Here is a 49351-nt window from a genome sequence, read left to right on the forward strand (position 1 = left end):
GACGGGGTATGTTTTGGGTGTTGCCCTGTCCCGCTACCCTCCCCTCCTCCGCCCCCCCCCCCCCCCCCCCCCCCCCCCCCCCCCCCCCCCCCCCCCCCCCCCCCCCCCCCCGGCCGGCTCACTCGGCGGACTGGGTGAAGTCGGCGTGCAGCCGCCGGGTGTGGTCCACGTACCTCCCGGGCCCGGTCAGCGTGACCGTCGCCGTCAGTCGCGGGTCGGTGCTGGACGCGGCCAGCCGCAGCTCCAGTGCGCCCGGCTCCACCACGCGCCGCCCGTCGCGGCCGGTGAACGCGGCGAGGTCGGCCGGTACGCTCACCCTGACCCGGCGCGCCTCGCCCGGCCCGAGCGGCACCCGGGTGTACCCGATGAGCCGCTGCACCGGCTGGACGACCGAGGCGACGGGGTCGTGCAGGTACAGCTGGACGACCTCGGTGCCCGCCCGGTCCCCGGTGTTGCGCACCGTGAAGGCCAGTGCGAACGCGCCGTCCGTGGGACTCTGCGCGTCGCCCACGGCGAGGTCGCTCCAGGTGAACGAGGTGTACGAGAGGCCGTGTCCGAACCCGAAGGCCGGGGTCGGGTCGATGTTCGACACCTCGCTGGCCTGGGCGAGCCGCGCGCCGAGATAGGTGGCGGGCTGCGCGCCCGGACCGCGCGGCACGCTGACCGGCAGCCGCCCGGAGGGGTTGGTACGGCCGCTGAGGACGCCCGCGATGGCCGCGGTGCCCTCGGCTCCGGGGAAGAAGGTCTGCACGATCGCGGCGGCCCGGTCCGCGGCGCGGCCCAGTGCGTAGGGCCGCCCGGCGACCAGGACGGCGACGACCGGCGTTCCCGAGTCGAGGACGGCGTCCAGCAGTTCCTGCTGGGCGCCGGGCAGCGCCAGGGAGTCGGCGTCGCAGCCCTCGCCGCTCGTCCCGCGCCCGAACAGCCCGGCCCGGTCGCCCAGGGCCGCGATGACGAGGTCGGCCCGCCCGGCGAGCTCTGCCGCCCCGGCGATGCCGGAGGTGTCGCCGTCGTCGATCCCGGTACCGCGCGCCACGGTGATCTCCGCGTCCGGGAACTCCCGCTCCAGGGCGTCCCGCAGCGAGGGCAGGTCGATGCCCGCCGGGACCTGCGGATGGTGCACGCCGACGTGCAGCGGGAAGGAGTAGCAGCCCAGTACGGCGGTCGGCTCCTGGGCGTTGGGGCCGACCAGGGTGATGCGGCGCGGCTTGGCGAGCGGCAGCGTCCCGTCGTTGCGCAGCAGCACCACGGCCCGGTCGGCGATCTCCCGGGCCAGCTCGCGGTTGGCCGGAGTGTCCAGGTCGACGGTGCCGCGCAGGGTCTGCGGGTTGTCCGGGGCGGCGCCGGCGAGGGCGGCGGGAACCGGGTTCCAGTGGGCGTCCAGCAGACCGAGCCGTGCCTTCTGTGTGAGCACCCGGCGCAGGGCGCGGTCCACGAGCGGTTCGGGCACCCGCCCGGAGGTGACGGCCTCCAGCAGAGGGGCGCCGAAGGTCTTGACGGTGGGCAGTTCGACGTCGACGCCGGCGTGGAGCGCGGCTCCGGCGGCATCGGCCCAGCTGTCCGCGACACCGTGCAGGATCTTGAGGAAGGCGATGCCGAAGTAGTCGGCGACCACCGTGCCCTCGAAGCCCCAGGTGTCGCGCAGCAGCCCGGTCAGCAGTTCCTCGTCGGCCGCGGAGGGCAGGCCGTCGGTGTCGGTGTAGGCGTGCATCACCGACTGGGCCCCGCCCTCGCGCAGCGCCATCTCGAAGGGCGGCAGCAGGACGTCGGCGCGCTCCCGCGGGCCGACGGCGACGGGGGCGAGGTTGCGTCCGGCGCGTGAGGCCGAGTAGCCGACGAAGTGCTTGAGGGTGGCGACGACTCCGGCCGACTCCAGACCCTGCGCGTAGGCGGTGCCGATGGTGCCGACGAGGTAGGGGTCCTCGCCGATGGTTTCCTCGACGCGGCCCCAGCGGGCGTCCCGGACCACGTCGAGTACGGGCGCGAGGCCCTGGTGGACGCCGACGGAGCGCATGTCGCGGCCGATGGCGGCGGCCATGCGCCGGATCAGGTGCGGGTCGAAGGTGGCTCCCCAGGACAGGGGGGCCGGGTAGGCGGTGGCGCCCCAGGTGGCGAAGCCGGTGAGGCATTCCTCGTGGGCCATGGCCGGGATGCCGAAGCGGTTCGCCGAGGCGATGCGCTGCTGGGTGCGCATGAGGGAGAGCGCGCCGAGCGCCGGGTCGACTGGAGCCGTGCCGAAGGGGCGGGTCAGCTGTCCCAGGCCGGCCGGCAGGAGCGCCTCGATGTCGACGGCCTCCTCCATGTCGTGCTGGTGGGGCGCCACTTCGCCGCCCTCGTCGGACGCGCCGACCCACACGCCGAAGAGCTGCGCGAGCTTCTCCTCGAGGGTCATGGCGGCGATCAGGGCGGAGACCCGGGTGTCGGTGTCCTGGTCGGGGTCGTTCCAGACGTGCGGGACGGAAACGGGGGTTGTCTCAACTGCCACGTTGGCGGTCACTTTCCTCCGACGCCCATGAGGCCCTGGACCAGGGCGCGACGGGCGAACAGGTAGACGAGCAGGACGGGCATCATGGACAGCACCACGGCGGCCAGCAGGCCCGGGATGTCGATGCCGTGCTCGGTTTGGAAGTTGTAGAGGCCCAGCGTGATCAACTTGGTCGAGTCGGACTGGGTCAGGACGAGGGGGAACAGGAAGCCGTTCCACGCCTGGAGGGCGGAGAACACCACGATGGTGGACAGCCCGCTCCTGGAGAGCGGGAGCACGAGCTGGAAGAACACCCGCCGGGTGGACGCACCGTCCATGGCCATCGCCTCGAACAGCTCCTGGGAGATGTCGCGCATGGTGCCGCTGAGGATCAGCGCGGTGATGGGCATGCAGAAGGCCGCGGTCGGCAGGATGACGCCGATCAGGTTGTCGTAGAGCCCGGCCTTGCTGATCAGGTAGAACATCGGGACGATCACGGCCTGGGCCGGGATGGCGAGGCCCAGCAGGAACAGCCGGAAGACTCCCGAGGTGACCCTGCCGCGGGCACGCACGATCGCGTAGGCCAGCGGCGGTACGAGCAGGAGCACCAGGCCGACGACGCACACGGTGACGATCACGGTGTTGAGGAAGTAGCGCCCGAAGCCGTTGGAGAAGGCTCCCGTGTAGTTGTCGAGGGTGAAGCTGTCCGGGAAGGACAGGGGGCCGTTCTGTGCGTACTCGGAGCGGGACTGCACCGTCGCGGCGAGCATGACGTACAGCGGCAGGCCGACGAGCAGCAGCCAGCCTACGGAGGCCGCGCCGGCCACGTAGTTGGGGCGTCTTTTCATGACAGACCTTCCGCGGAGCCGCGCATCTTGTCGTAGCCCGAGACGCGCACCACGATCAGTGAGATGACCGTGGCGGCGATCACCAGGACGAGTGCGATGGCCGAGGCGGCGCCGAAGTCGAAGCCCTTGAAGGCCTTTTGGTACATGTAGTAGGCGCTGATGGTGGTGTCGGTGCCGGGTCCGCCCTGGGTCAGGATGAGCACGGTCTCGAAGGTGGTGAGGCCGCCGACCACCATGAGGATCATCGAGGTGATGATCGAGTTGCGCAGCTGCGGCAGCGTGATGTGGAAGAACTGCCGGTAGCGTCCGGCTCCGTCGATCTCCGCTGCCTGGTAGAGGACTTGGGGTATCGCGCGGGCGGCTCCCTGGTAGATCAGCGTGTGGAACGGCGTGAACTGCCAGGTGCTGACGAAGGCGAGGACACCGATCGCGGTGGACTGGCTGCCGAACAGATTGCCGTCGCCGAACAGCCACTTCGCCTGGGACGGAACCCCGAAGTTCGGGTCGAGCAGTGCCCGCCACAGCACGGAGACGGCCGTGGACGACAGCAGCAGCGGGACGAAGTAGACCGCCGACAGGACGGCACGGTTGCGTTGTCTTCCGGCGGCCCAGACGCCGAGCAGGATGCTCAGCGGGGTCTGGAGGGCCACGCCGAGGGCAGTGATCAGCAGGCTCAGCCAGATGCTCTCGACCATGACCGGGTCGGCGAAGACCCGGCTCCAGTTGTCCGTGCCGACGAACTCCGGTGATCCGAGGCCGTTCCAGCTGGTGAAGGACAGGACTCCCACCATGATCAGTGGGGCGATCGCGAAGAGGCCGAAGAAGACCGTGGCCGGGAGCGCCCAGGCGAATCCCGGGTGTCCCACGCCGGAGACACCGGCGCTCCTGTTCCGGCGGCGGGCGGCCGGCTCGTCCGCCCGGGTGGGCGGACGGACTCGCGTCATCTGTGTGGTCATCGCGGACTCAGGCGGTGGGAAGGGCCTGCATGGCCTTGATGAAGCCGTCCGCGTCGAGCTGGCCGTTGAAGAACTGCTGGACGGCCTGGTGGATCGGGGTGATGGCCGCGGGCGGGTAGGCCTGGTCCCACGACAGCTGGAAGGACGGGGCCTTCTTCACCAGGTCGAACTGGTAGCGCGAGTACTCGGGGCTGGCCGAGGTGTCGAGGAACTTCTCGGTGTTCGTCGTGGTCGGCAGGTTGCCGATGGACAGCTGCTTCTTCACGAAGCTGTCGGAGTACATGAGCTTCAGGAACTCCGCCACGGCCTCGGGGTGCTCGGTCTTCTTCAGCACGGAGTAGAAGTTGTTGGTGTTGCCGACCAGGTTGCCGGGGTCGCCCTTGGCGCCCTCGACACTGGGGAAGGCGCTGTAGCCGAGGTTCTTCTCGGCGAACTTCTTGTTGGCGTCCTGCTGGGTGGAGTATTCCCACGAACCCATCAGCTCGAAGCCGGCCTTGCCGGCGGCCAGCAGAGCGGGTGACCCGCCGTCGGTGAACTTCACCGAGTCGAAGTTGGTGCCGAAGGCGCCGGCGTCGATCAGGTCTTTGAGCATGCTCAGCGCCTTCTTGCTGTCCGCGCTCGCCCAGGCGTCCTTGTCCCCGTCGAGCGCCTTCTGGAAGAGCCCGGGGCCCGCGACACGGTCGTAGAGGTACTCGAACCACATCAGCGTCGGCCACTGGTCGCCGCCGCCGAGGGCGATCGGCGTGACGTCGGCCGCCTTGAGCTTCTTGACCGCTCCGAGCAACTCGTCCCAGGTCTTGGGCTGTTCGACGCCCGCGTCGGCGAGCACCTTCTTGTTGCTGAACAGCAGGACGGGCTGGGTGCCGCGCATCGGGATGCCGTACGGCTTGTCGTCGATCCTGGCGGTGTCGAAGACCGAGGGCAGGAACTGGGCCACCAGAGAGGGATTGTCCTTGATCATGCCGTCCAGCGGCAGGAGCAGATCCGCCTTCACGAACGGCTGGATGCTGCCGCCGCCCCAGTTGAAGAAGACGTCCGGGGCCTGCGGCGTGCTGATGATCGTCTGCAGCTTCTGCTGGTAGTCGGCGCCGGGGATGGTGTCCAGCACCGCCTTGACCTCGGACGTCTTGTTGAACTCGGCGACGAGCTGCTTCTCGACCTTGTTGGTGGCGTCCCCGTAGACGAGGACGTGGATCTTCCCCCCGTCGGAGGACGACGTGCTGTCCCCGTCCCCACAGGCCGCGAGGCTCAGGGCCAGGGCCATCGTCACGCCTCCGGCGAGCATCCGGGGGAACCGCGCACGTGTCTTCATGGCGCACCTTTCGAAAGTTTCGGCCGCATTGCCGAAAGTCACTGCGATTCCTGGACCGTAAGGGAGGCCTCTTCGGGGGTCAACGGGGGTGCAAGCGTGCGATCAAACCGTTATCGAGGAGATCACCCCGCCTTCGCGCCTGCACACTCTCGGCCAGAGTGCGGGGAGTTGCGCGCTAGTGGTTGACCGACCGGACCCTTGCCCATAAGTTCTGCGCAGCCATTCGGAAACATGCTCGCAACTTTCGAATGCAGCACCTCGCACTCTCATCCACCCCGCCCTCACGCACACCGCCGGACCGCTCCGGCACCCGTAGAAGGGGATGACATGCACATGATCTTCACGTCGGTCGACCGCGGCCCCGCGCCACCGCCCCGGCGGCGTTCCCGCGCCCGTAAGGCACTCGTCCTGGCCACGGCGGGCCTCCTGGCCGCCGGGGGCGTCGGAGCCCTCTCGGACACGGCCCACGCCGCCACCACCCTCGGCTCGGCAGCGGCCGCCCAGGGCCGCTACTTCGGCACCGCCGTCGCGGCGGGCCACCTCGGCGAATCGGCGTACGTGTCCACGCTCGACCGGGAGTTCACCTCGGTGACCCCCGAGAACGAGATGAAGTGGGACGCCGTCGAGCCGTCCAGGAACTCGTTCAGCTTCGGGTCGGCCGACCAGATCGTCAGCCACGCCCAGAGCAAGGGCATGAAGGTCCGCGGCCACACACTGGTGTGGCACTCCCAGCTGCCCGGCTGGGTGGCCGGTCTGGGCACCGCCGACCTCAGAACGGCGATGAACAACCACATCACCCAGGTCATGCAGCACTACAAGGGGAAGATCCACTCCTGGGACGTCGTCAACGAGGCCTTCCAGGACGGCAACAGCGGCGCACGACGCAGCTCGCCGTTCCAGGACAAGCTCGGCAGCGGCTTCATCGAGGAGGCGTTCCGCACCGCCCGCACCGCCGATCCGGCCGCCAAGCTCTGTTACAACGACTACAACACCGACGGCGTCAACGCGAAGAGCACCGCCGTGTACAACATGGTGAAGGACTTCAAGTCCCGCGGTGTGCCGATCGACTGCGTCGGCTTCCAGTCCCACTTCAACAGCGCCTCGCCGGTACCCGCCGACTACCAGGCCAACCTGCAGCGCTTCGCCGACCTCGGCGTCGACGTACAGATCACCGAGCTGGACATCGAGGGCTCCGGCGCGTCCCAGGCCACGAGTTACGGCAACGTCGTCAAGGCGTGCCTCGGCGTCTCGCGCTGCACCGGCATCACCGTCTGGGGCGTCACCGACAAGTACTCCTGGCGCAGCAGCGGCACCCCCCTGCTCTTCGACGGCAACTACACCGCCAAGCCGGCCTACGGCGCCGTGATCTCGGCGTTCGGCGGCACCGGGGGCGGAGGCGGAGGCGGCAATGCCACCTGCTCCGTCGCCTACAGCAGGACCGCGTCGTGGAACGGCGGCTTCAACGGCCAGGTGACCGTGACCGCGGGCAGCACCGCGATCAGCGGCTGGACCGTGGCGGTCACAGTGACGCCGCCGCAGAAGGTCTCCGCCACCTGGAACGGCTCACCCACCTGGGACAGCAGCGGCAACGTGATGACGATGCGGCCCAACGGCAACGGCAACCTGGCCGCGGGCGCGTCGACGAGCTTCGGCTTCACCGTCATGACGAACGGCAACACCTCGGCACCGGCGATCGGGAACTGCACCGCGTCCTGACCACCTCCGCCCCGGGCCGCCCGGGCCCGCCCCGCGGACAGGCACGCAGCTCCGCGGGCGGTGCCCGGGCGGCCGTCCCAGGTACAGCAGTCAGTACAGGAAGGACGCGCACATGACCGAGATGTCCCCACGGGGACCGGCCGCCGCCCGGCGGCCGGCGAGAGCACGGCTCACGGTGAGAGCTCGGCTGACGGCTCTCCTGGCAGGGATCCTGCCCCTGCTGTCGACGCTCCTCCTCGTCGTCGCCGCGCCTCCGGCGTCGGCTGCCACGCTGACGGAGGTGACCGGCTTCGGCAGCAACCCGAGCGGTCTGCGGATGCACCTGTACGTGCCGGACAGCGTCCGTGCCAGGCCCGCCGTGCTGGTGGCGGTGCACTACTGCACCGGTTCGGGTCCCGCCTTCCACGCGGGCACGGAGTTCGCCTCGCTCGCGGACCGGTACGGCTTCGTCGTCGTCTATCCGTCGGCGACCCGGAGCGGCAACTGCTTCGACGTCTCCTCCCCGCAAGCCCTCAGGCGGGACGGCGGCAGCGACCCGGTCGGCATCAGGTCGATGGTCCGTTACGCCGAGGAGCACCTGAACGCCGACCCCGGCCGGGTCTACGTCACCGGGGCCTCCTCCGGCGCGATGATGACCAACGTCCTGCTGGGCAACTACCCCGACGTGTTCAAGGCCGGCGCCGCCTTCATGGGCGTACCGCACTCGTGCTTCGCCACGACCGACGGCTCGGGCTGGAACAGCGCCTGCGCGAACGGGACGGTCGACAGGACACCGCAGCAGTGGGGCGACCTGGTCCGGTCGGCCCACCCCGGCTACAGCGGCGCTCGCCCGAGGATGCAGATCTGGCACGGCACCGAGGACACCACGCTGCGCTACCCGAACTTCGGCGAGCAGATCGACCAGTGGACGAACGTGCACGGGGTGAGCCGGACAGCCGCCTTCACCGATCACCCGCAGTCCGACTGGACCCGCACCCGCTACGGCGGCACCGGCACACAGCCGCCGGTGGAAGCCATCAGCGTGCAGGGCGCCGGCCACACCCTGCCGGCGGCCGGCATGGCGGCGCGGGCGATCGCGTTCTTCGGTCTGGACGCGTCCGACCCCGGCCCGGGCCCCGGCCCCGAGCCCGCCCCGGGCAGCTGCCGGGTGGGCTACACGGTCAGCGCCTGGAACAGCGGTCTGACCGCGACGATCACTCTCACCAACACCGGTACGGCCCCCATCGCCGCCTGGTCGCTCGCCTTCACCCTGCCCGCGGGACAGAGCATCGTCTCCGGCTGGGGGGCGACGTACAGCCCGGGCAGCGGCTCGCTGACCGCCAAGGGGCTCTCGTACAACTCCACGCTCGCGGCCGGGGCCAGTACGCAGATCGGCTTCCAGGCCAGCCATACGGGCGACACCGGGAAACCGGCGTCGTTCACGCTCAACGGGGCTCCCTGCACCACCGCCTGACGTCCGTGGTCCCGGCAGGTGTCCTGCCGGGACCACGGACTTCTGCTTGATCCTTTGGGAGCAGCCCTGCCGTCGGCCTCGCTGCCACAGGGTGCCTGCCGCATCGTGCCGTCCGCGGCCGGCCGGGGGGCACCCGCAACTGTCCCTCGCATGCCTCCCGTTCCCCGGGACGGCCGGGTCCCGATCGCGAATCGGGCGCTGCCGGGAGAGAGTGGGCGTCATGCATGCCAAGGACGTTCTCGCCGAAGCGTACGGACGGATCCAGGAGGAGGTGCACGCGGCCGTCGACGGACTCTCCGCCGAGGAGCTGAACGCCCCGCCCCGGATCGGGTCCAACTCGATCGCCTGGCTGATCTGGCATCTGTCACGTGTGCAGGACGACCACGTCGCGGACGTGGCCGGCCACGAGCAGGTCTGGCTGTCCGCGGGCTGGGCCGGCCGCTTCGCGCTCGGGCTGCCCGAGCGCGACACGGGGTACGGCCACACGTCGAAGAAGGCCGCCCAGGTCCGGGTGGACTCGGGCGGCCTCCTGACCGGCTACTACGACGCCGTGCACGAGCGGACCCTCGGCTTCGTCCGCGGACTGGCCGACAAGGACCTGGAGCGCGTCGTGGACGAGCAGTGGGACCCGCCGGTCACCCTGGGCGTGCGCCTGGTCAGTGTCCTGGCCGACGATCTCCAGCATGTCGGCCAGGCGGCGTACGCCCGGGGGCTGCTGCGCTGAGCAGTCAGACCGCCGTGCGGCCGGACGCCCCGGCGTCCGCGTAGCCGGGCAGCACGACGTCCCGGATGAGCGCGGTCCGCTCGTCGAACGGGAGGAACGCGCTCTTGAGGGCGTTCACGGTGACCGTGCGCAGGTCCTCGACGGTCCAGCCGGCCTCCTCGACCAGCAGCGACATCTCGCGGGTCATCGTCGTACCGGACACCAGGCGGTTGTCGGTGTTCAGGGTGACGCGGAAGCCGAGGTCGCGCAGGGCCGTGATGGGGTGCTCGGCGATCGAGGTGGCCGCACCTGTCTGCAGGTTGGACGTCGGGCACATCTCCAGGGCGATGCGGCGGTCGCGCACCCAGCCCGCGAGACGGCCGAGCTTGCCGTCCACGATGTCCTCCGTGATGCGCACACCATGGCCGATGCGCTGGGCGCCGCAGACCTGGAGCGCCTGGTGGATGCTGGGCAGACCGTGCGCCTCACCGGCGTGGATGGTGAAGGGCACGCTCTCGCGGCGCAGGTGCTCGAAGGCCGCGATGTGGTCCGCCGGCGGGAAGCCGTCCTCGGCGCCCGCGATGTCGAACCCGACGACACCGGCGTCCCGGAACGCCACCGCCAGGTCCGCGATCTCCCGGGTCCTGTCGAACATGCGCATGCCGCACAGCAGGGTGCCCACCCGGACCGGGGTGCCCGCGGCCGACGCCTTGGCCATACCGGCCGCGAGGCCCTCCTGCACGGTCCGGACGACCTCGGCCAGGGTCAGCCCGCCGCTCAGCATCAGCTCGGGGGCGTAGCGCACCTCGCCGTAGACCACTCCGTCGGCGGCCAGGTCGAGGACGTACTCCTCGGCGGTGCGCAGCAGGCCCTCGCGGGTCTGCATGACGGCGAGGGTGTGCTCGAAGGTGGCTATGTACCGCACGAGGTCACCGGAGTTGGCGGCCTCGTAGTACCAGGCGGCGAGCTCCGTCGGGTCGGTGGTGGGCAGCGTGTGGCCGACCGCGGCGGCGAGTTCCACCAGGGTGGCGGGGCGCAGTCCGCCGTCGAGGTGGTCGTGCAGCACCGCCTTCGGCAGGCGGCGGATGGTGTCGATGTCGATGCGGTGCGCGGTCATGCGTTCTTTTCCTCGGCAGGTGGTCCGGTGGCGGGCGATGGGTTCCGCGGACGCGTGGTGCGCGGGTCGTACGGGGGGTCAGGCGCCGGTGGCGGACTGGAGCAGGTCCCAGCGGTTTCCGTACAGGTCCTGGAAGACGGCGACCGTGCCGTAGGGCTCGTGGCGCGGCTCCTCCAGGAAGGTCACCCCGGCGGCGCGCATCCGGGCGTGGTCCCGGGTGAAGTCGTCGGTGTGCAGGAAGAAGCCCACGCGGCCGCCGGTCTGGTCGCCGACCCGGCCGCGCTGCGGCTCGTCCTTGGCGCGGGCCAGCAGCAGCCCCGTACCCGCGCCCTCCGCGCCCGGCTCGACGACGACCCAGCGGGAGCCGTCGGGCCGCGGGGCGTCCTCGGCGAGGCGGAACCCGAGGGCGTCGGTGTAGAAGCGGATCGCCTCGTCGTAGTCGTCGACGACGAGGGTGACCAGGGCGATGCGTCTCATCAGGACCTCTCCGGAAGTTATACGTAACACGGTAGGGTACGGCATCCCGCGAGCGGTTCGTCCTGGCGGCCCCGGCGGCGCGGCCCGCCGGCCCTCGCGAGGCGGGGGCTCGGGCGGCGGCGGCGCGGGGTGCACCCGGACCTGGCCGGCCTCACCTGCGGCGACCGGGGGACCGCTCGGACGGAGCGGACAGAGCGGACGGCTCGCCCGACCGTCCCGGGTCGTCCTGGCTGCCGTCCCGGGCCCCGTCCTGGGCCATCCCGGGCCCCGTCCTGGGCCATCCCGGGCCCGTCCCGGGCCGTCCCGGGCCGTCCCGCGGGCCGGTGCCCGGCGACGGACCCGCCCATGACATCGTGGAGATCGACTCGGGACCCTGTCCCCCGCCCAGCGCTGTCCCCCAACAGGAGTTGAGAGCATGACCGAGAAGCCGAAGGCGACCGGAGCCCCCGCCCGCCAGAACGTCACCTTCCCCAGTGCCGGGTCCACCGCGCACGGCTATCTGGCGCTGCCGCCGTCCGGGCAGGGGCCCGGCGTGATCGTCATCCAGGAGTGGTGGGGTCTGACGAACCACATCGCCGACGTCGCGGACCGGCTCGCGCAGGAGGGTTTCGTGGCGCTCGCCCCCGACCTGTACGGCGGCAATGTGGCCCACGAGAGCGATGAGGCCCTGCGGATGATGCAGGATCTGCCGGTCGCCCGGGGTGTCGAACTGCTCTCCGGAGCGGTCGACCATCTGCTCGGCCTGCCCGAGGTCACCTCGGACACGGTCGGCGCGGTCGGTTTCTGCATGGGCGGCGGCTTCGTGATCTACCTGGCCGCGGCCGACCGGCGCATCGGTGCGGCGGTGCCGTTCTACGGGGTCATCCAGGGGGACCTCCCCGACTTCTCCGCCCTGGAGGCGCAGGTCCAGGGTCACTACGGCGAGCTGGACACGAGCATCCCGCTCGAGAAGCTGGACGAGCTGCGGGCCGCCGTGCAGCAGCAGTCCGGCATCACCCCGGACCTCCGCGTCTATCCGGCCCAGCACGCCTTCTTCAACGACGGCCGGCCCGAGGTCCACGACCCGAAGTCCTCCGCGCAGGCCTGGCAGAGCACGGTGGCCTTCCTGCACGACCAGCTGGGCTGAACGCCGCCCGCCGTAGCCGCATCCGCCGGTCGGGCCACGATCCGCCGCGTGCGCCGCCGTCCGGCTGGCGGCGGTGTGGCGCGGGCCGGCGAGGGCGCCTCCCCGCGGGCCCGCGTCACTCGCCGTGCCGGTGGAGCGTGTCGAGGCGGGCCGTCTCCTCGTCGGTGAGGCGGAGCGCGCCCGCGGCCACGTTCTCGGCGAGGTGCCCGGGGTTGCCGGTGCCGGGGATCGCGAGGACCTGCGGGCCCTGGCGCAGCGTCCACGCCAGGCGGACCTGGGCGGGCGTCGCGTCGTGCGCACGCGCGACGGCGTTCACGGCGTCGCCGTCGGCGCCGCTCGGGCCCCGGGAGCCGCCCTTGCCCGCGATCGCGAAGAACGGGACGAAGGCGATGCCCTGTTCCTCGCACATCCGGAGCACGGCGTCGGTCCCGGGGTCCGGGGAGCCGAGGCCGAACTGGTTCTGCACGCTCACCACCGGCGCGATGGCCTGGGCCTCGGCGAGATGCCGGGGTTCGACCGCGGAGACGCCGAGGTGACGGATCAGTCCGGCCCTGCGCAGCTCGGCCAGCGCGCCGAAGTGCTCCGAGATCGACTCCTGCCGCATGCGCCGGAGGTACACCAGGTCGAGATGGTCGCGGCCGAGCTGGCGCAGGTTCTCCTCGACGTGTCCGCGCAGGTCCGCGGGCCGCGCCGGGGCGGCCCACTCCCCCGACTGGTCGCGGTACGGCCCGACCTTGACCGCGATGACCAGGTCGTCCGTGTACGGGGCCAGCGCGCTGTTGATCAGTTCGTTCGCCGAGCGCAGGGACGAGAAGTAGAAGGCGGCCGTGTCGATGTGGTTGACGCCCAGTTCGACCGCGCGCCGCAGCACGGCGACCGAGCGGTTCCGGTCGCTCGGCGTGCCCTGGTGGAAGGCGGCGCTGCCCGTCAGCCGCATCGCCCCGAACCCGACGCGGTTGACGACGAGGTCACCCATGGTCCAGGTCCCGGCGGCGGCCGCGGTGATCGTTTTCGACGTCATCCCGGCAGTTTCGCACGGGGGCTGCGAGCTGTGTGGGCAGGCCCTGTGCGAACTCCGAGAAGGGTCCGGTCTCTGCCGCCGCTGGGTCACGTGCCCGGAAGTCCCGGGCCGGTACGCCGGGTCGCAGCTGCTGGTGGACCGTTCGCCGCAGGCGTTTCAGCGGTGGGCCGAGGACTACTACGCGGTCCCGGTCGACCTGGACGCCGTTCGTCATGCCTTCGCGTCACGCCCGCTGACGGAAGAGGTGGTCCGGGCGCTGAATCCGGCGACGAGCCTGGCAGGGGTCGCGAAGGACATCGTGGGGATCGGTTACCCGAGGGACTGAGTCGCCGCCTTCACGGATACGCGTACGTGTTCAGGGTGTCGACCGCGGCCGTGGGGCTGCCCAGGTCGTAGCGGTCCACCGCCAGGAAGTTGGGCTTCTTGCGGGCGGCGGGACGGCAGAACCGCTGGGCGCGGTCGGCGAGTTTGCCGTTGTCCGCCGAGGCGGTGGAGGCGACCGTGGCATCGCGGAAGTGGTTCATGACGAACAGCGGGCGGAAAGCGCCCTCGGTGCGGGTGAGCGGGATGTTGGTGGCGGCGTCGTACCAGCGGCTGTAGCAGGACCAGTCGGAGGAGCCGAGCCCCGATCCCATGGACCAGTGATTCTCCACCGTCCACTCCCGCTGGTACATGACGCCGAAGCTGTCGCGGGTCAGCCCGGCGGCCTCGTCGGAGGAGCGGCTGTGGTCGGTGAGGATCAGCAGGCGGTCGTCCGCGGCCAGCAGGTCCGCCAGCCGGGGCCAGCCGTGCTCACGGACGCCGGTCCGGTCGGGCCGGTAGAGGACGTCGGACAGGCCGTCGACACGGGCGAGTTCGCCGCGCAGGACGCCCGGGTCGACGTAGTCCTCGAGGAAGACGGTGACGAACTGGTCGGGGTGCTGCCTCAGGAAGTTCACCATGCGCTGGAGGTCGACCCACAGGGCGACCGGTCTGCTGACGAGGGTGCAGCTGTTGTGGCAGAGGATGGCACCGTCGGAGGTCTGGTGGACGTCGAGCATGAACCCGCGTACACCGTCGGACAGTTGCCGGTCGATGCCGCGCGTCTGGTTCGGGAACATGTTGACGAAGGGCGGTGCGAAGCCGCCGTCGACTCCGTTGGCGTAGGCGTTGTGCGTGGTGAGGAAGGTGACCTGGTCCAGGGTGCGGCGGTCCTGGGGCGGCATCGGGCCGGTCTGCGGGTCGACGGGGGTGAGGTACCAGGCGGCGAGCTCTCCCGCGGCGCCGACCGCCAGCTGCTCCGGGTGGTTGGCACCGGCCGGTCTGGCGCCCACGGTCAGATACCGGTCCGTGCCGGGGGCCCGGAGCGTGTACCGGTCGGCCCCGGCCGGCGTCACCTCCCACGCGGCGTCACCGGCGTCGCACGCGACCGTTCTGGCCTGGTCTCCGGAACGGCCGAGGCAACGGCCGGCCGCGTCCGCGCTCTCCAGCACGTACGAGGATCCGCGCGACCGCAGGATCCACTGCTGATGGTCCTCGTTGCCGCGGGGACGGTGCTGGACGACCGCTCCCCCGCTGTCGGCCGCGTTGAGTCCCGTGGTCGCGCTCTGGACGTAGTAGGAGCCGGGGCCGGGCACGTCCGCGGCGCTCACCGGGCCGGGTGCGAGGAGGACCGAGGCGAGCGCCGCGGCGGTGACGGCGAGCAGGGTGCGAGGGGGCGGCATCACTGTGACGGTGTCCTTCCGTGCCGGACGACGAGGACGGGCGGAGCGAACGCGGACACAGGATGCCGCACCATGCCATGCACCTGACAGTGCAGAACCGGAAGGACCTCCTCAGCAGTAGAGGTTGCCGCCCGCGGATGTGCCGAGGATCTGCACGAACCGCTGGTACGCGTCCACCCTGCTCTGCACCTGGGCCGGGTTTTTGCCGTCGCATTCCAGCGAGCCGTTGATGCTGCGGATCGTCTGGCCGAATCCCGCGCTGTTGACCATCGCGTTGTGGGGCGTCATCGTGCCGGGTCCGCTCTGGGTGTTCCAGTACCAGAGCCCGGTCTTCCAGGCCACGGACGCGTCGGTCTGCACCAGGCTGGGATTGTGGAGGAGGTCGATGCCGAGCGCGTCGCCCGCGGCCTTGTAGTTGAAGTTCCAGCTGAGCTGGATGGGGCCGCGGCCGTAGTACGCGGACTGGCCGGCCGGGCAGCCGTACGGCTGGCTCCAGTCGCAGTAGTGGGGGTAGTTGGCGGTGTTCTGCTCCACCACGTGCACCAGACCACCGGTCTCGTGGTTGACGTTGGCGAGGAAGGCGGCGGCCTCCTGCTTCTTCACCGTGTCGCTGCCCGTCTTGGCGAAGCCCGGGTAGGAACTGAGGGCGGCTTTCAGGCCGTTGTAGGTGTAGAAGGAGTTCCGGTTCGGGAACATCTGGTTGAACTGGGCCTCGCTCACGACGAAGCCGTCGGACGGCGTGGTGGAGCCGTCGCAGGCGTACGGCTCCCAGTACCAGGTGCTGATGGTCGGGTCGTAGCCCGGGTTGTCGTGCTCGGCGACATAGGCCCTGCCGTCGGTGTACCGCACGATGTTGCCGGTGACGTAGGACTTTCCGGCGACCCAGCTCGGGTAGCTCGAACAGGACGCGGCGGACGCGCCCGCGGCCGGCAGGAGTACCGGTGCGGCCGTGCCGACGATGAGTGCGGCCATGACGGCGGAGATTCGGCGCCTCGACACAGGATCGACTCCTTTGCGAACACGGCCGCGCCCGGCGCAGGGCGGAGCTGGGTCCTGCACGCACGCGCCGGCGAGCACCGGCACGGCGTCGGGGGCGGCCGCGGTGGGGGGTTGTGGAGGCACACTCAACCGCGTTGGTCTGTACCAGTCAAGGGTGTAGACCAGTCGAATCCGACAACGTTGGTAGAGGCATCAACTCCCTTGCCGGAAAGGCCCCTTCGCGTATGGGTGCGCCGACGGCCACGCCCATGCGGGCATGCCGATGGCCCGGGCCGTCCCGCGCGGACCCGGGCCACTGCGTCGACTGCTCAGCCGAGCGGCTTCTCCAGTACGGCCTTGCGGTGGCTGAACGTCTCGATCGAGTAGCGGCCGTGGTAGCTGCCCATGCCGCTCTCGCCGACCCCGCCGAACGGCAGGTCGGAGACGGTCAGATGGGCCAGCGGCAGGCCGAAGCCGAGGCCTCCGGAGGACGTCTCGGCGGCCAGCCTGCGGCGCGTGTCGTCCGACTCGGTGAAGACGTACAGCGCCAGCGGCTTGTCGCGGTCGTTGATGAAGCCGATGGCCTCGTCGAGGTCCGCCACCGTGACGATCGGCAGGATCGGGCCGAAGATCTCCTCCTGCATGACGGGCGCCTCGGGATCGACGTCGGCGAGGACGGTCGGCGCGATGTACTTGGCGGCTCGGTCGGCGCCGCCGCCGGTGACCGCTCGCCCGGAGTCGAGCAGCGCCCCGAGCCGGTCGAAGTGCCGCTCGTTGACGATGCGCCCGTACTCAGGCGAGGTTCGCGGGTCGGCGCCGAAGAGCCGCTCGACGGCGCGGGCCAGCTCGGGTTCGAGGGCGCGGGCGGTGGCGGGGTCCGTCAGGACGTAGTCGGGTGCGACGCAGGTCTGCCCCGCGTTCAGGAACTTGCCGCGCACGAGACGGTCCGCGACGACGGCCGGGTCGGCGTCGCCGTCGACGAACGCCGGGGACTTGCCGCCCAGTTCGAGGACCACGGGCGTGAGGTGCTCCGCGGCGGCCCGCATCACGATGCGGCCGACCGTGCCGTTGCCGGTGTAGAAGATGTGGTCGAAGCGCTCGGCGAGCAGCGCCGTGGTCTCCGGGACGCCGCCTTCGACGACGGCTACGGCGTCGGTGTCGAGGTACTGCGGCAGCAGCCGCGCCAGCGCGGCGGAGGTGGCGGGGGCCAGCTCGCTGGGCTTGGCGACCACAGCGTTGCCCGCGGCCAGTGCGCCGAGCAACGGCGTGAGCAGCAGCTGGAGCGGATAGTTCCACGGCGCGATGACCAGGGCGACGCCGAGCGGGTCGTACTGCGTCCAGGCCGTGGCGTCGGCGCCGAGGTGGGCGGGGACGGGGGCGGGCTCGGGGCGCAGCCAGCCGTCGAGGTGGTCCAGGGTGTGGTCGATCTCGCGCACGGTGAAGTCGATCTCGGTGCGGAAGGCCTCGGTGGAACTCTTGCCGAGATCCTCGTTCAGAGCGGCGGCGAGGTCCTCGCCGTGCGTGGTCAGCAGCTCGCGCAGGCGGTTCAGCTGGCTCGTGCGCCACTCGACGGGCTTGGTCCGGCCGGAACGGAAGGTGGCGCGCAGCCGGGAGACGACGTCGGCGGGCTGCTCGGGAGTGGGGGTGTGGTTCACAGTGCCTCGCTGGTCGGGCGCGGCCGGGGAGCCGCGCGGGGTGCTCGTGAGCTGGTCAAACAGCTGGATGTATATGCCAACCATTTGGCTGCCCTCATAAATTCCCGGCTGAGGGAACGGGTGTCGTGGCCGGACCGGCATCGTCTCGCGAGGAGCGTGGGATCCGTGGCTCCGGTGACCCCACGGCACGGCGCCGGGGCCACGTCCGCCCGCGGCTCGGCGTGAAGGACGCCGGGACTGTGCATGATCTCCTTCAGGACTCCGGCGCGGGAGGCTCCCCCCGGCGGCAGCAGCACGGGAGGCCGCCGGAACGGCACCGGACCCCACGACACCGGGAGATTCCTTCGATGACCACCGCACCGCACCCCCTCGTCGCCCGGGCGCGGCGGCTCGCGGACGAGGTGCTGGCACCCCGTGCGCAGCGGGTGGACCAGGAGGGCGTACCCCTGAGCAGCCTCGACGCGATCAGGCGCGCGGGGCTGCTCGGGGTGAGTGCTCCGGTCGAGTACGGAGGGTCGGCCGCGCCGCCTGCGGTGGCGCGGGAGATCGCCGAGATCCTCGCCGGAGCGTGCTGCTCGACATGGTTCGTGCAGACCCAGCACCACACGCCCGTACAGACGCTGGTGAAGGGCGAACCGGCGGCCCGGGAGCGGCTGCTGGGGCCGCTGGCGAGGGGGGAGCTCCTGTCGGGGGTCGCGTACGCGCAGCTGCGTGCCCACCCGCGTGTTCCGGTCCGGGTCACCCGGGAGCGCAGTGGCCGCCGCTTCGACGGCCACGTCCCCTACTACACGGGCTGGGGGCTGAACGACGTGATGCTGCTGGCCGGGGTGACCGACGCCGGCGAGGCGCTGTTCGCGTTCACCGAGGCACGCGAGCAGCCCGGCCTGCGCCCGTCTCCGCCGATGCGGCTCGCCGCGCTCGGCGCCTCCCGTACGGTCTCGCTGGAGCTGGCCGGGCTGTGGCTCCCGGAGGACGCCGTGGCGCTGCGCGTCCCGTACGAGACCTGGGCGGCCGGTGACCGTCCGAAGAACACCAACGCGTCCCCCGCCGTCTTCGGGATCACCGAGGCGGCGCTCGGGCTCCTGACCGGCGACCCGGCCGCCGAGGAGACCGCGCGGAGCCTGCGTGCCCGGCTCGGCCGGGTGCGGAGACAGGCGTACGCGCTGGCCGACCACCCGGTACCGCACGAGCACCTCGACGAGCGGCTGGCATGCAAGACACAGGCGTACGACCTGATGCGCGCGGCCACGACCGCGGCGGTCGTGGCCGGCGGCGGACGGGCCATGGACCTGGGCAGTCCGGCCCAGCGGTTGGCCCGCGAGGGTATGTTCCTGCTGGTGCAGGGGCAGACGGCCGAGGTGCGCGGGGCACACCTCACTTCGCTCGGGGCTCGCTAGGGTCTGTCGTTTGGATCATGCCGGCGTCGCGGGGTCCGGCACGCACATCTGCGGCGTTGTCGTCGGTCGCCGACGCTCCGCGTCGACTCCCTCCTCCGCCTTGCAGCTGCACGCGCCAGACCCCACTCGGGCCGGTCAGGACGAACCGTCGGTCACAGCCAGCCTGATCCAAACGACAGGCCCTAGGCGACCGACGGGCCAGGACCCGGCCGACGGGGTCGCCATTCCGCCGGGCGACTCTCCCCCGACGTCGCCTGTGCTCCGGCAGGATCTCCCGGGGTCGCCCCTGCGCGCCGGGAGTGCTTTCCGAGGGGGGCAGGGCCCGCCCCCTCACCGCGCCCGGGCACGCCGGTCGAGGGACTTCGCACACGGCAGGCGGCCCTCCGGGTGGGGAGCCGCCTCCGTGCCCGGGGACACGGCTCGCCTAGCTCGCGAACGGGACCTGGGCCGATGGCGTCGGCGTCGGGGCGAAGGGGTGCTGCCACAGCCCCCGGGCGGCCAGCCGGGGCAGGACGCCCTCGCCGAACCAGTACGCCTCTTCCAGGTGCGGGTATCCCGACAGGACGAACTCGTCGATGCCGAGGCGGTGGTACTCGGCGACGCGCTCGGCGACCTCGTCGTGGCTGCCGACGAGCGCGGTGCCCGCACCGCCCCTGACCAGGCCGATCCCGGCCCACAGGTTGGGGTGGATCTCCAGGCCGTCCCGGCTGCCGCCGTGCAGGGCGAGCATCCGCTGCTGGCCCTCGGACTCGCTGCGGGCGAGCCCGGCCTGCACGGACCTCACCGTCTCCGGATCGAACCCGTCGAGCAGCTTGTGGGCCTCTGCCCACGCCTGCTCGGAGGTGTCGCGGGTGATCACGTGCAGCCGGATGCCGAACCGGACGCGGCGTCCCTCCTTCTCGGCCAGGCCGCGGACCCACTCGATCTTCTCGGCGACCTGGGCCGGCGGCTCGCCCCAGGTGAGATAGACGTCCACGTGCCGCGCGGCGACCTCGCCCGCCACGGGCGAGGAGCCGCCGAAATAGATCTCGGGCACGGGATCCGGCACCCGGGCGAGGCGGGCATCCTCGACCTGGAGGTGCTCGCCGGACAGGTCGACGGTCCTGCCCTCCCACAGGTCCCGCACGATCTGCAGGAACTCGCCGGTACGGCGGTAGCGGGCGTCCTTGTCGAGGAAGTCGCCGTACGCCCGCTGCTCGTGGCTCTCGCCGCCGGTCACGACGTTGAGCAGGAGCCGCCCGCCGGTCTGCCGCTGGAAGGTGGACGCCATCTGCGCGGCGAGGGTCGGGGAGACGAACCCCGGCCGGAAGGCGACCAGGAACTTGAGCCGTTCCGTGTGCTGGCTGACCATCGCGGTGGTCATCCAGGCGTCCTCGCACCAGGCACCGGTCGGGGTGAGTGCGCCGACGAACCCCAGATCCTCGGCGGCGCGGGCGATCTGGCTCAGGTAGGCGACCGTCGGCGGCCGGTCCCGGCCGGAGGCGGTGGCGGGGGTTCCGTGGCCGCCGCCCACGACATGCCGGCTGTCGCCGTTGGTGGGCAGGAACCAGTGGAAGGCGAGGGACACGGGACGATCTCCGATCATGGCGGACTCAGAGGAGTCCGTGGCGCGGGGGCAGTGTTCCGTTCAGCGCGTAGCGGCCGATGTGCCGGATCTTCCAGCGGGCCGGGTCGTGCAGGGTGTGGGTGCGGGCGTCCCGCCAGTGCCGGTGCAGATTCAGGGAGTTGAGCGCGGAGCGGGTGCCGGACACCTCGAAGGGGGCCCCCGCCACCTCCACAGCGGTGGCGGCCGCGTGCGCCTTCGGGGCGGCCACCGCGATCGAGGCCTCGGCGGCGGAGCCCTCGGTGAGCGTGCCCGCGGCAAGGTCGACCGCGCGGGCCCCTGCGGCCAGGAGCGCCTCGGACGCCCGCACCCGGACGGCCGGTTCGCCGAACCGCTGGATCAGCAGCGGGTCCTCGGCGGCGCTGTCGACCCCGCTCTCGAACCAGGGGCGGCTCTTGGTCCGGACGAACGCGGCCGTCTCGGACGGACACGGCGTCAGCCCGCCGCGGCCAGCAGGGGCGTACGGCCGAGCGCCGCCGCGAACTGGTCCACCACCAGGGAGAGGGACTCCGCGGCGGCGGGCGCCACGGAGATACCTCCGTCCTCGCCCGCGATGATGTCCTTGTCGAGGGTGAACCATCCCTGGACGATGTGCGCGGCGCCCATGGAGCTCAGCACCGGGCGCAGTGCGTAGTCGAGGGCCAGTACGTGTGCCGTGCTGCCGCCGGTGGCGAGCGGCAGGACGGTCTTGCCGGCGAGCGCGTACTGCGGCAGCAGGTCGAGCAGGGCCTTGAGCACGCCGGAGTACGCCGCCTTGTAGACGGGGGTGCCGACGACGACGCCGTCGGCGCGTGCGAAGAGTGCGGTCGCCTCGACGATGGCCGGGTGCCGGAAGTCGGCGCCGAGGAGTGCCTCGGCGGGGATGGTGCGGACGTCGAGGGGGATCACCTCGTGTCCCTGGGCGGCCAGCCGGGCGTCGAGGTGGCGCAGCAGTTTCGCGGTGCGGGAGGAGGCGGAGGGGCTGCCGGAGACGGAAAGGACGGTGGCCATGGGGCCCTCTTTCGTGAGCGGATGTCGGTGGGTTCAGGCGGGCGAGGGGACGGACCGGGCCTCGCGCTCGGGGAGCCGCGCCTCCAGCTCGCGTACGAGGGGCAGCACCCGGCGGCCGAAGTACTCAAGACCTCCTCGTGGTAGTGCAGGAAGCCGAGGAGGAAGAGGTCCACGCCGAGCCGCCGGTAGGCGACGATCCGCTCGGCGATCTGCTCAGGGGTGCCGATGAGGCCGGTCCGGAAACCGTCGTTGTACTGCACGAGGTCCTCGAACGTGGAGTCCTGCCACATGCCCTTGCCATCGGCGGTGGAGCGTCCGGCCTGCTTCACCGCGTCACCGAAGCCCTCGGCGGCCTCGGTGTCCGCCCGGGCGACGATCTCGCGGAGCGTCTCGCGGGCCTCCGCCTCGGTGTCGCGGGCGATCAGGAAGCCGTTGAGGCCGAACTTCGGCGGTGTGCGCCCCACTTCGGTGGCGGCTTGGTGCACGTCCGCGATCTGTTCGGTGACGCCGTCGAAGTCCTTGCCGTTGGAGAAGTACCAGTCGGAGACACGGCCCGCCATGGCGCGGGCGGCGGTGGAGTTGCCGCCCTGGAAGATCTCGGGGTGCCGCGCGCGGATGAGCACGGGGCTGCGCTGTGCGGGGAACGCGCTGGGCGGCCGCCGGTGGGAACGGGGCGGACCGCCGGTGCGAAGGGACCCTACCGGCGGGAGATCGTCAGGCTTCGCGACAACAGAAGGAGCTGGAGACACGCGCGAGGTCGACATGGCGTCGCCGCGTGAGGTCCAGTCGTGTCTTCATGACGTCGATCGTCGCAGCCGCTCGTCGAGGACGTCAAGGAACAGCGGTCCGGTCTCGTATCCCGGACCGCCGGATCTCCCGAACTCGGCAAACCTCGCTTTCCCGGCCGCCGCCGCCACTAACCTGGGCGGCACCACGGCAGCAGTCGGGAGGTGAACAGGCCTGCTCATGAGCGAGCACGAGGAGCACGAGCAGCATCCCGGGACGATTCCCGTCCAGCAGATGCGCCCGGGCGACCACGCGTTCTTCGGCTACGAGGGCGAGACGCACGGCCGGGACGTGATGTCCGCGTTCGTGTGGGCGGGCCTCGCCCGCGGCGAGAAGGTGATCGTCTTCGGGCCGCCCCACCTGACGGAAAGTCAGATCTGCTCCGCCTTCGAGGAGGCGCCGGGACCGCTGCTTGCGATGGCCCGGCGCACGGGGCGGCTCACCCTGAGCAGTATGCGCCAACTGATCATGCCCGCAGGGGAGTTCACGGCGGACCGGCAGTGGGAGCGGATCGGCGAGGAGACCCGGACCGCGCGCGAGGAGGGTTTCACCGGGCTGCGCACCTACATCGACATGGGCTGGGTGGCCGACCTCGGCGCCGACGTCGACACGATGATGGAACGGGAGCAGCGCGCCGAGCACCTGTTCTCCGACGGTTTCTACAGCGAGATCTGCGCCTACGACGAGGACCGCTTCGACGAGCGGGTGCTGCGCGCCATGCGGCGCGCCCATCCCCGCGATCTCCTCCCCCGCATCGGGCAGTTGAGGTGCCTGCACTCGGGGAGCACGCTCCATCTGGTCGGAGAGGCCGACCTCACCACCCGTACCCAGTTCGTGCGTGCGCTGCGGGACGCGCTCGGCCGCGGCAGCGTCACGATGGATCTGCGCCGCGTGGAGTTCCTGAGCGTGCGGTGTGCGCAGGATCTGGTTCTCCTGGTCGGCCGGTCCGACAGCGGGCGACCGGTCCGGATCCGCTGCTCCGCCCGGCACGCCACGCTGCTGAGCCGGCTGGGTGCGCGACCGGCCGACATCGAAGTGTCCGGGTGATCCGCCCATGGCCCTCGACACGGGTGACGGGGCTTCACACCTCACTCATGACGTCCTGCTGCACCGGGGGTTCGGCGGCGCCGACCTCCCGCGCCTGCGGGTGCTCGTGGCCGGCCACGCGGCCCTGGCCGGCCTTCTCGAGCCGCGGCGCGGTGACTTCGTGACCGCCATGGACGCCGTGGCCACCAACGCCGTGCAGCACGGCGGCGGAGACGGAACGCTGGTCCTGCTGCACCGGGGCGGGGAACTGGAGTGCCGGATCAGCGACCTGGGCCCCGGCTGCACCGAGGACGTGCTCGCGAACCTCGCGCCCAGGCCGGGCGGCGCTCCCGGACGCGGCGGGCTCTGGCTCACCCGGCTCGTCACCGACCGGCTCTCCATCGTGCCCGGCGCCCCGGGGACGACCGTCAGCTTCGCGATGCGCCTCGGCTGACGATCGCGCCACCGCGGGTGCCCGGCCAGAGGGAGCCGTCCGCATCACGTCGGCGGGTGCCCCACCGGGCGCCGCGGTCCCGGCGGGGCGCGCAACGCCCCCTGGGGGCACAGGCTCAGTCGTCCTCCCGCGCCGGAATCACCACGAGGAAGGCGTCCGACTTGAGGTCCATCACCACAGTGGCGGGCTCGCCTTCGGCACGGCGCCGGGCGGCGTACTCCTCCGCCGGCCACGATCCGCGCGGAGACCCCGCTGGAAACCGCTCCAACACCTTCGCACCCATACCGGCAGACACCTCCACCATCGATTCCGACTGGTACCTCCGTGTCTGAGCGACTGCCCGCGTTCCGCCGGTGCATGTCATGTTCGTGAACCGCCTTCGCCGCCGCGGCTGAGCGGGCCGGGCCACCATGCGACGGGCCCCAGATCCCGGACCAGCGCCGGAACCAGCAGCGACCGGACCACCAGCGTGTCGAGCAGCACGCCGAAGGCGACGATGAAGGCGATCTGGACGAGGAAGGCCAGCGGGATGACACCGAGGGCGGCGAAGGTGGCCGCCAGCACCACACCGGCCGAGGTGATCACGCCGCCCGTCGCGACCAGGCCGCGCCGTACGCCCTCCCGCGCACCGTGACGCAGCGACTCCTCCCGGACGCGGGACATCAGGAAGATGTTGTAGTCCACGCCGAGGGCCACCAGGAACACGAAGCCGTACAGGGGGACGGACGCGTCGGTGCCCGTGAAGCCGAAGCCGTGCCGGAAGACGAGCACGGAGACGCCCAGGGTGGCGAGGAAGTTGAGGGCGACGGTGGCCACGAGCAGTACCGGCATCAGCAGTGAGCGGAGCAGGCCGGTCAGGATGACCAGGATGACGGCGAGGACGACCGGGACGATGAGCGTGCGGTCGCGCTCAGCGGTGTTCCGTGTGTCGTACTGCTGCGCCGTGTAGCCGCCGACGAGTGCGCCCGCTCCCGGCACGGCGTGGACGGCCGTGCGCAGGCGCGCGACGGTGTCCTTGGCCGCGTCGCTGTCCGCGGCGGCCCGCAGGGTGGCGTCGATACGCGCCCTGCCGTCGACGACCTGCGGGTCCCCCGTACCAGGACGTCCTGGCCCCGTCACCGCCACGGCCGACACGACACCCTCGGTGGCGCGTGCCGCGGCCGCGACCCGGGGGAGCCGGTCCGCGTCGGTCATGATCACGACGGGGTTGCCTGAACCGCCCGGGAAGTGCCGGCCGAGTGTCTCCTGAGCGACGACGGAGGGCGCGTCGTCGACGAAGGTCTCGTCGAGCGGTACGCCCTTCGCGGTGAGCGCCGGGGCGAACGCGGCGCACACGAGCAGCGCCGCCAGAGCGGACGCCCACACCCTGCGCGGTGCCCGGTCCACCAGGCCGGCGACCCCGCGCCAGATGCCGTGGCCGCCTCCGGCCTCGGCGGTCCGCGGCCTGGCCGGCCAGTAGGCGGCGGGGCCGAGCAGGACGAGCACGGCGGGCAGGAAGGTCAGCGTGCTCAGTACGGCGCAGCCGATGCCGATGGCGCCGACGGGACCGAGGGCCCGGTTGTTCGTGAGGTCGCTGAGCAGCAGGGCGAGCAGGCTGAGCGCCACGGTGCCGGCGCTCGCGACGATCGCCCCGCAGGACCGGCGGAGTGCTGCCCGCGCGGCGGCGAACCGGTCGTCGTGCGCGGCGAGTTCCTCCCGGTAGCGCGCGGTCAGCAGCAGGGCGTAGTCGGTGGCCGCACCGATCACCAGGATGGACAGGATGCCCTGCACCTGGCCGTCGACCCGCACGACGTCGTGGTCGGCGAGGACGTAGACGACGGCGCAGGCCAGGCCGAGGGCGAACACGGCGCCGGCCATGATGACGAGGGGCAGCAGAAGGCTGCGGTAGACGAGCAGCAGGATCACCAGCACGGTCAGCAGGGCCACGCCGAGCAGCAGTCCGTCGATCCCGGCGAACGCGTCGGACAGGTCCGCCTGGCCGGCGGCGGGGCCCGCGATCCGGGCGGTCGTGCCGGGGACCCGTTCCGCCGCCTCGCGGATCCGGTCGAGCGCGCCGGGCAGTTCGTCGCCGAGTCCGGGCCGGAGCTGGACGACGCCCTGCAGGGCCTTTTCGTCCCTGGCGGGGAGCGCGGGCGACGGCGTGCCGACGACACCCGGTTCACCGGGGAGGGCTGTCAGGGCGCGGGTGGCGGCGGCGCGCTGTCCCGTCGTCACCCGTGCGCCGTCGGCGGTCCAGACGACGATCGCCGGCAGGGTCTCGTTCCGGCGGAACGCGCGCTGTTCCTCGATGACCCGGGTCGACTCGGCGTTGCGGGGCAGGAAGGCGGCCTGGTCGTTGGTGGCGACCTCGCCGAGCTTCCCGGCGTAGGGCCCGAGGGCGCCTCCGATGCCGAGCCAGGCGACGAGCAGGACCAGGGGCAGCAGCCGGCGGGCTCGCCGCGCGGTGAGGGACATCGCTCTCCAGGAATGACGGAAAAGAGTGACGGGGCATATCTCTCAATGGAAAACAATCTTAATCATTGAGAGATAGTGGGTCCGGATCGTAGCCCACACCCCACCCCTTCCGGACGAGGCACCCGCCCGGATGCACCGGGCGCAAAAGTCAGCGGCCCGGCGCGCGGACGGTGGAGAGCTCCTCGTTGAGCGCCGTCATAAAGCGCAGTGCCACCGACAGCTCCTCCTCGCTGAAGCGGGAGCGCACGGTGTCGGTCGCCTGCGCGAGGGGACGGAAATGCGCACGGGCGGCGGACCTGGCGTCGGGCACGTAGTGGACGTGGACGACGCGGCGGTCGGTGCTCTCCCTGACCCGGCGGATGTGACCGGCCCGCTCCAGCCGGTCGAGGCAGGCGGTGACCGCCCCGGACGTCAGGCCGAGATGGTCGCGCAGCCGTCCCGGCGTGAGCGGCTCCTCGGAGTCCAGGACGGCGGCCAGGGCCTGGATGTCCGTGGCGTGCAGGCCGTGCTCACCGGCGAACCCGTGCACCAGCCGGTTGATCTCACCGTTCATCCGGCGCAGCTGCACCGCGAAGGCCTGGAGGTCCGGCGGCACCGAGCGGCTCCGCGCCGCGCCGCCGTCATGCTCGCGGTCGCCCGCCGGGTCCTCACCGTCGTCTCTTCCAGCCACGCGATCAGCCTATAGAAACCCGCGTCCCCGCCCGGACACGACGGCCCGGGCCCCGGAAGGAGTACACGCGCATCCGTAGCGCCGCTCCGCGTGGAAGAGATCGGGAAGGGGGCCGACGGAACGGACGACACGGTGAGCGGAGAAACGATGAGCGGTGACGAGACCGGCCCCGGTCTGAACTGTCTGGTGACCGGAGCCACCGGCTACATCGGCGGGCGGCTCGTCCCGGAGCTGCTGGCCGCGGGCCACCGGGTCCGCTGCCTGGCCCGCTCCCCCGCCAAACTGCGCGACTACCCCTGGGCCGGCGACGCGGAGGTGGTGCGCGGCGACGTCACGGACGCCGACTCGCTCGCCGGGGCGATGCGCGGCATGGACGTCGCCTACTACCTGGTCCACGCGCTGGGCACGGGCAAGGGCTTCGAGCAGACCGACCGCCTCGCGGCCCGGCTCTTCGGGGAGCAGGCCCGCGCCGCCGGCATCCGGCGCATCGTCTATCTGGGCGGTCTCGTCCCGGCCGGCGTGCCCGAGGAGGAACTGTCCCCGCACCTGAGGTCCCGCACCGAGGTCGGCCGCATCCTGCTCGCCTCGGGCGTGCCCACCACGGTGCTCCGCGCCGCCGTCATCATCGGCTCCGGCTCGGCGTCGTTCGAGATGCTGCGCTATCTCACCGAACGGCTGCCGGTCATGGTCACCCCCAGCTGGGTGCGCACCCGGATCCAGCCGATAGGAGTGGGGGACGTGCTGCGCACGCTCGTCGGCAGCGCGCGGATGCCCGCCGACGTCAGCCGGGCCTTCGACCTGGGCGGCCCGGACGTGCTGACGTACCTGGAGATGATGCGCCGCTACGCCGTGATCGCCGGCCTGCCGCGCCGCCTGATCGTGCCCGTGCCCGTCCTGACCCCCCGGCTCTCCAGTCACTGGGTCGGACTCGTCACACCGGTGCCGCGGTCGATCGCCCGCCCGCTCACCGAGTCGCTGCGCCACGAGGTGGTGTGTCACGAACACGACATCGCCCGGTACGTCGCCAACCCGCCGGGACGGCCGATCGGCTTCGACGAGGCGGTGTCCCTGGCCCTGAAGCGGGTGCGGGACGCCCAGGTGACGACGCGGTGGTCGTCGGCGTCCGTGCCCGGCGCCCCCAGCGACCCGCTGCCCACCGACCCGGACTGGGCGGGCGGCAGTCTCTACACGGACCGGCGTGAACTGACCGTGGCCACCTCCCCCGCGGCACTGTGGCGGGTCATCGAGGGCATCGGCGGCGACAACGGCTGGTACTCCTTCCCGCTGGCCTGGGCGGTCCGCGGCTGGCTGGACCGGCTGGTGGGCGGGGTCGGACTGCGCCGGGGACGCCGCGACGCCGCGCGGCTGCGGGTCGGTGACTCGCTGGACTTCTGGCGGGTCGAGGAGATCGAGCCCGGTCGTCTGCTGCGCCTGCGGGCCGAGATGCGGCTGCCGGGACTGGCCTGGCTCGAGATGTACGCCGACGTGGACGACGACGGACGGACCCGCTACCGGCAGCGCGCCCTGTTCCACCCGCACGGGTTCCTCGGCCACGCCTACTGGTGGAGCGTCTCGCCCTTCCACGCCGTCGTCTTCGGCGGCATGGCCCGCAACATCGCCAAGGCCGCGGCCAGGGAGGCGCCCGCCCAGGCGCGCGAACCCTCGGCCTCCCCCGCCCCGTGACGGGCCCCCGCCGTCACCCCCGCGCCCGCATCCGCCGGGACCGCCGCGCCCGAATCAGCTGGTCACCCCCTCTCCCCGCCGCCCGCACCGGAGCCGCACCATGAACGTCTCGGTCGTCCTGTTCACCTCCGACCTGCGCCTGCACGACCATCCGCCGCTGCGGGCGGCGCTCGACGGCACGGCTGAGATCGTGCCGCTCTTCGTGCGCGACGCGGGCATCGACGCCGCCGGATTCGCCGCGCCGAACCGGCTGGCGTTCCTCGCCGACTGCCTGACGGATCTCGACGCCGGACTGCGCGAGCGCGGCGGCCGGCTCGTCATGCGCTCGGGCGACGTTGTCGGCCAGGTGTGCAAGGTGGTCGCCGAGGCGGAGGCCGACGAGGTCCACATGGCGGCCGGGGTCAGCGCCTACGCCCACCGCAGGGAGGAGCGGCTGCGGACCGCCCTGGAGGCGGAGGGCTGCCGCCTCCACGTGCACGACACCGTGATCACCGCGGTGGCGCCGGGCGCCGTCACCCCGCTCTCCGCCGACCACTTCTCCGTCTTCACCCCCTACTTCCGGCGGTGGTCCGGGCAGCACCTGCGGGAGGTGCTCGGCCCGCCCCGGCAGATCCGGGTGCCGGACGGCGTCCGCTCCGAGCCCCTGCCCGCGCGCGGCGCCACCCGGGGGATCTCCGAGGGCCTGGCTCCGGGCGGCGAGACGGAGGCCAGGAAGCGGCTGGCGGCCTGGCTGAGCGACGGGCTCGCCACGTACGAGGACCGCCACGACGACCTGGCCGGCGACGCCACGTCGCGGCTCTCGCCCCACCTGCACTTCGGCACGCTCTCCCCCGTCGAGCTGGTCCACCGCACCCGCCGGGCGGGCGGCCCCGGCTCCGAGGCGTTCGTACGGCAGCTCGCCTGGCGGGACTTCCACCACCAGGTGCTGGCCGCCCGGCCGGACGCGTCCACAGCCGACTACCGCACCCGGCACGACCAGTGGCGGTCCGCGACATCGGCGCACGAGGACGTGACCGCCTGGAAGGAGGGGCGCACCGGCTACCCCGTGGTCGACGCGGCGATGCGCCAGCTGCGGCACGAGGGCTGGATGCACAACCGCGGCCGCCTGCTGACCGCGAGTTTCCTGACCAAGACCCTGTACGTGGACTGGCGGGTCGGGGCCCGGCACTTCCTGGATCTCCTGGTGGACGGCGACCTCGTCAACAACCAGCTCAACTGGCAGTGGGTGGCGGGCACCGGCACGGACACCCGCCCCAACCGGGTCCTCAACCCGGTGATCCAGGCCAAGCGCTACGACCCGGACGGGGCGTACGTCCGGCGCTGGGTGCCCGAACTCGCGGGACTGGACACCTCCGCCGTGCACGAGCCGTGGAAGCTCCGGGGTCCCGAACGTGCGGCTCTCGACTATCCCGGCCCCGTCGTCGAGCTGGCCGAGGGGCTCGCCCGGTTCAAGCGGGCGCGGGGCCGGGAGTGAGCAGGGCCTGCCCGGGTGACGGAGCTACCGTCCGAGGTCGCGCAGCACCTCACGCGCGGCCCTGGCCCCCGAGGCCAGCGCCCCCTGGACGGAGCCGGTGGCCCGGTGGTCGCCGCACACGTACCGTCCGGGAGCCACGAGGGCCCGGCGGCTGAGCGGCTGCGGGGGCGGCATCGCGGGCAGCGCGTCGGGCACGGTACGGACCGTCAGGAGCTGCCAGCCGCCCGTCTCCGTCCCGTAGGCCTCCGCCAGGGCCTCGCGTACGCCCGTCTCCCGTCCTTCGCCGTTCTCGCCGAGGACGGAGGTGGCCACCAGGGAGGAGCCCGGCGGCGCGTGGCCCGGGACCACCTCGCTGAGCACGCACGTGTTGAGGAACCGGCGCCGGGTGTCGGTGAGCAGCGTCGGCTCGGCGAGCGGTGCGTGCTCGGCCGCGTGGTAGTACGTCGTGACGGTCCGGTACGGAGGCACCCTCAGCTCGGGCAGCAGCCCTACGGCCGGGCCCGGGCCGGTGGCGACCACCACGGCCCGCGCGGCGAGTTCGCCGCCCGCGCTCAGCTCGACTCCGTCGTCGGTGAGACGGTCCACGGGGGTCTCCAGGCGGACCGTGCCGGAGGGCAGCGCGTCCGCGAGCTGCGCGGGTACGGCGCCGATGCCCTCGGCGGGCAGGCAGAGGGTGCCGCGCAGCATGCTGCGCCAGACGAGGTGGAAGACGCGGCTGGAGGTCTCGAGTTCGTCTTCCAGGAAGACGCCGGACAGGAAGGGGCGGAAGAAGCGCTCCACGAAGTCCTCGGAGAACCCGGCGGCGGCCAGCGCGGTCCGGGTGGTGCGGTCCTCCCCGCGCTTGAGAAGCCGCACGGGCGCCAGCATGTCCCGGGCCGACAGCGCGCCCAGTGCGAGCAGGTCGCGGGTCCCGGCGAGCCGGCCGGGCAGCAGATCCTTCGCCCGGCGCGGGGTACGGCTCGGGTCGCTGAAGCGGAGGTCGCCCTCCTCGGTGTGGATCAGGACGCCCGGGGTGAAGGGCCGCAGGCGCAGGTCGCGCAGCAACAGCCGCCGCCGGGCCTGGGGGTAGGAGGTGTTGAAGACCTGGAAGCCGCGGTCGACGACGAAACCGTCGACGCGGTCGGTGCGCATGCGTCCGCCGACCGCGTCGGACGCCTCCAGGACCCGGACGTCCAGGCCCGCGTCGGCGAGGTCCCGCGCGCAGGCGAGGCCGGCGAGGCCCGCCCCGACCACCAGCACGTCCGCCGCTCCGCGGGTTCCGGTCATGACTACCACCTTCGCATTGTGGCGGGTGCTCCGGCGGAGCGCCCGGCGGGCGTCCGGTACGCGCTCGACGCCCGGCGGGCGTCCGTACGCCGTCGACGCCCGGCGGGCGTCCGCCGACGCGGTGCTCGATCGCGTACGTCCCGTCCGTTCTTCCCGCTGCCCCGGTTGTGCGGATGCATGAATGCCGGAGTGTTCCCGGCCGGGGCAGCGGGGAACGGCCATCGCGGAACGGTCAGGAACGCACCTCGGGGGCGCCGGTCTCGTACGTGCCGGCCAGCGCGGCGAGCGCGTCCCGCAGGCCCGGCGGCCGCAGCATTCCCTGCGCCCGCTGGCCGGCCCAGCCCGGGCCCCCGAGCAGGACGGCGGGCCGTCGGCGCGCCCCCGTGACACCCCACCGGGTGGCCGCGACGTGCCGCGCGAGCGGAAGGCTCGCCGTGGAACGCGCCTGCGACCAGAGGACGACGGCCGAGGGGCCGAGCCGCCGTACGACCGCGGTCAGGGCCTCGACGGGGACGGCCGAGCCGAACATCCGCGTCGGCAGACCGGCTTCGGCGAGCCCGGCGTTGAGTGCCTCCAGGGGCAGGGTGTGCTGTTCGCCGGGGACGCAGGCAAGGACCACGGGTCCCGTTCCGGTGTCCGCCTCTCCGTGGCCGGCCGGCCAGGTCGCACGGCGCAGGGCCGTGGAGATGTGCCAGGACAGCAGGTGCTCCACCTCGACGTACCGGTCCCCGGACGACTCCCACTTGCGCCCGACGGCGTGCAGGGTCGGGACCATCACGTCCTCCCAGGCGGCGACCACGCCGTGCAGTTCCACCAGGGAGGCCAGCTGCCGTTCGAGGGCGGGCGCGTCGAGCCGGACGGCGGCGCGGGCGAGGCCGCGGCACTCCTGGCGGGCGTCCCCGAGGGGCAGCGCGCCGGGCGCCCGCGAGCGACCGCGCGGTCCCGGCCCGGGCGACGGTGGGCCGGAGGCCGGCGGGACGGCGCCGGAGGCCTCTTTCGCGGCGCGGGCCGCTTCGGCGGGGGGCACGCCGGACGACGTCAGGCGGCACATCGTCTCCAGCATCGCCACGTCCTGGGGCGTCCAGCGGCGGTGCCGTCCGTCGGCGCGGACCGCGGGGCCAAGGCCGTACCGCCGGTCCCAGGAGCGCAGTGTCGTGGGCGACACCCCGAGCCGACGCGCCAGGGCTCCCGTGGTGACGCCCGTCTCCAGGACGGGATGCCCGGGGCCGGCTTCCGGGGCCGACCGTTCCCGGCTCGGGTTCGGGACCGCCCGCGCCGGGCCGTTCTCGCTCATGCCGCGACTATACGACGCAGAAACGATGCGACTTGTGGGCGGCTTGGCGCGCTCCTGAGCATGGGGTCACCGGAAAGCGGATCGAGCCCCACCGTGAGGAGTCGAGGTCATGACCGCACTGACGTTGCCCCCGGGTGCCCCCGCGGCGGAGGCACCCGCCGACGCGGACCTGGTCGACGCGGACCTGGTCGAGGGCTTCGTGGCGGGCGACGAGGCATCCCTGACGGGCGCCTACCGGCGCTGGGGAGCGCTGGTGCACACCCTGGCCTGGCGTTCCCTGGGCGACACACGGGAGGCCGAGGACGTCACGCAGCAGGTGTTCCTTGCCGCCTGGCGGGGCCGCGACGGCTATCGCCCCGAGCGCGGTGTCTTCGCCGGCTGGCTCGTGGGCATCACCCGGCGCAAGGTCGCGGACGCCCTGTCCGCGCGGACCCGGCGCGGCGACCTGGTCACCGCGGCCGGCTCCGCCCTCGTGGTCGCCGACCACTCGGCGCAGCACCCGGAGTCGGCGCTCGACAGGGTCCTGGTGCGGCACGAGCTGGCGCGACTGCCCGCACCTCAGCGCCGGGTCCTCCACCTCGCGTTCTACGAGGACCTGACCCAGACGCAGATCGCGCAACGCACCGGGTGGCCGCTGGGCACGGTCAAGAGCCACTCCCGTCGGGGACTGCTCCAGCTGCGCCGCTGCCTCCAGCAGGAGGTGACGGCCCGGCGGTGACGGGCCGGTGAGGAGGAGTGACCAGCACTCGATGCACATTCGTTGCAACAGCCGACCCTTGCCGGGTGCCGTCGTGTCCACCCGGGACTTTCGGTTCTGCGGCCTGGGACCAATCCGCCGCGGCACCGGCTCCGGATCACTTCCGTACCTGTCGCACGTCCTGGAGGACCTTTCGTGAAAGAAGCCGTGGAGATCGGGAGAAGCCCGTACGCGGAACCGAGTCTGCAGGACCTGATGGGAGAGGTCGCCCGTGGTGACCAGGAGGCCTTCGCGTCCCTCTACGACGCCGTGGCGAGCCCGGTGCTCGGGATCGTGCGCAGGGTGCTGCGCGACCAGGCGCAGTCCGAGGAGGTCACACAGGAGGTGCTGGTCGAGGTGTGGCGGACGGCCGCCCGGTACCGGCCCGAGCGCGGCTCGGTGCTGAACTGGGTGCTCACCCTCGCCCACCAGCGTGCCGTGGACCGGGTGCGGTCGGTCGAGGCCGCCGCCGCGCGTGACCACAAGGCGGCTCTCCTGGACCGCACGCCCGAGTTCGACGAGGTGACCGAGCAGGTGGAGGCCCGTCTGGAACGCGAACAGGTCCGACGCTGTCTGCGCACGCTGACGGAACTGCAGCGCCAGTCCGTGACGCTGGCGTACTACCGGGGGCTGACCTACCGCGAGGTGGCGGAGTTGCTGGCCCTGCCGCTCGGCACGGTCAAGACGAGGCTGCGCGACGGTCTCATCCGGCTCCGCGACTGTCTGGGGGTGACGGCGTGACCGCCGTCGACCTGCACACACTGACCGGGGCCTACGCGCTGCACGCCCTCTCCGACGACGAACGCGGCGCGTTCGAACGGCATGCCGCGGACTGCGAGGCCTGCACGGACGAGGTCCGTGAGCTGTCCGAGACAGCGGCGCGGCTCGGTCTCGCGGTCTCCGCGCGTCCGCGCCCCGAGCTCAGGGGCCAGGTCCTGCAGCACATCACCACGGTTCGTCAGGAAGCACCCCGTACCGCACCACCGCGGAGACCCGGCCTGCGGTCCGCGGCGCGGGCGACCACTCTGTCCCGCTGGGCCCTCGCGGCATGTCTCGCCGCCGCGGCCGCTCTCGGCGGTACGACGGCCTGGCAGCACGAGCGCGCCCAGGACGCCAGGGAACAGGCGCGGCAGACCGAGCGGCGGACGGACGCGGTCACCTCGGTGCTGGCCGCCCCCGACGCGAAGACCCGCACCGCCGCGCTCGGGGACGGTGCCAGGGGCACGGTCGTCGTCTCGCGGAGCCGCGACGCGGCCGTGTTCATCGCCTCCGGGATGGCGAGACCGCCCGGCGGCAAGGTCTACCAGCTGTGGTTCGACGACGGCGGGACGATGCGCTCGGCCGGGCTGATGGATCCCGGAGGGAGCACGGAGGCGGTCCTCATGGCCGGTTCCGTCGACGGGGCGTCCGGCATGGGCATCACCGTCGAACCGGCCGGCGGATCCGCCAAGCCGACCTCGCGCCCGGTGGCCCTGCTGGAGCTTCCCGCCTGAGACCCGACCGCCCGGCCCGTCAGCGGCGGCTCCGGGCCGGGCGGTCCTCCGAAGCGGGGGGGGGGGGGGGGGGCCCCCCCCCCCCCCCCCCCCCCCCCCCCCCCCCCCCCCCCCCCCCCCCCCCCGCTGCCACACCCCGGCCGGCCCTGCCCCCCGCACCGCACGCTGATTCCCGAGGACCCCATCTCTGCACACGAGGATCTCTACACATAAGGAACAAATAAGAGCAAACTGGACTCCATGTGGCGCTTGCCGCACACACTCCGGGAGGCGGTCGGGCCACAAGAGAACGAAGGAGACGAGTCATGGCCAACGTCTCGCACACCCGAGGTGACATCACCAGCCACCCCGATGCCCCGGAGATGCGGGCCCGCTACGACCGCATGATGGGCGGTCGCGATGTGGCGCTCGTGGACGGACCGATGTTCCTGCTCGGTCTGTACTGCGCCGCCTCCCCGTGGATCCTTCACTACACGTCGAGCCAGCCGTCTCTCGTGGTGCACAACCTGATCATGGGCATCGCGATCGGCGTGCTGGCTCTCGGCTTCACCAACTCGCCGGAGCGGATGTACGGCCTGAGCGGAGCCCTGTGCGCGCTGGGCACGTGGATGATCATCTCGCCGTGGATCGTCGGCTCGAGCCCGGACACCGGAGTCGTGCTCAACAGCATCATCATCGGAGCGCTGGCGGTGGTGCTGGGCATGGTCTGCATCGTCACGGCGACGAGGAGCACCTCACGGGCGTGACAGCGGACGAGGAGCACGCCTCGGGCGGAACGCACCGAGGACGGCCGGTCCGGCCCCGTCGGACCGGCCCCGTCGGACCGGCCCCGTCGGACCGGCCCCGTCGGACCGGCCCCGTCGGTCCGGCCCCGTCGGTCCGGCCCGTGCGGTGCAGCCGGGCCGGCGCCGTGCGGTGTGTCCGCGTGGCGGGTGCGCACGGCAGGATCAACCCCGTCGCGGTGGCGGTGGCGGGACGGTGACACCGCAGCGCCTCGTCGCAAGGGCGGGCCGAGACCCGGACATCGCCGGGGCGAGGCCGGAAGACAGCCACCGCCGTGCCCCGCCACCGGGACGGGGCCGGGACCCCGCCGCCCACGGGCCTCGTCGCCGGGGGCTTGTCCGCGGCAGGCAGGTCTACGCCGACGCGCCCCCGCCGGGCGCATACACGTACGGCGTCGTCGTGGTCAGCGGTACGAAGCCGAGGCGGGCGAGGATCGGGCGGCTCTGGCTGGAGGCGTCCACCTGCACGTAGCGGTAGCCGCGGTCGGCGGCGACCCGGGCACGGTGGGCGACGAGGGCGCGGTAGATGCCCCGGCCCCGCCAGCCCTCGACGGTCCCGCCGCCCCAGAGCCCCGCGAATCTGGCCCCGGGCACGAGTTCCATCCGGGCCGCGCTCACCGGCAGATCACCGGCGAGGGCCACCACGGCGACGACGTTGTCCGCGTCACCGGTGAGCTGGGCGAGCAGCTGGTGGCGCAGGCGTGAGCTGTCCGTGCCGAAGGCCTGCCGGTGGACGTCCGCCACGAGGTCGACCCCGGCGCTGTCGGTGACGGGCAGCAGCCGGACACCGTCCGGCGGCTCGGCGTCGAGGGCCAGGTCGCCCAGCTCGGCGACCATCAGCGTCTCCTCCGGCTCGGGAGCGAACCCGGCCGCCCGGAGCCGCTGTCCGAGGTCGTCCGGCCCGTCGTGGCCGTACAGCTTCCATTCGAACCCACGCCCCAGACCGGCGAAGTACCGGATCTGCCCGGCTATCGCCGCATCGGCACCCGCCTCGTCCAGATCCGACCAGACCACTCCGCTCCAGCCCTGGTCGGCACCGACCTGACGCACCACCTTGCCGACGCGCTCCACCCGGGCTCCGGGGCCGTCGGGCCGTGCGCCCTCCCGCATGTCCCGGTCGAACAGGGCCAGTACCCCTACGTGATCCATGAGCTCACTCCAGCATCCGCCGGGAGTCCCTGCAATGGGATTACGCGGCCGTTTTCCGGCGGGCCGGAATCCGGCCGCGTCCTGACCGTCCGGCGCCGGCACCCCGGCGGCCCCCTCGGCGGAGGCGGTACTCGCGGTCCGGCTGCCGGGACAGACACCCGGCAGTGACCAGACAAGGATGCCCCGCCCGTCGGCCCGGACGGCCTGGCCGATGCCGACGCGTCCGGCGCCGGTGACCACCTGCCGGGACTCGGCGGCGGCCAGGGCCCCGTCGATGGAGATGGGGGCGGGCGCGGTCCGAAGCCGGGTGCCGGGGACGGCGGCGAGCCGCGTGGCGAGTTCCCGCTACGCCTCGGTCGACAAACGGGCAGCCGCCACCGGCCCGGCCGAGCCCCCCGCCCGAACGGGAAGGGCGCGCGGCCAACATCCCCGACACCCGTTCACCCCGACCGGAAAGGAACACCCGGCCGACCGCCCGGTCAGGCATCGCGCCCCGGCCAGAACGGACGCCCGGTCACCCGCGTCGGCCGGACATCCGCCCCCGGCCGCGGCGCCTGCCCTCACCCGTGCTGCGCGCGGCGGGACGGCGCCGCCGCCTTCCTGGCGGGTACTTGACCGAATCCGGTCATCGCCCGTGGCAGGCGAAGGGCGACCCTTCCGGTTCCCGCCCGGCTGCCGCCCCGTCGGACGTGCGCCCCGGCCCGCCCGCGACACCGCCCGACACGGGCGGCCCTCGGCGGCTGTTCGGAGCCGGTGTCGTCCACCATGGACTCAGTCCCAGACCGGAGAACCCGATGGCCACCACCCTGGACCGGTACACGAACACCCGCCCGCGCACCGCCGGCAGGGCGACAGCCCTGCTGCTGTTCGCCTGCTTTCTCGTCGGGAGTCTGATCACCACGCCCGGCTCCCGCCACCCGGACGGACTCCGGCCCGCCTCGCTCCCGACGGCGGTCTCCTGCGCCGCCCTGCCGTGGCAGCGCAGCCACCCCCGCGTCACCGTGGCGGTGACAGCGTGCTGCACCACGGCCGCCGGCGCCCTGGGCCACCTGCTCACCCCGCTGATCCTGGGGCCGGCCACGGCCGCCCTCTACTGGATGGCGGCCGGCACCGCCCGCAGAACCACTCGCGGCTACGCGCTCGGCACCCTCGCCCTGCTCGTGGCCGCCGCGGTGACGGCGCGGGTACGGCTCGGCTACGCCGACGACCGGCTGACCATCACGGTCACCGACGACGGCACGGCCCCGGCGGTCCCCGTCCCGCCCGCGCCGGGCCACGGCCTCGGCGTCATCGGCATGCGCGAACGCGCGCAGTCCGTCGGTGGCGCCCTCGGCGCCGGCCACCGCCCCGGCGGCGGTTTCGAAGTCACCACCCGCCTACCGCTGCACCCCCACCCGCACCCGCACCCCACGGAACCGGAAGAAGAGCGAACCCGATGACCATCCGCGTCCTGCTCGCCGACGACCAGGCCCTGCTCCGGGCCACCTTCCGCATCCTGATCGAGTCCTGCCCCGACATGGACGTGGTCGCCGAGGCCACCGACGGCAGGGAGGCGGTCGATCTCGCCCGCGCCCACCACCCCGACGTCGTCCTCATGGACATCCGCATGCCCGGCACCGACGGGCTGACGGCCACCACCGCCATCTGCGCCGACCCGGAGCTGGCGACGACCCGCGTTCTCATCCTGACCACCTTCGAAATCGACGAGTACGTCGCCCAGGCGCTGCGGGCCGGCGCCAGCGGTTTCCTCGGCAAGGACGTGGGCGCCGACGCGCTGCTGAGCGCCCTGCGCACCGTGGCCGCGGGTGACGCCCTGCTCTCGCCGCTGGCCACCCGTGCCCTCATCACCCGTTACCTCGCCGCGCCGGTGCCCGGGAGCCCGCTCGCGCCTCCCGAGGCCCTTGCCGCGCTCACGGCCCGCGAGCGGGAGGTGATGGCGCTGGCCGCCGAGGGGCTCTCCAACGCCGAGATCGCCGATCAGCTCGTCGTCAGCCCGCTGACCGTACGCACCCACGTCCATCGCGCGATGACCAAGCTGAACGCCCGTGACCGCGCCCAACTGGTCGTCATGGCCTACCAGTCCGGCCTCGTGCAGCCCGCGCCGCCGGCCGCGTACTGAAGGCCGCCCGCGGCACGGCCGGTGCCCGCCTGCCCGGGGCGTGCGCTGTCGGGTCAGGGTGCCGGGACGAGAGGCGGCCGGCCCCAGTCGGCGGTCAGGGCCTGCCGGAGCGCGTCCGCGCCGGTCCTGCCGATGCGGTCGGCGAGGACCGACTCGATGACGCCGATGGCGGCCTGGGCCCGCTCGTGGACGCGCTGCCCCTCGGCGGTGGTGCGGATCAGCCGCCGGCGCGCCGAGCCGGGGTCGGGGACCTGCTGGAGGAGGCCCATGGCGATCAGGCCGTGGACCGCCTGGTGGACGGTCTGGCGGGTGACGCCGATGCGGCGGGCGAGCTCGGAGACCGTGGTCCCCTCCGCGTCGAGCATCGCGAAGACGGAGGCCTGCGCCGTGCTCACCGGCTGCTCTCCCGCGCTCTCCATGCTCGCCATCAGGGCGTCGTCGAACCAGCGCTTGGCTTCGGTGAGCAGTTGGGGAAGGTTGGCCGCGCGGTGGCTCATGGCTCCTCAGGGGGTCGGTGGACGAGAGAATTATCCACTCGACGGTCCAGGGGGCGGTCAGCCGGTGTGCTCCGTGTGCCGGGCGACGAAGTCGAGCGTCGTGGTGAAGCACTGTTCCACGGCGTCCGGCGACAGGCCGACCCACAGGTGGTCGCCGCCCTCGACCGGCCGGAAGTCGGCCTGGACGCCGGCCTCCCGGAGGGCCGCGACGAGGCGCTCGCTCTGGGCGAAGGGGACGATCGTGTCCGCGGTGCCGTGCAGGACGAGGAACGGCGGCGCGCCCGCCGTCACCCGCCCGGCAGGGCTCGCGGCACGGGCGCCCGCGGGGTCGTCGGCGAGGGCCGAGCCGATCAGCAGCGCCTCGAACGTGGTGGGATCGGCCGCGGCGTAACGGCCGGCGGGGTGGTCCTCGGCGAGGCGGGTGAGGTCGGAGGGTGCGTACCAGACGGCGCATCCGCGCAGGGTGGCGGTGCCGGGGTGTCCTTCGGCGGTGAGGGCGGCGAGGGCGGCGAGGTGACCGCCGGCTGACTCGCCCCACACGACGGTGCGGCCGGTGTCCAGGCCGAGTTCGCCGGACCTGACGTGCAGCCACCGCAGGGCCGAGGCGATGTCGTCGAGCTGCGCGGGGTGGACGGCTTCGCCGCTCAGCCGGTAGTCGGGGCAGGCGACGGCGTATCCGGCGCGGACCAGGCGGGCGAACGGGCCGGGAGCCCAGTCCCGGAAGCGGGGCCCGAGGTCGTCGCGCAGACCCGTGCGCCAGGCGCCCCCGTGCACGAAGACGACCACCGGCACGGGCCCGGACGCCTCTTCGGGGAGCCAGAGGTCCAGCTCCAGCGGCCGGGTGCCCTCCCGGACGGTGTGGACGGCGCCGCGCAGCAGCCGTACTCCGGGCTCGGGGTGTGCGGCGGGCGGCAGGGGCAGCCGGGCCGGGTCCGGCGGCGCGAGCAGTTCGAGGGGGAAGGACGGTCCTGGTACGGCCATGGAGGTCTCCGGTCGGTCGGTTCAGCGGGCGAGACGCGGGAGCAGGGTGCGGGCGTTGGCCGTGGTCAGGGACCGCCAGGTGGCACCGTCCACGGGGGCGGGTTCGGTGTCGAAGGACGCGGCGTGCGCCTGGACCGCGGCGGCCGGGGTCCAGCAGTAGTCGCTGCCGTAGAGCAGCCGTTCGGGGCGGGCGAGGCTCAGCAGCGCCGGAACCTGGCGGGGGAACGCCGGTCCCGCCAGGTCGTAGTAGAGCCCGCGCAGTTGGGCGACGGCGTCCGGGGCGGCGGTGCCGGCCGGCATGAACAGTTTCATGAAGCCGCCGATGCGGTCGGCCAGCACGGGCAGCGCGCCTCCGCAGTGCGGGACGACGACCTTCAGGTCCGGGCAGCGCTCCAGCGTGCCGGCGAAGAGCAGGTCGGTGACGGCGCGCGCGGTGTCGAAGACGAACTCGACCATGGGGCGCGGCCGGCCGAGCGCGGACTGCTCCCAGCACACCGGCGAGGTGGGGTGCACGAAGACGACGGCTCCGCGGCGGTTCAGCTCGGCGAAGACCGGTTCGAGGCGCTCGTCGCCGAGGTAGACGCCGTGGGTGTTGGTCTCCAGGACGACGCCGTCCGCTCCCAGTGTGTCGAAGGCGTACGCGATCTCCGCGAGGGCCCCGTCGATGTCGGGCAGCGGCAGTGAGGCGAACAGCCCGAAGCGGCGGGGGTGTTCGCGCACGATCCGCGCGCCGTCCTCGTTGACCTCGCGGGCCAGTTCGCGGGCGGCCACCGGGTCGCCGAAGAAGACTCCCGGTGAGGACACGGAGAGGACCGCCGTGTCGATGCCGCTGCGGTCCATCAGCTCCAGGTGGGCTGCGGCCGACCAGCGGGGCCAGGCCGGCACCCCGTCGGGCCGTTCGTGTCCGGCCGCCCTGGCCTGCCGGATGTAGGAGTCGGTGACGAAATGCGCGTGGACGTCGACGAGTCCGGGCGTGTGGGCCGGTGCGCTCATGAGGGGGTGTCCTCGCCTGGTGCGGAAGGTGGACGGGAGGGGGCTGCGGGGGCTGCGGGGGCTGTCTGCGGTGCGGCGGACCGGCGTGCGCGGCGGGAGCGGACCGCGGAGGCCGCGCGTTCCCCGACGACGATGCCGGCCAGGCCGGTCAGTCCGAGGAGGGGAGGCGCGGGCGAGGTGACGTCCAGCGCCCAGTAGACGGCGCCCATCAGCAGGCCGGCGGCGAAGGAGAGGCCTGCCGCCCGCAGGAACGTGGCGGTGGGGGCCGCCCGGGAATCCGACGGGGCGCTCACAGGGCCTCCAGGATCGCCTGGCCGAGCAGCATGCCGAGCAGTCCGAACAGGGCGACCGGCGGCGGTGCGGGTGACTTCACCCGCACCACCACGTAGAGCACGCCCACCAGGACGCCCGCGAACAGCGCCTTGAGGTAGGGCACGGCGGTCAGCTTCCGGTGCGCCACTCGTGGCCGGGCAGGAAGCGCACGTCGTTCTCCTTGGGCACGGTCGCGAACTTCGCCGGCTCGGGCACGAACGGCTGTGCGGGCAGGGTGAGTTCGTCGGTCGGGGTGCCCAGCCGCTCGAAGAACCGCTCGAAGGTGCCGCCCGGTCCCGCGGCCACGCCGACGATCTGCGTGTGGTGCCGCTCCATGCGGTAGGCGTGCGGGCAGTTCTTCGGTACGAAGCCGAAGTCGCCGGAGGTGAGGAGCTTCTCGTACTGCTCCCCCGCCAGGTCCTCCACGAACAGGCGCACCGCGCCCTGCGTGACGTAGAAGACCTCGTGGGTGTCGGCGTGGGAGTGGGCGGGGATGATGTCGCCTTTGGGCCCCTCGCAGGTGAAGAAGTTGAAGGTGTTCTCGGTCTGCTCGCCGCCCGCGTAGATCGTGACGAGGTCGCCGAAGAGGTGCGCCCGGTCGCCCAGGCCCTTCTCGATGAAGTACGGCTTGCCCGGCTCGGGCGGGATGAGGGAGCGGGTCCGGTACTGGGTGGCGTACTCGATGGTCATGCGAAACCTCCGGCCTCTCACTGGATGAATGTCAGGTTACCTGACATCGGCCGTGCTGTCCCGCCCCGGGCGCGGCCGGTCGATGCGGAGGAGGGGCGCGGTCGGTCGATGCCGGGCGGGGGTGCGGCCGTGGCGGCGCCGCGTGCCGCGATAGCTTCGCCCTGACACGGTCCGGGCCGGCCGTGCGAGACCCCGACCGCGGGAGAGTCATGCGCGAGGACGCGATCGTCCAGGTGGCAGCCGGAGTTCATCTGGTGCACGGCAGCGACACGAACTGGGTCGTCCTGTCCGACGGCGACGCGGTCGCCCTGGTCGACACGGGCTACCCCGGTGACCGCGAGCAGGTCCTCGCCTCGCTGCGGGCGCTCGGCCACCCGCCGGAGGCGCTGACCGCCGTACTGATCACCCACGCGCACAACGACCACCTCGGCTCCGCCGAGTACCTCAGCCGTGCCTTCGGCGTCCCCGTCCATCTGCACGAGGCCGAAATGCCGCACGCGCGGCGCGAGTTCCTGCACCAGGTGTCCGTCGGGCAGGTCATGCGCCGGGCGTGGCGCCCTGGGGTGCTGCCCTGGGCGGTACGGGCGCTGCGCGCGGGCGGCACCGCGGACGTCCGCATGACGGAGCCCCGGCCGTTCCCCGCGCCGGGCGCGCTCGACCTGCCCGGGCGGCCCGTCCCGGTCCACACGCCCGGGCACACGGCCGGTCACTGCGTCTTCCATCTCCCCGAAGCGGGCGTCGTCATCTCCGGTGACGCGCTGGTCAGCGGGCACCCCACGTCCCGCGTCCGCGGCCCGCAACTGCTGCCCGCGATGTTCGACGCCGAGCGCGAGCGGAGCCTCGCGGCGCTGCACCACATCGAGGGCCTCGCGGCGGACGTCCTGCTCCCCGGGCACGGGCTCGTGCACCGCGGTCCTGTGCGGGCTGCCGCGGAACGGGCGCGGGAGCTCGGCTGAGCCGCGTCCGGCCGCGCGTCACGGGCCCGTACGGCCCGGAACGCACCGCCGACGTGGACACCGCCGCGCCACCAACCCCCACCGCCCGGAACGCGCCGTCGGCGTAGACACCCCCACGCCACCGACCCCCACCGCCCAGAGCACACCGCCACCGTGGACACCCCCACGCCACCACCCCCCCCACCGCCCAGAGCACACCGCCGACGTGGACACCCCCACGCCACCGACCCCCACCGCCCAGAGCACACCGCCACCGTGGACACCCCCACGCCACCAATCTCCACCGCCCAGAGCGCACCGCCACCGTGGACACCCCCGCGCCACCAATCTCCACCGCCCGGAGCGCGCCGTCGGCGTGGACACCCCCACGCCACCAACCCCCACCGCCCAGAGCACACCGCCGACGTGGACACCCCCACGCCACCGACCCCCACCGCCCGGAGCACGCCGTCGGCGTGGACACCCCCGCCCGCGGCCCCGCGGGCCGTGCTCGCGCCTGTCACGGCAGCGTGGTCGTACACCCCGATCATCGGCACCATCACCTCGTCGGCCCGGCCTCCGCCCGCAACGTTGCGGCGGGATGAACATCGCACGGCGCCGCCGAGCCTCGCCCCGCCGCCCGGCGCCTCCCTCGCCCCACCCGCGTACCGTCTGCGAACCCGCAGGTCAGCGGGTACGCGTCGACATCGAACCGGGCTTTCCGCGACGCCGATCACGCCCCTGGCCCGCGGCGGCGGGCGGGCGGACCGTCCTTGACGGGCGTTCGCGGGAATTGCGAGGCTCCTCGCCACCCCACCCCACCCCACCTCCCCGCCCCGCGTCCTCCCCGCGCCCCATGCGCCTCCCCGCACCCGAAGGGAACCCAGCGATGACCTCCGCACCCGCTGTCGCCGTCTCGCCCGGCCGGCGGCTCACCGTCCAGCGGCTCGGTGGCCGGCTCGGCGCCGTGATCTCCGGGATCCGCCTCGGCGGCGACCTCGCACCCGACACCGTGGCCGCCCTACGCGCCGCGCTGCTCCGGCACAAGGTGGTCTTCCTCCGCGGCCAGGACCACCTCGACGAGGCGAGCCACGAGGCTTTCGGACGGCTGCTAGGGGACCCGGTCGCCCACCCCACCGTGCCGTCCGCGGACGGGCGGTACGCGCTGGGCATCGACTCCGACCACGGCGGCCGTGCCAACCAGTGGCACACCGACGTGACGTTCGTGCCCGCGTACCCCGCGTTCTCGATCCTGCGCGCGGTCGTCGTCCCGCCCTACGGCGGCGACACGCTGTGGGCCAACACCGCGACGGCGTACGAGAACCTGCCCGAGCCGCTGCGCGCCCTCGCCGACTCCCTGCGCGCGCTGCACACCAACGACTACGACTACGCGGCGCTGCGTCCCGATGCCGTGCCGGAGCAACTGGAGCACTACCAGAAGGTGTTCACCTCGACGAGGTTCCGCACCGAGCACCCGGTGGTGCGCGTCCACCCGGAGACGGGTGAACGCACGCTGCTGCTCGGCAGCTTCGTGCAGCGCGTCGTCGGCCTGCCCGCCGCCGACTCTCGGACGCTCCTCCAGCTGTTCCAGTCGCACATCGAGCGCCCGGAGAACACCGTGCGCTGGCGGTGGCAGCCCGGCGACGTCGCCATCTGGGACAACCGGGCGACCCAGCACTACGGCGTGGACGACTCCGACGACCACGAGCGGCGGCTGCGCCGCGTCACCGTGAACGGCGACGTACCGGTCGGCGTGGACGGCCGCCCCTCCGTGCCGGTGGAGCGCGAGGCGGCGGCCGCCCCCGCGTCCCTCCCCTCGTCCGGCACCTCGGCCGGCACCTCGACCGGCACCTCGGCCGCAGCCTGAGCACGGTCCGCGGATGCCCGGGCGGCGGTCCTTCCGGACATCCGCGGGCCACCGACGAGACACGCCTCAGCCGAGTTCCAGCGTCGTGACGCCGAAGACGCGCTCCGCGGCGAAGGGCCGCACCGGACCGGTGTACATGCGGGCCGTCTCGAAGGAGGGGGCGAGACCCAGTTCCTCGGCCAGGGCGACGGCGGGCGCGTTGTTCTCGGGGACGTCCAGCGCCACCTCACTGCCTGCGATCCCGGCGGTCAGTCCGGCGAACAGCGCCCGGGCGTCCTCGGCGGTGTCGCCGAACAACGGGCCGACGCGCCAGGCGTCCCGGCCCGGACGGATCACCCCGTAGCCGGTGAGCCGCCCGCCGGTGACGCGGGCCAGGGCACGGTGCCCGTCCTCGGCGAGCCAGCGCTCCACGAAGCGCGGCCGGTCCGCGGGGAAGCAGGCGCTGTCGTACGCGGTGACGGCGCCGAGGTCCTCGACGGGACGCACAGGACGCACACCCTGCGGAACCGCCGTCACCGGCGCGACACCGCTGTGGCGGACGGTGCGGTGAGCGGGGTGGAACCCGGACCTGCGGTAGTTGTCCTGCTGCGCCACCACCCCGTCCAGGCCGACGGTCCGGGTGCCGGCGTGGGCCAGCGCCGTCTTCCAGGTGGTGATCCCGTGACCGCGGCCGCGCAGGTCGGGGCGTACCAGGTAGAAGCCGAGGAAGGCGTAGTCGGCGCCGTAGTTGACGACCGAGACGGCCGAGACCGGCTCCCCGTCGATCCTCCCGACGAAGAAGCCGTCGGGGTCCTGGGCGAAGAAGCTCGGGGCGTCCGAGAGTCCCGGATTCCATCCCTCGGCCGCCGCCCATCCGGTGATCACCGTCCAGTCGTCCTGCGAGGCCTGACTGACGACGAGGTCGTGGGAGACCGGAGAGGTCATCGGTGCGCTCCACTTCGTGGGGATCGTGTGGTGTGCGGTGGTCGGCCGCACCGCAGCATCCTCGCCGATCTCGGCGGTACGGACCATGCCGGGCCGGATCCCCGGGGTCGTCAATCAGCCATCAGGCGCACCGTGTTGACCGAGCGGGGCACCGCGGGGCGCTCGCCCGCGCTGCGCCGTACACGGCCCCGCGCCCGCATCGCCGTCCCCCGGCCGGAGCGGACCGGACGCCGTCCGGAATCGCCTTGCGCGCCGCCGCGGCGCGCAAGGGTAAGGCACACCGGCCCGTGCCGCTCGCCGGGAGGCGTGGCCGCGGGGGCCCGCCTATCGTGATCGAGGGGTGCCCCGGCACGCGGTGCACGGGGCCCCCGGTCCGCAGCCGGGCGTCCCAGGAGGCTTGCATGCTGTCCGTGCACCAACGACGCGTCCTGGCCGGAGCCGCGACAGCGACACTGGCCCTGCTGGCGGCGGAGCTGCCGTCCGCGGCGACGGCCGCCGACGGCCCCGACCTCTCGCGCTTCTACGACCAGAAGATCAAGTGGACCGCCTGCGCGGACGAGGAAGCACCCGAGGACCTCCAGTGCGGGAAGGTCACCGTCCCGCTGGACTACGCGCGCCCCGGCGCGGGAACCCTCGAACTGGCGGTGGCCCGCTACCGGGCGACCGGCCCGTCGCGCGGTTCGGTCCTGCTGAACTTCGGCGGTCCCGGCGGGTCGGGGGTCAGCGAGCTCGCCACCGGTGGCAAGGACTTCATGGGTCTCACGAACGGCTACGACGTGGTGACCTTCGACCCCCGCGGCGTCGGCCGGTCCTCGCCCGTCAGTTGCGGCGAGGGCGCGGCCGAGGCCGAGGCGGACAGCACGCGGGAGACCGATCCCCGCAGGACGCTGGAGGATCTGCGGAAGACGGCGGACGAGTGCGTGAAGCACTCCGGGCCCGTACTGGCGCACATAGGCACGGTGAACGCCTCGCGCGACCTGGACGTCATGCGGGACGCGCTGGGCGACGACAAGCTCAACTACCTCGGTTTCTCGTACGGGACGCGGCTGGGCGCGGTGTACTCGGCGCAGTTCCCGAAGAAGGTCGGCCGGATGGTGCTCGACGGGGTGGACACGCTCACCGAGCCCCTGGCCGAGCAGGGCGTGGTGGGGGCGGAGGGGCAGCAGACCGCCCTGGAGGACTTCCTCGGCTGGTGCACCGCGCACATGACCTGCCCCTTCGGAGAGGACGCGCGTTCAGCGCGGGAGGACGTCGTCGCGCTCGTCGAGTCGCTGGACCAGGACCCGGTGCCGACAGACTTCGGGCAGGCCTTCTCCGGACAGGACCTGGTCGGGGCGATCAGTCAGGCGCTGTACAGCAGGCAGCTGTGGCCGACCCTCGAACACGCCCTGTCCTCTCTCGTGCAGGACGGTGACAGCCAGGGGCTCATGCAGCTGTCGGGCGGCGCCGCCCTGCCGGACACCCGCCGGGAGGACCGCGCGGCGGCCGCTGGCCACGACGGGGGTCTCGTCGACCCGATGGAGGTCCCCTTCGACAACCTTCCGGCGGCGCTCGTCGCGATCAACTGCGCGGACGACCCGGACCGGCCGACCGCCGAGGAGGTCACCAGGGACATGGGCAGACTCCGCGCCGAGTACGAGAGGGCGTCTGCGGTCTTCGGCCGTTACCGGCTGACCCAGGTGCTGATGTGCTACGGCCGTCCCCGGGGCACCGACTTCATCCGTGACGAGGTCCGTGCCGTCGGCGCCGCGAAGATGCTGCTCGTCGGCACCCGGGGCGACCCGGCGACCCCGTACCGCTGGACCCAGGAGACCGCCGAGCGGCTCGGGTCCTCGGCCGTCGTCCTCGACAACAAGGGCGAGGGGCACACGGGGTACGCGTCCTCGAAGTGCGTGCACCAGAAGGTCGACGACTTCCTGCTGTACGGCTCCCTGCCGGACGACGGCAGCTCCTGCGGGTCCGACGCGCACGACTGAACGTACGTGCACGCGGCGCGTGAACGCCCCGGGGAAGCCGTGTCGAGCGTGTCCCCTGTGCGGCCGGGCGAGCCCGCGTGACGTAGGGATGACCGGCACATGAGACCGGGCTGCCAGCGTGAACACCCCAATGCGCTCACAGAGAAAAGGGGAATCGGGTGTCCGTTCTGACGGAAACACACGCCGCGCGATCCGCTCCGGCCGACCTCACCTACGAACACACGGTGAGCAGGAGCCTGGTGCACCGCCGGGCCCTGTCCGAGGTGTTCCTGACCGACAGCAGGACCACCGACGGGACGCACTTCGTCGCGGCCGCCCAACTGCCTCCGTCACACGCCTACTTCACGGACCACACGACCGCGGCGGTGGTCGACCCGCTGCTGCTCCTCGAATGCTGCCGGCAGGCCGAGACGCACGCGGTGCACGCCCACTTCGGTGCGCCGAGGAACACCAAGTTCGTCCTCAAGTCCTGGACCCTGGACCTGCCCGAGCCGACGGACCTGCCCTCCGGTCACGGCCCCACGCCCCTCGTGCTCTCCGTCGGCACGCAGGACGCGCAGTGGAGCGGCGGCGCCCTGCGGGCGCTCACCTACCGCATGCGGATCGAGGTGGACTCCTTGCAGGTGGGCGAGGCCCGGATGCAGGTGCAGTACGTGCCCGACGCCGTGTACGGCACACTGCGCCGCCGCGGCCGGAGCGGCCCGGTGCCCACGTCGGACGATTTCCGTGAGGCGGCGGCCGGTGAGCCGGTGGCACCGGCGCGGGTGGGCCGGACCCGGCCCGAGAACGTGATCCTGCTCGACGCGCGCACCGAGCCCGACGCCGTACGCGCTCGGCTGCGCATAGCCGGTGACCACCCGAGCCTTTTCGACCACGCCCAGGACCACGTCCCCGGCATGGTCCTCATGGAGGCCGGCCGCCAGGCCTTCCTGCTCGCCGCCGAGGAGTTCACGGGCGATCCGGCGTCCACCTGGTGCCTCGTCGGCCTCGAGGCGTCCTTCGGCGCCTACGCGGAACTCGACGCACCGCTGACGGTCGTGGGACACCGGCCCACCACCGTCGCGCGTGCCGGGGGCCGCCCGGCCCTCGGAGTACGTGTGACGTTCGAGCAGGCCGGGCGTCCCGTTGCGGAGGCCACGTTCACCGGCGTGAGCACGCGCGGGGGGCAGTAGCCGCCGCGGGGGGGGGGGGGGGGGGGGGGGGGGGGGGGGGGGGGGGGGGGGGGGGGGGGGGGGGGGGGGGGGGGGGGGGGGGGGGGGGGGGGGGGGGGG

At 72.9% G+C, this 49351-nt stretch carries 46 protein-coding genes and 2 pseudogenes; 20 read left to right on the forward strand and 28 right to left on the reverse strand.

Annotation, left to right across the window (positions count from 1 at the left end):
* Window positions 1–118 precede the first annotated feature (118 nt).
* The 4 genes from AC069T_RS16520 to AC069T_RS16535 are packed head-to-tail and all read right to left on the reverse strand — an operon-like array spanning window position 119 to window position 5580.
* On the reverse strand, window positions 119–2497 hold the full coding sequence (locus AC069T_RS16520; protein ID WP_478783411.1) for a beta-xylosidase/alpha-l-arabinosidase: 2379 nt from the start codon (window positions 2495–2497) through the stop codon (window positions 119–121).
* The gene (locus tag AC069T_RS16525) at window positions 2494–3312 is read right to left on the reverse strand and encodes a carbohydrate ABC transporter permease (protein ID WP_478783412.1); all 819 of its coding nucleotides are present in this window, start codon (window positions 3310–3312) and stop codon (window positions 2494–2496) included. The genes AC069T_RS16520 and AC069T_RS16525 overlap by 4 nt, the downstream gene beginning before the upstream one ends.
* Window positions 3309–4268 carry a carbohydrate ABC transporter permease gene (locus tag AC069T_RS16530; protein ID WP_478783413.1) on the reverse strand — a complete coding sequence of 320 codons (960 nt, stop codon included), beginning with the start codon at window positions 4266–4268 and terminating at the stop codon, window positions 3309–3311. The genes AC069T_RS16525 and AC069T_RS16530 overlap by 4 nt, the downstream gene beginning before the upstream one ends.
* 7 nt (window positions 4269–4275) lie before the next feature.
* Complete coding sequence (locus tag AC069T_RS16535) at window positions 4276–5580, reverse strand: ABC transporter substrate-binding protein (protein WP_478783414.1); 1305 nt, start codon at window positions 5578–5580, stop codon at window positions 4276–4278.
* 327 nt (window positions 5581–5907) lie between these two features.
* Here AC069T_RS16535 and AC069T_RS16540 point away from each other — a divergent pair, with 327 nt between their 5' ends.
* The 3 genes from AC069T_RS16540 (at window position 5908) to AC069T_RS16550 (ending at window position 9473) form a co-directional block, all read left to right on the forward strand.
* Window positions 5908–7296 carry a glycoside hydrolase family 10 protein gene (locus tag AC069T_RS16540; protein ID WP_478783415.1) on the forward strand — a complete coding sequence of 463 codons (1389 nt, stop codon included), beginning with the start codon at window positions 5908–5910 and terminating at the stop codon, window positions 7294–7296.
* Between the two features lie 112 nt (window positions 7297–7408).
* Window positions 7409–8749 (forward strand): extracellular catalytic domain type 1 short-chain-length polyhydroxyalkanoate depolymerase, encoded by a 1341-nt coding sequence (locus AC069T_RS16545; RefSeq protein ID WP_478783416.1) that lies wholly within the window; start codon window positions 7409–7411, stop codon window positions 8747–8749.
* 220 nt (window positions 8750–8969) lie between these two features.
* Window positions 8970–9473, forward strand: coding sequence for a mycothiol transferase (locus AC069T_RS16550; protein WP_478783417.1), 504 nt, complete (start codon window positions 8970–8972; stop codon window positions 9471–9473).
* 4 nt (window positions 9474–9477) lie between these two features.
* Here AC069T_RS16550 and AC069T_RS16555 read toward each other — a convergent pair whose 3' ends face one another.
* Together AC069T_RS16555 and AC069T_RS16560 are read right to left on the reverse strand one after the other, a co-directional pair.
* On the reverse strand, window positions 9478–10569 hold the full coding sequence (locus AC069T_RS16555) for an adenosine deaminase (RefSeq protein ID WP_478783418.1): 1092 nt from the start codon (window positions 10567–10569) through the stop codon (window positions 9478–9480).
* Between the two features lie 78 nt (window positions 10570–10647).
* Complete coding sequence (locus tag AC069T_RS16560; protein WP_478783419.1) at window positions 10648–11046, reverse strand: VOC family protein; 399 nt, start codon at window positions 11044–11046, stop codon at window positions 10648–10650.
* A gap of 415 nt (window positions 11047–11461) precedes the next feature.
* On the opposite strand from AC069T_RS16560, the gene AC069T_RS16565 reads away from it, so the two are divergent.
* Complete coding sequence (locus AC069T_RS16565; RefSeq protein WP_478783420.1) at window positions 11462–12172, forward strand: dienelactone hydrolase family protein; 711 nt, start codon at window positions 11462–11464, stop codon at window positions 12170–12172.
* Window positions 12173–12287: 115 nt separating this feature from the next.
* Here the strand turns inward: AC069T_RS16565 and AC069T_RS16570 are convergent, their stop codons facing one another.
* Window positions 12288–13193, reverse strand: coding sequence for an aldo/keto reductase (locus AC069T_RS16570; protein WP_478783421.1), 906 nt, complete (start codon window positions 13191–13193; stop codon window positions 12288–12290).
* 133 nt (window positions 13194–13326) lie between these two features.
* Between AC069T_RS16570 and AC069T_RS16575 the strand changes: the two genes are divergently transcribed.
* Entirely contained in the window at window positions 13327–13518 is a 192-nt protein-coding gene (locus AC069T_RS16575; RefSeq protein WP_478783422.1) for a hypothetical protein, read from the forward strand.
* Between the two features lie 10 nt (window positions 13519–13528).
* Here AC069T_RS16575 and AC069T_RS16580 read toward each other — a convergent pair whose 3' ends face one another.
* The 3 genes from AC069T_RS16580 to AC069T_RS16590 form a co-directional block, all read right to left on the reverse strand.
* Entirely contained in the window at window positions 13529–14896 is a 1368-nt protein-coding gene (locus tag AC069T_RS16580; protein ID WP_478783423.1) for a phosphoinositide-specific phospholipase C-related protein, read from the reverse strand.
* A gap of 111 nt (window positions 14897–15007) precedes the next feature.
* A complete protein-coding gene (locus AC069T_RS16585) occupies window positions 15008–15895 on the reverse strand; it encodes a glycoside hydrolase family 19 protein (RefSeq protein ID WP_478783424.1) in 888 nt (295 codons plus the stop codon).
* Between the two features lie 308 nt (window positions 15896–16203).
* Window positions 16204–17529, reverse strand: a complete 1326-nt coding sequence (locus AC069T_RS16590; RefSeq protein ID WP_478783461.1) for an aldehyde dehydrogenase family protein — start codon at window positions 17527–17529, stop codon at window positions 16204–16206.
* Between the two features lie 347 nt (window positions 17530–17876).
* Between AC069T_RS16590 and AC069T_RS16595 the strand changes: the two genes are divergently transcribed.
* Window positions 17877–18926, forward strand: coding sequence for an acyl-CoA dehydrogenase family protein (locus tag AC069T_RS16595; protein WP_478783425.1), 1050 nt, complete (start codon window positions 17877–17879; stop codon window positions 18924–18926).
* 424 nt (window positions 18927–19350) lie between these two features.
* Here AC069T_RS16595 and AC069T_RS16600 read toward each other — a convergent pair whose 3' ends face one another.
* The 5 genes and pseudogenes from AC069T_RS16600 to AC069T_RS16620 form a co-directional block, all read right to left on the reverse strand.
* Complete coding sequence (locus AC069T_RS16600; protein WP_478783462.1) at window positions 19351–20493, reverse strand: LLM class flavin-dependent oxidoreductase; 1143 nt, start codon at window positions 20491–20493, stop codon at window positions 19351–19353.
* Window positions 20494–20518: 25 nt separating this feature from the next.
* A pseudogene (locus AC069T_RS16605) lies at window positions 20519–20953 on the reverse strand (acyl-CoA dehydrogenase family protein); the annotation flags it as partial.
* Window positions 20954–20964: 11 nt separating this feature from the next.
* The gene (gene ssuE / locus AC069T_RS16610) at window positions 20965–21519 is read right to left on the reverse strand and encodes an NADPH-dependent FMN reductase (RefSeq protein WP_478783426.1); all 555 of its coding nucleotides are present in this window, start codon (window positions 21517–21519) and stop codon (window positions 20965–20967) included.
* Between the two features lie 33 nt (window positions 21520–21552).
* A pseudogene (locus AC069T_RS16615) lies at window positions 21553–22124 on the reverse strand (LLM class flavin-dependent oxidoreductase); the annotation flags it as partial.
* Window positions 22125–22233: 109 nt separating this feature from the next.
* Window positions 22234–22317 carry a putative leader peptide gene (locus AC069T_RS16620; protein WP_369265308.1) on the reverse strand — a complete coding sequence of 28 codons (84 nt, stop codon included), beginning with the start codon at window positions 22315–22317 and terminating at the stop codon, window positions 22234–22236.
* A gap of 168 nt (window positions 22318–22485) precedes the next feature.
* Here AC069T_RS16620 and AC069T_RS16625 point away from each other — a divergent pair, with 168 nt between their 5' ends.
* Both AC069T_RS16625 and AC069T_RS16630 read left to right on the forward strand, forming a co-directional pair.
* Window positions 22486–23352: an MEDS domain-containing protein gene (locus tag AC069T_RS16625; RefSeq protein ID WP_478783427.1), complete on the forward strand. Its 867-nt coding sequence runs from the start codon at window positions 22486–22488 to the stop codon at window positions 23350–23352.
* A 7-nt stretch (window positions 23353–23359) separates the two neighbouring features.
* A complete protein-coding gene (locus tag AC069T_RS16630) occupies window positions 23360–23785 on the forward strand; it encodes an ATP-binding protein (protein WP_478783428.1) in 426 nt (141 codons plus the stop codon).
* Between the two features lie 115 nt (window positions 23786–23900).
* Here the strand turns inward: AC069T_RS16630 and AC069T_RS16635 are convergent, their stop codons facing one another.
* The 3 genes from AC069T_RS16635 to AC069T_RS16645 form a co-directional block, all read right to left on the reverse strand.
* Complete coding sequence (locus tag AC069T_RS16635) at window positions 23901–24089, reverse strand: hypothetical protein (RefSeq protein WP_478783429.1); 189 nt, start codon at window positions 24087–24089, stop codon at window positions 23901–23903.
* Window positions 24090–24145: 56 nt separating this feature from the next.
* Window positions 24146–26239 (reverse strand): MMPL family transporter, encoded by a 2094-nt coding sequence (locus tag AC069T_RS16640; RefSeq protein ID WP_478783430.1) that lies wholly within the window; start codon window positions 26237–26239, stop codon window positions 24146–24148.
* A gap of 148 nt (window positions 26240–26387) precedes the next feature.
* Window positions 26388–26909 carry a MarR family winged helix-turn-helix transcriptional regulator gene (locus tag AC069T_RS16645; RefSeq protein WP_478783431.1) on the reverse strand — a complete coding sequence of 174 codons (522 nt, stop codon included), beginning with the start codon at window positions 26907–26909 and terminating at the stop codon, window positions 26388–26390.
* Window positions 26910–27056: 147 nt separating this feature from the next.
* On the opposite strand from AC069T_RS16645, the gene AC069T_RS16650 reads away from it, so the two are divergent.
* Window positions 27057–28592 carry an SDR family oxidoreductase gene (locus tag AC069T_RS16650; protein ID WP_478783432.1) on the forward strand — a complete coding sequence of 512 codons (1536 nt, stop codon included), beginning with the start codon at window positions 27057–27059 and terminating at the stop codon, window positions 28590–28592.
* Between the two features lie 100 nt (window positions 28593–28692).
* Window positions 28693–30066: a cryptochrome/photolyase family protein gene (locus AC069T_RS16655; RefSeq protein WP_478783433.1), complete on the forward strand. Its 1374-nt coding sequence runs from the start codon at window positions 28693–28695 to the stop codon at window positions 30064–30066.
* Window positions 30067–30090: 24 nt separating this feature from the next.
* Here AC069T_RS16655 and AC069T_RS16660 read toward each other — a convergent pair whose 3' ends face one another.
* Together AC069T_RS16660 and AC069T_RS16665 are read right to left on the reverse strand one after the other, a co-directional pair.
* Window positions 30091–31332, reverse strand: coding sequence for an NAD(P)/FAD-dependent oxidoreductase (locus tag AC069T_RS16660; protein WP_478783434.1), 1242 nt, complete (start codon window positions 31330–31332; stop codon window positions 30091–30093).
* A 232-nt stretch (window positions 31333–31564) separates the two neighbouring features.
* A complete protein-coding gene (locus AC069T_RS16665; protein ID WP_478783435.1) occupies window positions 31565–32626 on the reverse strand; it encodes a MerR family transcriptional regulator in 1062 nt (353 codons plus the stop codon).
* A 109-nt stretch (window positions 32627–32735) separates the two neighbouring features.
* Here AC069T_RS16665 and AC069T_RS16670 point away from each other — a divergent pair, with 109 nt between their 5' ends.
* The 4 genes from AC069T_RS16670 to AC069T_RS16685 all read left to right on the forward strand — a co-directional run bounded on the left by AC069T_RS16670 (window position 32736) and on the right by AC069T_RS16685 (window position 35601).
* On the forward strand, window positions 32736–33344 hold the full coding sequence (locus tag AC069T_RS16670; protein ID WP_478783436.1) for a sigma-70 family RNA polymerase sigma factor: 609 nt from the start codon (window positions 32736–32738) through the stop codon (window positions 33342–33344).
* Window positions 33345–33518: 174 nt separating this feature from the next.
* Window positions 33519–34103, forward strand: coding sequence for a sigma-70 family RNA polymerase sigma factor (locus tag AC069T_RS16675; RefSeq protein WP_478783437.1), 585 nt, complete (start codon window positions 33519–33521; stop codon window positions 34101–34103).
* On the forward strand, window positions 34100–34855 hold the full coding sequence (locus tag AC069T_RS16680; protein WP_478783438.1) for an anti-sigma factor: 756 nt from the start codon (window positions 34100–34102) through the stop codon (window positions 34853–34855). The genes AC069T_RS16675 and AC069T_RS16680 overlap by 4 nt, the downstream gene beginning before the upstream one ends.
* Before the next feature lie 305 nt (window positions 34856–35160).
* Window positions 35161–35601: an SPW repeat protein gene (locus AC069T_RS16685; RefSeq protein WP_478783439.1), complete on the forward strand. Its 441-nt coding sequence runs from the start codon at window positions 35161–35163 to the stop codon at window positions 35599–35601.
* 390 nt (window positions 35602–35991) lie between these two features.
* Here AC069T_RS16685 and AC069T_RS16690 read toward each other — a convergent pair whose 3' ends face one another.
* Window positions 35992–36786 (reverse strand): GNAT family N-acetyltransferase, encoded by a 795-nt coding sequence (locus AC069T_RS16690; RefSeq protein ID WP_478783440.1) that lies wholly within the window; start codon window positions 36784–36786, stop codon window positions 35992–35994.
* A 794-nt stretch (window positions 36787–37580) separates the two neighbouring features.
* On the opposite strand from AC069T_RS16690, the gene AC069T_RS16695 reads away from it, so the two are divergent.
* Together AC069T_RS16695 and AC069T_RS16700 are read left to right on the forward strand one after the other, a co-directional pair.
* Window positions 37581–38225, forward strand: a complete 645-nt coding sequence (locus AC069T_RS16695; RefSeq protein ID WP_478783441.1) for an ATP-binding protein — start codon at window positions 37581–37583, stop codon at window positions 38223–38225.
* The gene (locus AC069T_RS16700; protein ID WP_478783442.1) at window positions 38222–38905 is read left to right on the forward strand and encodes a response regulator; all 684 of its coding nucleotides are present in this window, start codon (window positions 38222–38224) and stop codon (window positions 38903–38905) included. Before AC069T_RS16695 ends, AC069T_RS16700 begins: the two co-directional genes overlap by 4 nt.
* A 53-nt stretch (window positions 38906–38958) precedes the next feature.
* Here the strand turns inward: AC069T_RS16700 and AC069T_RS16705 are convergent, their stop codons facing one another.
* Genes AC069T_RS16705 through AC069T_RS16730 form a run of 6 tightly spaced genes read right to left on the reverse strand, consistent with a single transcriptional unit; the run spans window position 38959 to window position 42378 of the window.
* Window positions 38959–39402, reverse strand: a complete 444-nt coding sequence (locus AC069T_RS16705) for a MarR family winged helix-turn-helix transcriptional regulator (RefSeq protein WP_478783443.1) — start codon at window positions 39400–39402, stop codon at window positions 38959–38961.
* 57 nt (window positions 39403–39459) lie between these two features.
* A complete protein-coding gene (locus tag AC069T_RS16710; RefSeq protein ID WP_478783444.1) occupies window positions 39460–40383 on the reverse strand; it encodes an alpha/beta hydrolase fold domain-containing protein in 924 nt (307 codons plus the stop codon).
* A 21-nt stretch (window positions 40384–40404) separates the two neighbouring features.
* Window positions 40405–41376, reverse strand: a complete 972-nt coding sequence (locus AC069T_RS16715; protein WP_478783445.1) for an amidohydrolase family protein — start codon at window positions 41374–41376, stop codon at window positions 40405–40407.
* Window positions 41373–41669: a DUF1427 family protein gene (locus AC069T_RS16720; protein WP_478783446.1), complete on the reverse strand. Its 297-nt coding sequence runs from the start codon at window positions 41667–41669 to the stop codon at window positions 41373–41375. The genes AC069T_RS16715 and AC069T_RS16720 overlap by 4 nt, the downstream gene beginning before the upstream one ends.
* Window positions 41666–41812: a DUF1427 family protein gene (locus tag AC069T_RS16725; protein ID WP_478783447.1), complete on the reverse strand. Its 147-nt coding sequence runs from the start codon at window positions 41810–41812 to the stop codon at window positions 41666–41668. The genes AC069T_RS16720 and AC069T_RS16725 overlap by 4 nt, the downstream gene beginning before the upstream one ends.
* Before the next feature lie 5 nt (window positions 41813–41817).
* A complete protein-coding gene (locus AC069T_RS16730; RefSeq protein ID WP_478783448.1) occupies window positions 41818–42378 on the reverse strand; it encodes a quercetin 2,3-dioxygenase in 561 nt (186 codons plus the stop codon).
* 209 nt (window positions 42379–42587) lie between these two features.
* Between AC069T_RS16730 and AC069T_RS16735 the strand changes: the two genes are divergently transcribed.
* Together AC069T_RS16735 and AC069T_RS16740 are read left to right on the forward strand one after the other, a co-directional pair.
* A complete protein-coding gene (locus AC069T_RS16735) occupies window positions 42588–43334 on the forward strand; it encodes an MBL fold metallo-hydrolase (RefSeq protein ID WP_478783449.1) in 747 nt (248 codons plus the stop codon).
* Window positions 43335–44202: 868 nt separating this feature from the next.
* Window positions 44203–45180: a TauD/TfdA dioxygenase family protein gene (locus AC069T_RS16740; protein ID WP_478783450.1), complete on the forward strand. Its 978-nt coding sequence runs from the start codon at window positions 44203–44205 to the stop codon at window positions 45178–45180.
* Between the two features lie 66 nt (window positions 45181–45246).
* On the opposite strand, the gene AC069T_RS16745 is transcribed toward AC069T_RS16740, so the two are convergent.
* A complete protein-coding gene (locus AC069T_RS16745) occupies window positions 45247–46104 on the reverse strand; it encodes a GNAT family N-acetyltransferase (protein WP_478783463.1) in 858 nt (285 codons plus the stop codon).
* A 401-nt stretch (window positions 46105–46505) separates the two neighbouring features.
* On the opposite strand from AC069T_RS16745, the gene AC069T_RS16750 reads away from it, so the two are divergent.
* Both AC069T_RS16750 and AC069T_RS16755 read left to right on the forward strand, forming a co-directional pair.
* A complete protein-coding gene (locus tag AC069T_RS16750) occupies window positions 46506–48080 on the forward strand; it encodes an alpha/beta hydrolase (RefSeq protein ID WP_478783451.1) in 1575 nt (524 codons plus the stop codon).
* A gap of 224 nt (window positions 48081–48304) precedes the next feature.
* Window positions 48305–49252 carry a ScbA/BarX family gamma-butyrolactone biosynthesis protein gene (locus AC069T_RS16755; protein ID WP_478783452.1) on the forward strand — a complete coding sequence of 316 codons (948 nt, stop codon included), beginning with the start codon at window positions 48305–48307 and terminating at the stop codon, window positions 49250–49252.
* Window positions 49253–49351: the final 99 nt, after the last annotated feature.

This window comes from Streptomyces sp. NPDC043867 (assembly GCF_056435845.1).

Excerpts from the sequence above, each read along its gene's own strand:
- AC069T_RS16525 (WP_478783412.1), bottom strand. The coding sequence starts at position 3,312 with ATGAAAAGACGCCCCAACTACGTGGCCGGCGCGGCCTCCGTAGGCTGG.
- AC069T_RS16530 (WP_478783413.1), bottom strand. The coding sequence starts at position 4,268 with ATGACCACACAGATGACGCGAGTCCGTCCGCCCACCCGGGCGGACGAG.
- AC069T_RS16535 (WP_478783414.1), bottom strand. The coding sequence starts at position 5,580 with ATGAAGACACGTGCGCGGTTCCCCCGGATGCTCGCCGGAGGCGTGACG.
- AC069T_RS16540 (WP_478783415.1), top strand. The coding sequence starts at position 5,908 with ATGCACATGATCTTCACGTCGGTCGACCGCGGCCCCGCGCCACCGCCC.
- AC069T_RS16545 (WP_478783416.1), top strand. The coding sequence starts at position 7,409 with ATGACCGAGATGTCCCCACGGGGACCGGCCGCCGCCCGGCGGCCGGCG.
- AC069T_RS16550 (WP_478783417.1), top strand. The coding sequence starts at position 8,970 with ATGCATGCCAAGGACGTTCTCGCCGAAGCGTACGGACGGATCCAGGAG.
- AC069T_RS16555 (WP_478783418.1), bottom strand. The coding sequence starts at position 10,569 with ATGACCGCGCACCGCATCGACATCGACACCATCCGCCGCCTGCCGAAG.
- AC069T_RS16560 (WP_478783419.1), bottom strand. The coding sequence starts at position 11,046 with ATGAGACGCATCGCCCTGGTCACCCTCGTCGTCGACGACTACGACGAG.
- AC069T_RS16565 (WP_478783420.1), top strand. The coding sequence starts at position 11,462 with ATGACCGAGAAGCCGAAGGCGACCGGAGCCCCCGCCCGCCAGAACGTC.
- AC069T_RS16570 (WP_478783421.1), bottom strand. The coding sequence starts at position 13,193 with ATGACGTCGAAAACGATCACCGCGGCCGCCGCCGGGACCTGGACCATG.
- AC069T_RS16580 (WP_478783423.1), bottom strand. The coding sequence starts at position 14,896 with ATGCCGCCCCCTCGCACCCTGCTCGCCGTCACCGCCGCGGCGCTCGCC.
- AC069T_RS16595 (WP_478783425.1), top strand. The coding sequence starts at position 17,877 with ATGACCACCGCACCGCACCCCCTCGTCGCCCGGGCGCGGCGGCTCGCG.
- ssuE (WP_478783426.1), bottom strand. The coding sequence starts at position 21,519 with ATGGCCACCGTCCTTTCCGTCTCCGGCAGCCCCTCCGCCTCCTCCCGC.
- AC069T_RS16620 (WP_369265308.1), bottom strand. The coding sequence starts at position 22,317 with ATGAAGACACGACTGGACCTCACGCGGCGACGCCATGTCGACCTCGCG.
- AC069T_RS16625 (WP_478783427.1), top strand. The coding sequence starts at position 22,486 with ATGAGCGAGCACGAGGAGCACGAGCAGCATCCCGGGACGATTCCCGTC.
- AC069T_RS16630 (WP_478783428.1), top strand. The coding sequence starts at position 23,360 with ATGGCCCTCGACACGGGTGACGGGGCTTCACACCTCACTCATGACGTC.
- AC069T_RS16635 (WP_478783429.1), bottom strand. The coding sequence starts at position 24,089 with ATGGTGGAGGTGTCTGCCGGTATGGGTGCGAAGGTGTTGGAGCGGTTT.
- AC069T_RS16640 (WP_478783430.1), bottom strand. The coding sequence starts at position 26,239 with ATGTCCCTCACCGCGCGGCGAGCCCGCCGGCTGCTGCCCCTGGTCCTG.
- AC069T_RS16650 (WP_478783432.1), top strand. The coding sequence starts at position 27,057 with ATGAGCGGTGACGAGACCGGCCCCGGTCTGAACTGTCTGGTGACCGGA.
- AC069T_RS16655 (WP_478783433.1), top strand. The coding sequence starts at position 28,693 with ATGAACGTCTCGGTCGTCCTGTTCACCTCCGACCTGCGCCTGCACGAC.
- AC069T_RS16660 (WP_478783434.1), bottom strand. The coding sequence starts at position 31,332 with ATGACCGGAACCCGCGGAGCGGCGGACGTGCTGGTGGTCGGGGCGGGC.
- AC069T_RS16665 (WP_478783435.1), bottom strand. The coding sequence starts at position 32,626 with ATGAGCGAGAACGGCCCGGCGCGGGCGGTCCCGAACCCGAGCCGGGAA.
- AC069T_RS16670 (WP_478783436.1), top strand. The coding sequence starts at position 32,736 with ATGACCGCACTGACGTTGCCCCCGGGTGCCCCCGCGGCGGAGGCACCC.
- AC069T_RS16685 (WP_478783439.1), top strand. The coding sequence starts at position 35,161 with ATGGCCAACGTCTCGCACACCCGAGGTGACATCACCAGCCACCCCGAT.
- AC069T_RS16690 (WP_478783440.1), bottom strand. The coding sequence starts at position 36,786 with ATGGATCACGTAGGGGTACTGGCCCTGTTCGACCGGGACATGCGGGAG.
- AC069T_RS16695 (WP_478783441.1), top strand. The coding sequence starts at position 37,581 with ATGGCCACCACCCTGGACCGGTACACGAACACCCGCCCGCGCACCGCC.
- AC069T_RS16700 (WP_478783442.1), top strand. The coding sequence starts at position 38,222 with ATGACCATCCGCGTCCTGCTCGCCGACGACCAGGCCCTGCTCCGGGCC.
- AC069T_RS16705 (WP_478783443.1), bottom strand. The coding sequence starts at position 39,402 with ATGAGCCACCGCGCGGCCAACCTTCCCCAACTGCTCACCGAAGCCAAG.
- AC069T_RS16710 (WP_478783444.1), bottom strand. The coding sequence starts at position 40,383 with ATGGCCGTACCAGGACCGTCCTTCCCCCTCGAACTGCTCGCGCCGCCG.
- AC069T_RS16715 (WP_478783445.1), bottom strand. The coding sequence starts at position 41,376 with ATGAGCGCACCGGCCCACACGCCCGGACTCGTCGACGTCCACGCGCAT.
- AC069T_RS16730 (WP_478783448.1), bottom strand. The coding sequence starts at position 42,378 with ATGACCATCGAGTACGCCACCCAGTACCGGACCCGCTCCCTCATCCCG.
- AC069T_RS16735 (WP_478783449.1), top strand. The coding sequence starts at position 42,588 with ATGCGCGAGGACGCGATCGTCCAGGTGGCAGCCGGAGTTCATCTGGTG.
- AC069T_RS16740 (WP_478783450.1), top strand. The coding sequence starts at position 44,203 with ATGACCTCCGCACCCGCTGTCGCCGTCTCGCCCGGCCGGCGGCTCACC.
- AC069T_RS16745 (WP_478783463.1), bottom strand. The coding sequence starts at position 46,104 with ATGACCTCTCCGGTCTCCCACGACCTCGTCGTCAGTCAGGCCTCGCAG.
- AC069T_RS16750 (WP_478783451.1), top strand. The coding sequence starts at position 46,506 with ATGCTGTCCGTGCACCAACGACGCGTCCTGGCCGGAGCCGCGACAGCG.